At 59.3% G+C, this 57,671-nt stretch carries 46 protein-coding genes, 1 tRNA gene and 1 riboswitch (2 of these 48 running past the window's edge); of the genes, 29 read left to right on the forward strand and 18 right to left on the reverse strand.

The window, feature by feature from the left end:
* From motA to mnmD, 3 genes are all read left to right on the forward strand, one after another.
* A protein-coding gene (gene motA, locus SIC17_RS11755; protein ID WP_291892046.1) for a flagellar motor stator protein MotA crosses the window boundary here: on the forward strand, positions 1-436 show its 3' end. The gene continues 437 nt to the left of window position 1, outside the view; only the last 436 of its 873 coding nucleotides appear in the window; its start codon lies off the left edge, out of view; the stop codon is at positions 434-436.
* An 89-nt stretch (positions 437-525) separates the two neighbouring features.
* Positions 526-1,080, forward strand: a complete 555-nt coding sequence (locus SIC17_RS11760) for an RBBP9/YdeN family alpha/beta hydrolase (protein WP_412545474.1) — start codon at positions 526-528, stop codon at positions 1,078-1,080.
* A gap of 3 nt (positions 1,081-1,083) precedes the next feature.
* Complete coding sequence (gene mnmD / locus SIC17_RS11765) at positions 1,084-2,772, forward strand: tRNA (5-methylaminomethyl-2-thiouridine)(34)-methyltransferase MnmD (protein ID WP_412545475.1); 1,689 nt, start codon at positions 1,084-1,086, stop codon at positions 2,770-2,772.
* Between the two features lie 6 nt (positions 2,773-2,778).
* Here mnmD and SIC17_RS11770 read toward each other — a convergent pair whose 3' ends face one another.
* Complete coding sequence (locus tag SIC17_RS11770; protein WP_291892055.1) at positions 2,779-3,006, reverse strand: hypothetical protein; 228 nt, start codon at positions 3,004-3,006, stop codon at positions 2,779-2,781.
* Between the two features lie 140 nt (positions 3,007-3,146).
* Here SIC17_RS11770 and SIC17_RS11775 point away from each other — a divergent pair, with 140 nt between their 5' ends.
* The 5 genes from SIC17_RS11775 to SIC17_RS11795 all read left to right on the forward strand — a co-directional run bounded on the left by SIC17_RS11775 (position 3,147) and on the right by SIC17_RS11795 (position 8,809).
* Positions 3,147-4,070, forward strand: a complete 924-nt coding sequence (locus SIC17_RS11775) for a WecB/TagA/CpsF family glycosyltransferase (protein WP_291892057.1) — start codon at positions 3,147-3,149, stop codon at positions 4,068-4,070.
* Positions 4,069-4,283: riboswitch (cobalamin riboswitch) on the forward strand. (Overlaps the previous gene by 2 nt.)
* A gap of 99 nt (positions 4,284-4,382) precedes the next feature.
* Positions 4,383-6,263, forward strand: a complete 1,881-nt coding sequence (locus SIC17_RS11780) for a TonB-dependent receptor plug domain-containing protein (RefSeq protein WP_291892060.1) — start codon at positions 4,383-4,385, stop codon at positions 6,261-6,263.
* Positions 6,199-7,068, forward strand: a complete 870-nt coding sequence (locus tag SIC17_RS11785) for an ABC transporter substrate-binding protein (RefSeq protein WP_412545476.1) — start codon at positions 6,199-6,201, stop codon at positions 7,066-7,068. Before SIC17_RS11780 ends, SIC17_RS11785 begins: the two co-directional genes overlap by 65 nt.
* Positions 7,065-8,051, forward strand: a complete 987-nt coding sequence (locus tag SIC17_RS11790) for a FecCD family ABC transporter permease (RefSeq protein ID WP_412545477.1) — start codon at positions 7,065-7,067, stop codon at positions 8,049-8,051. Before SIC17_RS11785 ends, SIC17_RS11790 begins: the two co-directional genes overlap by 4 nt.
* Positions 8,048-8,809: an ABC transporter ATP-binding protein gene (locus SIC17_RS11795; RefSeq protein WP_291892068.1), complete on the forward strand. Its 762-nt coding sequence runs from the start codon at positions 8,048-8,050 to the stop codon at positions 8,807-8,809. Before SIC17_RS11790 ends, SIC17_RS11795 begins: the two co-directional genes overlap by 4 nt.
* Here the strand turns inward: SIC17_RS11795 and SIC17_RS11800 are convergent.
* Positions 8,806-9,885 carry an Mrp/NBP35 family ATP-binding protein gene (locus tag SIC17_RS11800; protein WP_291892071.1) on the reverse strand — a complete coding sequence of 360 codons (1,080 nt, stop codon included), beginning with the start codon at positions 9,883-9,885 and terminating at the stop codon, positions 8,806-8,808. The two genes, SIC17_RS11795 and SIC17_RS11800, sit on opposite strands and share 4 nt — an antisense overlap.
* Before the next feature lie 92 nt (positions 9,886-9,977).
* Positions 9,978-10,052 (reverse strand) — tRNA-Val (locus SIC17_RS11805).
* Positions 10,053-10,355: 303 nt separating this feature from the next.
* Between SIC17_RS11805 and SIC17_RS11810 the strand changes: the two genes are divergently transcribed.
* Entirely contained in the window at positions 10,356-13,562 is a 3,207-nt protein-coding gene (locus SIC17_RS11810; protein ID WP_412545478.1) for a TonB-dependent receptor domain-containing protein, read from the forward strand.
* A gap of 135 nt (positions 13,563-13,697) precedes the next feature.
* Here SIC17_RS11810 and cpdR read toward each other — a convergent pair whose 3' ends face one another.
* Positions 13,698-14,063, reverse strand: coding sequence for a cell cycle two-component system response regulator CpdR (gene cpdR / locus SIC17_RS11815; RefSeq protein WP_291892076.1), 366 nt, complete (start codon positions 14,061-14,063; stop codon positions 13,698-13,700).
* Positions 14,064-14,211: 148 nt separating this feature from the next.
* On the opposite strand from cpdR, the gene SIC17_RS11820 reads away from it, so the two are divergent.
* From SIC17_RS11820 to hisN, 3 genes are all read left to right on the forward strand, one after another.
* On the forward strand, positions 14,212-15,078 hold the full coding sequence (locus SIC17_RS11820; RefSeq protein ID WP_412545479.1) for an N-formylglutamate amidohydrolase: 867 nt from the start codon (positions 14,212-14,214) through the stop codon (positions 15,076-15,078).
* 121 nt (positions 15,079-15,199) lie between these two features.
* Positions 15,200-15,589, forward strand: a complete 390-nt coding sequence (locus SIC17_RS11825) for a helix-turn-helix domain-containing protein (RefSeq protein WP_291892078.1) — start codon at positions 15,200-15,202, stop codon at positions 15,587-15,589.
* 73 nt (positions 15,590-15,662) lie between these two features.
* The gene (gene hisN / locus SIC17_RS11830) at positions 15,663-16,454 is read left to right on the forward strand and encodes a histidinol-phosphatase (RefSeq protein ID WP_291892081.1); all 792 of its coding nucleotides are present in this window, start codon (positions 15,663-15,665) and stop codon (positions 16,452-16,454) included.
* Between the two features lie 5 nt (positions 16,455-16,459).
* Here hisN and SIC17_RS11835 read toward each other — a convergent pair whose 3' ends face one another.
* Positions 16,460-17,371: a class I SAM-dependent methyltransferase gene (locus tag SIC17_RS11835; RefSeq protein WP_412545480.1), complete on the reverse strand. Its 912-nt coding sequence runs from the start codon at positions 17,369-17,371 to the stop codon at positions 16,460-16,462.
* Between the two features lie 240 nt (positions 17,372-17,611).
* Between SIC17_RS11835 and SIC17_RS11840 the strand changes: the two genes are divergently transcribed.
* The gene (locus SIC17_RS11840; RefSeq protein WP_291892087.1) at positions 17,612-18,085 is read left to right on the forward strand and encodes an Hsp20 family protein; all 474 of its coding nucleotides are present in this window, start codon (positions 17,612-17,614) and stop codon (positions 18,083-18,085) included.
* Between the two features lie 70 nt (positions 18,086-18,155).
* Here the strand turns inward: SIC17_RS11840 and SIC17_RS11845 are convergent, their stop codons facing one another.
* From SIC17_RS11845 to gpmA, 3 genes are all read right to left on the reverse strand, one after another.
* Positions 18,156-19,457: a pentapeptide repeat-containing protein gene (locus SIC17_RS11845; protein WP_412545481.1), complete on the reverse strand. Its 1,302-nt coding sequence runs from the start codon at positions 19,455-19,457 to the stop codon at positions 18,156-18,158.
* A 79-nt stretch (positions 19,458-19,536) separates the two neighbouring features.
* On the reverse strand, positions 19,537-20,157 hold the full coding sequence (gene ribD, locus SIC17_RS11850; RefSeq protein WP_291892092.1) for a bifunctional diaminohydroxyphosphoribosylaminopyrimidine deaminase/5-amino-6-(5-phosphoribosylamino)uracil reductase RibD: 621 nt from the start codon (positions 20,155-20,157) through the stop codon (positions 19,537-19,539).
* On the reverse strand, positions 20,154-20,882 hold the full coding sequence (gene gpmA / locus SIC17_RS11855) for a 2,3-diphosphoglycerate-dependent phosphoglycerate mutase (protein ID WP_412545482.1): 729 nt from the start codon (positions 20,880-20,882) through the stop codon (positions 20,154-20,156). The genes ribD and gpmA overlap by 4 nt, the downstream gene beginning before the upstream one ends.
* Positions 20,883-21,218: 336 nt before the next feature.
* On the opposite strand from gpmA, the gene SIC17_RS11860 reads away from it, so the two are divergent.
* The 5 genes from SIC17_RS11860 (at position 21,219) to SIC17_RS11880 (ending at position 31,801) form a co-directional block, all read left to right on the forward strand.
* Positions 21,219-22,187: a KpsF/GutQ family sugar-phosphate isomerase gene (locus SIC17_RS11860; RefSeq protein ID WP_412545483.1), complete on the forward strand. Its 969-nt coding sequence runs from the start codon at positions 21,219-21,221 to the stop codon at positions 22,185-22,187.
* A 94-nt stretch (positions 22,188-22,281) separates the two neighbouring features.
* Entirely contained in the window at positions 22,282-23,988 is a 1,707-nt protein-coding gene (locus SIC17_RS11865; protein ID WP_412545484.1) for a type I secretion system permease/ATPase, read from the forward strand.
* A 14-nt stretch (positions 23,989-24,002) separates the two neighbouring features.
* Positions 24,003-25,283, forward strand: coding sequence for an HlyD family type I secretion periplasmic adaptor subunit (locus SIC17_RS11870; RefSeq protein ID WP_412545485.1), 1,281 nt, complete (start codon positions 24,003-24,005; stop codon positions 25,281-25,283).
* 2 nt (positions 25,284-25,285) lie between these two features.
* Complete coding sequence (locus SIC17_RS11875) at positions 25,286-26,563, forward strand: TolC family protein (protein ID WP_291892107.1); 1,278 nt, start codon at positions 25,286-25,288, stop codon at positions 26,561-26,563.
* Between the two features lie 321 nt (positions 26,564-26,884).
* A complete protein-coding gene (locus SIC17_RS11880; RefSeq protein WP_412545486.1) occupies positions 26,885-31,801 on the forward strand; it encodes a cadherin domain-containing protein in 4,917 nt (1,638 codons plus the stop codon).
* Between the two features lie 19 nt (positions 31,802-31,820).
* On the opposite strand, the gene rfbD is transcribed toward SIC17_RS11880, so the two are convergent.
* The 3 genes from rfbD to rfbC are packed head-to-tail and all read right to left on the reverse strand — an operon-like array spanning position 31,821 to position 34,338.
* Complete coding sequence (gene rfbD, locus SIC17_RS11885; protein WP_412545487.1) at positions 31,821-32,696, reverse strand: dTDP-4-dehydrorhamnose reductase; 876 nt, start codon at positions 32,694-32,696, stop codon at positions 31,821-31,823.
* A complete protein-coding gene (gene rfbB / locus SIC17_RS11890) occupies positions 32,693-33,748 on the reverse strand; it encodes a dTDP-glucose 4,6-dehydratase (protein WP_412545488.1) in 1,056 nt (351 codons plus the stop codon). The genes rfbD and rfbB overlap by 4 nt, the downstream gene beginning before the upstream one ends.
* Entirely contained in the window at positions 33,745-34,338 is a 594-nt protein-coding gene (rfbC, locus tag SIC17_RS11895; protein ID WP_291892120.1) for a dTDP-4-dehydrorhamnose 3,5-epimerase, read from the reverse strand. The genes rfbB and rfbC overlap by 4 nt, the downstream gene beginning before the upstream one ends.
* A gap of 213 nt (positions 34,339-34,551) precedes the next feature.
* Between rfbC and rfbA the strand changes: the two genes are divergently transcribed.
* Together rfbA and SIC17_RS11905 are read left to right on the forward strand one after the other, a co-directional pair.
* Positions 34,552-35,421 carry a glucose-1-phosphate thymidylyltransferase RfbA gene (rfbA, locus tag SIC17_RS11900; protein WP_412545489.1) on the forward strand — a complete coding sequence of 290 codons (870 nt, stop codon included), beginning with the start codon at positions 34,552-34,554 and terminating at the stop codon, positions 35,419-35,421.
* 33 nt (positions 35,422-35,454) lie between these two features.
* The gene (locus SIC17_RS11905; RefSeq protein WP_412545490.1) at positions 35,455-36,426 is read left to right on the forward strand and encodes an NAD-dependent epimerase/dehydratase family protein; all 972 of its coding nucleotides are present in this window, start codon (positions 35,455-35,457) and stop codon (positions 36,424-36,426) included.
* Between the two features lie 5 nt (positions 36,427-36,431).
* On the opposite strand, the gene galU is transcribed toward SIC17_RS11905, so the two are convergent.
* Positions 36,432-37,301 carry a UTP--glucose-1-phosphate uridylyltransferase GalU gene (gene galU, locus SIC17_RS11910; RefSeq protein WP_291892128.1) on the reverse strand — a complete coding sequence of 290 codons (870 nt, stop codon included), beginning with the start codon at positions 37,299-37,301 and terminating at the stop codon, positions 36,432-36,434.
* Positions 37,302-37,423: 122 nt separating this feature from the next.
* Between galU and glmM (SIC17_RS11915) the strand changes: the two genes are divergently transcribed.
* The 3 genes from glmM (SIC17_RS11915) (at position 37,424) to SIC17_RS11925 (ending at position 41,762) form a co-directional block, all read left to right on the forward strand.
* Positions 37,424-38,776: a phosphoglucosamine mutase gene (gene glmM, locus SIC17_RS11915; RefSeq protein WP_291892131.1), complete on the forward strand. Its 1,353-nt coding sequence runs from the start codon at positions 37,424-37,426 to the stop codon at positions 38,774-38,776.
* A gap of 88 nt (positions 38,777-38,864) precedes the next feature.
* The gene (locus SIC17_RS11920; RefSeq protein WP_291892134.1) at positions 38,865-40,175 is read left to right on the forward strand and encodes a UDP-glucose dehydrogenase family protein; all 1,311 of its coding nucleotides are present in this window, start codon (positions 38,865-38,867) and stop codon (positions 40,173-40,175) included.
* Positions 40,176-40,241: 66 nt separating this feature from the next.
* Positions 40,242-41,762 (forward strand): phosphomannomutase/phosphoglucomutase, encoded by a 1,521-nt coding sequence (locus tag SIC17_RS11925; RefSeq protein ID WP_412545491.1) that lies wholly within the window; start codon positions 40,242-40,244, stop codon positions 41,760-41,762.
* Positions 41,763-41,810: 48 nt separating this feature from the next.
* Here the strand turns inward: SIC17_RS11925 and glmM (SIC17_RS11930) are convergent, their stop codons facing one another.
* Positions 41,811-43,172, reverse strand: coding sequence for a phosphoglucosamine mutase (gene glmM, locus SIC17_RS11930; protein ID WP_412545492.1), 1,362 nt, complete (start codon positions 43,170-43,172; stop codon positions 41,811-41,813).
* 171 nt (positions 43,173-43,343) lie between these two features.
* Between glmM (SIC17_RS11930) and glmS the strand changes: the two genes are divergently transcribed.
* Entirely contained in the window at positions 43,344-45,164 is a 1,821-nt protein-coding gene (gene glmS / locus SIC17_RS11935; protein WP_412545493.1) for a glutamine--fructose-6-phosphate transaminase (isomerizing), read from the forward strand.
* Here the strand turns inward: glmS and SIC17_RS11940 are convergent.
* The 4 genes from SIC17_RS11940 to SIC17_RS11955 all read right to left on the reverse strand — a co-directional run bounded on the left by SIC17_RS11940 (position 45,147) and on the right by SIC17_RS11955 (position 49,932).
* Positions 45,147-46,322 carry a glycosyltransferase family 4 protein gene (locus SIC17_RS11940; RefSeq protein WP_412545494.1) on the reverse strand — a complete coding sequence of 392 codons (1,176 nt, stop codon included), beginning with the start codon at positions 46,320-46,322 and terminating at the stop codon, positions 45,147-45,149. The two genes, glmS and SIC17_RS11940, sit on opposite strands and share 18 nt — an antisense overlap.
* 5 nt (positions 46,323-46,327) lie before the next feature.
* The gene (locus SIC17_RS11945) at positions 46,328-47,701 is read right to left on the reverse strand and encodes a nucleotide sugar dehydrogenase (RefSeq protein WP_412545495.1); all 1,374 of its coding nucleotides are present in this window, start codon (positions 47,699-47,701) and stop codon (positions 46,328-46,330) included.
* An 11-nt stretch (positions 47,702-47,712) separates the two neighbouring features.
* Positions 47,713-48,867: a DegT/DnrJ/EryC1/StrS family aminotransferase gene (locus SIC17_RS11950; protein ID WP_412545496.1), complete on the reverse strand. Its 1,155-nt coding sequence runs from the start codon at positions 48,865-48,867 to the stop codon at positions 47,713-47,715.
* Positions 48,868-48,981: 114 nt separating this feature from the next.
* Positions 48,982-49,932 carry a Gfo/Idh/MocA family protein gene (locus SIC17_RS11955; RefSeq protein WP_412545497.1) on the reverse strand — a complete coding sequence of 317 codons (951 nt, stop codon included), beginning with the start codon at positions 49,930-49,932 and terminating at the stop codon, positions 48,982-48,984.
* Positions 49,933-50,221: 289 nt separating this feature from the next.
* Between SIC17_RS11955 and SIC17_RS11960 the strand changes: the two genes are divergently transcribed.
* The 4 genes from SIC17_RS11960 to SIC17_RS11975 all read left to right on the forward strand — a co-directional run bounded on the left by SIC17_RS11960 (position 50,222) and on the right by SIC17_RS11975 (position 55,502).
* Positions 50,222-51,619, forward strand: coding sequence for a glycosyltransferase (locus tag SIC17_RS11960; protein ID WP_412545498.1), 1,398 nt, complete (start codon positions 50,222-50,224; stop codon positions 51,617-51,619).
* Between the two features lie 181 nt (positions 51,620-51,800).
* Complete coding sequence (locus SIC17_RS11965; protein ID WP_412545499.1) at positions 51,801-53,726, forward strand: glycosyltransferase; 1,926 nt, start codon at positions 51,801-51,803, stop codon at positions 53,724-53,726.
* Positions 53,727-53,967: 241 nt separating this feature from the next.
* Entirely contained in the window at positions 53,968-54,246 is a 279-nt protein-coding gene (locus tag SIC17_RS11970; protein WP_412545500.1) for a transposase, read from the forward strand.
* 111 nt (positions 54,247-54,357) lie between these two features.
* Positions 54,358-55,502, forward strand: a protein-coding gene (locus tag SIC17_RS11975; protein ID WP_412545501.1) for an IS3 family transposase whose coding sequence is annotated in 2 segments (ribosomal slippage) — positions 54,358-54,646 and positions 54,646-55,502 — 1,146 coding nt in all. Because the reading frame shifts where the segments join, the coding sequence is not laid out codon by codon here.
* Positions 55,503-55,654: 152 nt separating this feature from the next.
* Here the strand turns inward: SIC17_RS11975 and SIC17_RS11980 are convergent.
* Positions 55,655-57,160, reverse strand: a complete 1,506-nt coding sequence (locus tag SIC17_RS11980) for a D-glucuronyl C5-epimerase family protein (protein WP_412545502.1) — start codon at positions 57,158-57,160, stop codon at positions 55,655-55,657.
* Between the two features lie 137 nt (positions 57,161-57,297).
* On the opposite strand from SIC17_RS11980, the gene SIC17_RS11985 reads away from it, so the two are divergent.
* A protein-coding gene (locus SIC17_RS11985; protein ID WP_412545503.1) for a glycosyltransferase crosses the window boundary here: on the forward strand, positions 57,298-57,671 show its start. 3,031 nt of this gene lie beyond the right edge of the window; only the first 374 of its 3,405 coding nucleotides appear in the window; the start codon lies at positions 57,298-57,300; its stop codon lies beyond the right edge, outside the window.

The raw sequence follows: 57,671 nt of genomic DNA on the forward strand, positions 1-57,671 counted from the left end.
GGACGCGATGGAGAAACAGCTGGAGAAGCATCATCACGAGGCTGCTGATCCGGCCCACGCCATGCAGACGCTGGCCGATGGCCTGCCGGCCCTGGGTATCGTTGCGGCGGTTCTCGGCGTGATCAAGACGATGGGCGCGATCGAAAGCCCGCCCGCTGTTCTGGGTGGCTATATCGGTGGTGCCCTGGTGGGTACCTTCCTCGGCGTTTTCCTGGCCTATGGATTTGTCGGCCCGTTCGCGGCCTACCTCCAGGCGGTGTATGATGAGGAACACCAGTTCTACAAAATCATCCAGGATGTCCTGGTCGCGCATCTGCACGGTAATGCCGCCCAGATCTCTGTCGAGATCGGCCGGGGCGGTGTTCCGACCAAGATGCAGCCCAGCTTTGCCGAACTGGAAACGGCACTCGACGAGATCCCCAACGAGGTCGGCTAGTTCACACCGACATCGTAGCTTTGATCGAACGCGGTGCCTCATGGGCGCCGCGTTCTTGTTTTTGCGGCATGAGGGAGTAGATAGACGCCATGAAAATCAAAGACGCCGATATCCTCATCATTCCCGGGCTCGGGGATTCCTCGCCCTTCCACTGGCAGTCGCGCTGGCAACAGAACATGTCCACCGCGCGCCGGGTTGAACAGGATGACTGGGACAATCCAAACCGGGAGGTCTGGACGGCCAAGGTGATCGAAGCGGTCGCAGAGGCAGAGAAACCGGCAATTCTGGTAGCGCATTCCGTAGGCGTGCTGACGGTCGTGCACGCCGCGCCGGACCTGGATCATTCCAAGGTCGCCGGTGCCTTCCTGGTTGGCGCATCGGACTGGGAGCGTGACTCGCTGGAAGAGCGCTTCCCCGGCCACGGTTTTGCGCCGGTCCCGCGCGAGCCACTGGGTTTTCGCGGCCTGATGCTGGCCAGCTCCAATGACGAGACCTGCAAGGTTGAAAAGGCCGAGCACTGGGCTCGTGACTGGGATGTCCAGTTCGGTAATGCCGGCGAGGCCGGACATTTCACCGAGGAAAGCGGTCATGGGCCCTGGCCGGAAGGCCTGATGGCCTTTGCCAAATTCACCCAGTCGCTCTGATCCATGTCGGCGGGGCAGCTCCTGTGTGAACCGGCAAGGCTGGACTGGTCCCAGCCCGGTGGCCCGCGCGCGAGCGAATATGGCGATGTCTATTTCTCGGTCGAGGATGGTCTGGAAGAAACCCGCGAGGTTTTCCTCAAGGCCTGTAATTTACCGGACGCATGGGCAGACCGACCGGTCTTTGTTGTAGGCGAGCTGGGGTTCGGAACCGGGCTCAATGCGCTGGCCCTCTGGCAGCTCTGGCGCGAGCATGGCAATCGCGATGGCTGGTTGCATTTCCTCAGTGTCGAAAAACATCCGCTGAGCCTTGAACAGGCTGAACGCGCCTTTGCGGACTGGCCACAACTGGCGGACCTCACAGGGCGTCTTCTAAAACAATGGCCCTCCCGCTTGAAAGGCCCGCATCGCCTGGTCTTCCCGGAGGATCGTTTCACTATGACGGTGTTTCATGACGAGGCTGAAACGGCCTTGGCGCAGATGCGGGCGCAGATGGATTGCTGGTTCCTCGACGGTTTCGCGCCGGCAAAAAACGGGGCCATGTGGTCACAGCCGGTTTTCGATCAGCTCGGCCGCCTGTCCCGTCCTGGCGCGATGGTCGGCACGTTCACCGTCGCCGGTGCAGTGCGCAGAGGCCTTGCTGCGGCGGGCTTTGAAGTGTCCAAACAACCCGGTTTCGGACGAAAGCGCGAACGTCTGCAGGCGAGTTATGCAGGCGAGGCGAGGGCCGCCGAGCCGGTGCGCCCGGCGATCTGCATTCGTGGCGCCGGCATTGCCGGTGCATCGCTGGCGCGGGCATTTTCGATGCGGGGCTGTGCTGTTCGCGTGATTGATCCGGGTGGACTTGGTGTGGGTGCCTCTTCGGCGCCGGCGGGTCTGCTAACCCCGCGTCTGGAAAAGGCGGACCGGCCACATGTGCGTGCCACCTTGGCTGCCTTCGATTTTGCCCGCCGGCTTTATGCGCCGATGGAAGGCTTCAACGCTACCGGCGTTACGCGCCTGCCCGGAAATGACAAGGACGCCACGCGTTTCCCCGAACTCGCCGAGCTCATGGGGGAAGGCTACCGCTGGGCTGACGGTGCGCTGGAGATGGCAAGCTCGGGCTGGTTTCAGCCGCGAAGCCTGGTCCATTCCCTCTTGGACAAGATCGAGGTCGCTGGGGCCGGGCAGGCGGAGCCCGGCGAAATCACCATCCATGCGACAGGCCCCGGCTTCACCCTGGATGGCGATATTACGCCCAGTGCTGGCCGGGTCGGTGTGTTTTCAAGCAACGCGCACCATCAACCCCTGAGTTGGGGCGGATACCTGGTGCCGGTATCGGCGGACCAGGTCGTGCTGGGGGCAACACATGTGAAGGGCTGGGACGCCGGCGACGACGAGGCCGAACTGACCGGGTTTCACGCGTCGCTCGAAGCGGTGAGGCCGGAACTGGCGGCGACGGTTTCGTCGCGGGCGAGTTCGTCCTGGTCCGGATGCCGCGCGTCGACGCCGGATCGCCTGCCTGTTGTCGGGGAGGTCGGTGAAAACGAGTTCGTCCTGTCCGGTCTTGGAAGCCGCGGCTTCGCGCATGCGCCCCTTCTGGCCGAACAGCTCGCCTCGCAGATCTGCGGTGAGCCCTGGGCCCTCGAATCCATCGGTGTCGAGGCGTTCAAACCGTCGCGTTTCCAAGAGCGACGCGCCCGTCGCCAGTCCTGAACCGCGCTACAAGACGAGCCTGAACCCGTCACCGAACGCCAGTTCCATGAAGCTGCAATCGCGTGTGATACATTCGCCACGCACACCGAAATCGATCTCGAGATGTCGGTTGAAAGTCGCTTCAAATGGGCCGAGTGCGAGGTTCACGGACGTGCCCGTCAATGCGGGAACCGCAACCGGCACCGCGGAAAGCGTCGCCAGGACGCTCGCTACCACAATAGATTTCACCACCATCTGACCGCTCCTTTCCCCCTTGTGCCCGTAAGATGCCGCCAGGGGGCGGTTTGGATGCAGGCCGACCCGAAAAAAGCGGCAGGAGTTTTGCAGTTAACGCGTCTAGGACGGTGAATTGACACGAAACGGGACGCGCCAGAATGGTGGATATGCTTGCTGATGGTACCGGAATGGAACGCCGCAAAGGTGCGCGGCACATCTGGTTCCTCAATTCAGCCTTTGACAAGATCGGTATGGATATCGCCGTGCGTCGTGTGGCTGAACGCCCGGCGCAGCAGCCGTTTGCCTATGTCGTGACCCCCAATGTCGATCACCTGGTGCGCCTCGAGACCGATACGGTGCTTGCTCGGCTTTATGCCCAAGCCTGGCTGACGGTCTGCGATAGTCGCGTGCTAGAGCTGCTTGGCCGTGCCTCGGGAGAGAAAATCGAGGTCACGCCGGGTTCGGACCTGACCCAGCACCTGTTCGAAAATGAAATTGACCCGGATGACGCGATCAATGTTGTTGGCTGTTCCAGCGATGTAATCGAGGCCGTACGCGAGCGTTACGGGCTGACAAACCTGCGCTGGCACGAGCCCCCGATGGGGCTCCGCAATAAGCCGGAAGCGATCGCTGAATGTGCCAAATTTGTCGCCGAGAACCCGGCCCGTTTCATCTTCCTTTGCGTCGGTTCCCCGCAACAAGAACTGGTCGCGGAAGCCTGTCTCGACCGGGGTGATTGCACTGGTCTGGGTCTGTGTGTTGGTGCCTCGCTGGATTTCCTGGGCGGCAAGGCGGAGCGTGCGCCCAAATGGATGCAGTCGGCGCGCCTGGAATGGCTTCATCGACTGTTGCTTGAGCCCAAGCGGATGTGGCGTCGCTACCTGGTGGATGGTCCAAAAGTCCTTCTTTTGTGGCGGCGTTGGCAGCGGACCCAGAATGATCTCCGGCAACTGGAGACCCTCCTGTCCTCGCCGGAAAAACAGCGCGAACGCGCTCTGCACCAGCGTATCCGCTCGCTGGAGGACCAGCTCGCGGCTCTGGGGCGTGACAACCCGGTTGAACCCCAGCCCGGTTCCGACTAGCTTCCGCCGCCGTGATGGTTCCCGCGAGGGACTAACAGGGAAGCCGGTGCGCGAGGTTCGGATCTGATCCGGAAGCAGCAAGTCCGGCGCTGTACCCGCAGCCGTAATCGGCGAGTGATGGCGCATCATGCCACTGGACCCTCAGGTCCGGGAAGGCGCGTTCATCGCCCTGACCCGTGAGCCGGAAGACCTGCCGTCACCGTCGTCTGTCCGCTCGTGCGGGAGTTCACGAGGTAGACGCGGTAACTCCGTTTTGACGACTCCTTGCAACCGCCGGCCATTGTGCCGGCCTGATCGCTATGGAGACGTAGTATGCGATTGTTTTCCTCGCTGTTGGCTTCAACAGCCCTGTTTTCCCTGTCCGCTCCGGCTTTCGCTCAGGATGATGTCATCTTGGTCACGGCAGCGCGTGTGCCGGTTCTGGCCCAGGACAGCACCACTTCGGTGACCCAGCTGGATTCGGCCGATCTGGAAGCGCGCGGTCCGCTCTTCGTGGCCGATATCCTGCGCGCTGTGCCCAGCCTGGCCGTGTCGCGGTCCGGCCCCGTCGGACAGTTGACCCAGATCCGTGCGCGGGGTTCGGAAGCGAACCATGTTCTTGTCCTGATCGACGGCGTTGAAGCGGCCAGCCCCTTCACCGGCGAGGCTGATTTCGCCAACTTCCTGTTTGACGACCTGGGCAGCATCGAAGTGGCGCGCGGTGAACAGTCAGCCCTGTGGGGGGCTGATGCCATTGGTGGCGTGATCGCGCTGACGACCCGGCGGCCCGATGATGGACGTTCGTGGAATCTGAGCACCGAGCTTGGCAGTTTCGGCACGGCCCGTGCCAATGCGGGTGTGCGTTATGGCGGTGATGGTCTGCGCCTGCGCGCGGGGCTCGGCCACTACCGCACGGACGGTATTGATGTCTCCGGCCTCGACGGTGAGACCGAAGGCTATATCAATACCAATGGCTATTTTGGCGGCGAGTATGATCTGGCAGCCGACTGGACGCTCGACGCCTCTGTGCGCTGGATCAGCTATGAGACAGATTCCGATGCTGACACCGATTATGACGGGCGTCTGGAAAACACTGAGAATGAGCGCCACGGCGAGCAATTGTTCGGGCGTCTTGGCCTTGCTGGCGAACAGGAGCTGGACGGCTACAAGCTGGACCACCGCCTGACCTATCAATTCACTTCCGACGAGGCGGAAAGCCTGCTGGCCGGTGCCCGAACGGGCGTCTCTGAAGGCAGTCGTCGCGAGCTGAGCTATCAGGCGACTGCGCTCTGGTCCGCCGGCTCTTTCAGCAATCGCCTGACCGGACTGCTCGAGCACCAGGTCGACGAGACCGAGAATTTCGCGGGCCCGGGCAATGGCGCCAATCAGTCGCGCGAACTGGAGACAACGGCGTTTGCCTTTGATTACGGTCTGTCCGTGGCTGCTTTCGATCTCAGCCTGTCCGCGCGCCACGAGCAGAATGACCGTTTCGAGGACGCCACGACCTGGCGTGTGGGAACAGCATTCGAACTCCAGCACCTCGATGCGCGCATCCGGGCAAGCATCGGTGAGGCGGTCAAGAATCCCGGCGTGTTTGAATTGTTCGGTTTCTTCCCGGCCTTCTTTGTCGGCAATCCGTCCCTGCAGCCGGAAACCTCGCAGGGCTGGGAGATTGGCTGGGAACAGCAGCTGCTCGATGGTCAGGCCCGCTGGTCTGCCGTCTGGTTCAGCTCGGAACTGGAAAACGAGATCTACACTGATTTTGGCGTTTTCCCGGCTACGGCGCTCAATGCCGACGGCACCTCGACCCGCGAAGGCCTTGAGCTGGAGGGCGAGTACCAGGTCAGTGACGCAGTCTCGGTCTTCGCCTCGGCGAGTTTTCTCAGCAGCGAGGACCCGGCCGGAGCGGAAATCCGCAGGCCGGAGGAGCTGGCCTCTGTGACCTTCAGCTGGGCGCCGGCCGCGAGTGACTGGTCTGCGTCGGCAAGCCTCGATTACACTGGCGAGCAGGGGGATACGGATTTCGGCACATTCACGCCGGTCACGCTGGACGCCTACACACTTGTCTCCGGCCAGATCAGCCGACGGATAGGTGAGAATTTCAGCCTGTATGTGCGCGGGGAGAACCTGCTGGATGAGGAATACCAGGATGTCTTCGGCTATCACACACGTGGTCGCGGCGCTTTCATTGGCGTTCGTTTCAATCACGGCTAGCCCGGCCCAGGATCACGGAGCGACGCCGTCTGCGCACGGCGTCGTTTCCGCTTCCCTGTGTGCGGACGCCTATGTGCTCGCCCTGTTCGGTCCGGGCGAGATCCAGGCGCTGTCCTGGCAGGTCGACCAGCCGGTTTCTGCCGCACCGGACTGGGCGCGCGGCTATCCTCAGGCCTGGGCGGATGCAGAACGTCTCTATCATCTCGATCCGGCGTTGGTCGTATTCGGACCGGGGGAGGGGGCCGGGCTCGCGCCCTTGCTCGCCGCGGCCGGTATCGATGTCGTCCAGCTTCAATGGGGCGAGGATTTCGCCACGGTGCGCGCAAATATCTCCCTGCTAGGCGAGGCCGCGGACCTTGTCGCACAAGCGGATGAGCAGATCGCCACGCTGGACACCCGTCTGGCCGAGCTGGAAGCGCGGTCCGCGCAACGGCGGGATGAGACGCGCGTTTTCTACCTCTCATCATCCGGAGGTTCAGCCGGTGTCGGCACATATGTTGATGCAGCCATTACGGCTGCAGGCGGGATCAATCTGATGACCGAACGCGGCGGGCGGAGCTGGACCCGATCCGACCCGGAACTGGTGCTGGGGCTGGCGGCGGATCTGGTGGTCACCAGCTTTTTTGCGGACGGTTATCACGGTCGTCTCAACCGGGCGCGCTATCATGCCGCCTATGATGACCTGCTCGAGGCCGGCACGCGTATCGAAATTCCCAGTGGCGACTGGCCCTGTGCCGGCCCGCGTCTGATCCATGCGGCAGAGGCGATCGCCGATGCGCTGGACGAGATGGCGGTGCTGCAATGAAATCGCGTCATCTGATTGCTCTTGTCGGTCTCGTCATTCTGGCCGTATTGGCCAATCTTCTCGTCAGCCGGGATGGATTGTTGTTGGGTGCCTTTGGCGATCTGCTTCGAGGTGAGGAAAGCCTGGGCACTAGAATCCTGGCCGAGCTTCGTTTTCCACGCGCCATTCTGGGTGCCCTGGTTGGGGCGGGGCTGGGCGCCAGCGGCGCTGCGCTGCAAGGCTTCTTCCGCAATCCGCTGGCCGATCCGGGCATTGTCGGTGTCTCTGCTTCATCAGGCCTGGGCGCGGTCATCGCGCTCTATTTCGGCCTGGCCGGTATTTCCCTGCTGATGATACCCATGGCGGCGACCCTGGGCGGGTTGGTCGGTGTCGGGTTCCTGCTTTTGCTGGCGGGCCGCAGGGCCAGTTCCACGACACTCATACTATCCGGCGTCGCTGTCAGTGCAGTCGCCTCTTCCATGACGGCATTGTTGATGAATCTCAGCCCCAATCCCTGGGCGCTGGCCGAGATCGCCTACTGGCTGATGGGGTCACTGGCTGATGCCAACTGGAATGAGGTGCGTTTTGCCGCGCCGCTGATCCTGGCCGGCACGACCCTGCTTGTCCTGGTGCGCAATGATCTCGATCCACTGAGTTTGGGCGAAGAGACGGCCCGCAGCCTCGGCGTCAACCTGCCCTGGCTGAGGCTGGCGATTGTTTTGGGCAGTGCGCTGGCTGTCGGAGGCGGTGTCGCTGTTGCCGGTGCGATCGGCTTTATCGGACTTGTCGTGCCCCATCTCCTGCGTCCCTTCGTGGCCTCGCGTCCAGCGGCCCTACTGCTGCCGTCAGCGCTGGGAGGGGCAGCCCTTCTCAGCCTTGCGGATGTCGGCACGCGCCTCCTGTCCGGGCCGGGTATCCCGCTTTATCTGGGAGTTCTGACGGCCCTGCTTGGAGCGCCCTTCTTTGTCTGGCTGGTCCGATCAACACAGGGAAGAGCGCCATGAGCCAGCTCGAACTTTCTGGTCTATGCGCCCAATACGACGGTGCGCCGGTTCTGCACGAGGCCAGTCTTTCGGCTGGTGCCGGCCAGGTCGTGGCGCTGGTCGGTCCCAATGGCGCGGGCAAGTCGACCCTGCTTCGCTGTGCAGGCGGGTTGCTGGCTCCGTCGCAGGGACAGGCACTGCTGGATGGTCAAGCGATCACTGCGCTGGCAGACCGGGGCCGCGCGCGGCGCATCGCCTATCTGGCCGCTGACACGTCAGTGGCCTGGTCGCTGGAAGTCGAGCGTCTTGTGGCGCTGGGGCGTGCCCCCTTCCTGCAACCGCTACGCCGGATGAGCACCGAGGATGAGGCTGCGATCACAAGCGCGATGGAAGCGGCGGATATCACGCATCTGACCGGCCGTCGGGTTGATTCTCTGTCATCGGGTGAGCGTGCCCGTGTCCATCTGGCTCGTGTGCTTGCGACCGGGGCGGATCTGATCCTGCTCGATGAACCCATTGCAGCACTGGACCCGCGGCATCAATTGCGGGTGATGGAGATTGTCCGCGCCTCTGCTCGCCAGGGGGCGATCGTCGTCATGGCGATCCATGCGCTGGATCTGGCCGTACGTTATGCCGACCATGTCGTGGTGATGGATGAGGGGCGGGTACGGGCGCAGGGCAGTGCCCATGAGGCCCTGACCGCAGAACTGCTCGCAGATGTATTCGGTATTGCCGTGGATGGCGGTCTGAAACCCAGCGCTGCCCGCCTTATCGATTAATCGAAAACGATTTCCGGCAGGGGTTTGGAGGCCTCGTCAGCAGCGGCAAGAGCGGCCTGTGCCGTCTTCAGAAATGCCGTGGCGATCGGGCCGTCATCCAGAGCGATCGGCTGGCCGGCGTCGGAGCGCGTCCGCAGGTCCGGATGCAGCGGAATTTCGCCGAGGAATTGCGCACCGATCTTCTCCGCTTCCGCCTTGGCACCGCCTGAGCCGAAGATGTGGCTGCCCTCACCACAATGCGGACAGATGAAGATGGACATGTTCTCCACCACCCCAAGGACTGGAACGTGGGTCTGCTCAAACAGGCCGATTGCCTTTCGGGCATCATCCAGCGCCAGGTCCTGGGGCGTGGAGACAATGACAGCACCATCCACTGGCAGGTCCTGGGCGATGGCCAGCTGCGCGTCGCCAGTGCCCGGCGGCATGTCGAGGATCAACACGTCCAGCCCACCCCAGTCGGTATCGGTCATGAACTGGCGAATGGCGCCCTGGACCATGGGGCCGCGCCAGACAACCGGGGCGCCCGGTTTGACGACAAAACCCATGGAGATGATGGCGACACCATGCGCAGTAATCGGCTGGACGCCTGCGTCGGTCTTGCGCAGGCCCGGAACGTCATTCAGTCCGAACAGGCGCGGTGCTGACGGGCCGTAGATATCGGCATCCAGGAGGCCGACCTTCATGCCGGACTTGGCCAGCGCGGCAGCGAGATTGGCTGCGACGGTGGACTTGCCCACCCCGCCCTTGCCGGACGCAACGGCGATGACATGACGCGCCGGTTTGCTGGCCGGTGCCGCCTGTTTCGGTTGGCGCTGTTTCGGAGCGGGTTTTGCCTCGGACTTGTGGGCCGTCATGACGGTGCGAACGCGATCAACGCCCTCAATCCCGGTTACCGCAGGTTCGATCTCTTCACGCAGGCGATCCAGATCGGGATCGCCGGCTACCGGCGGGGTCAGGATGACGGTCGCCGTGTCACCGGCAATGGCTGCGCTGTCGACACGCTTGGCATCGAGGATATTCCGACCGGACTGGCGTTCGATCACGGTTTCCAGGGCGGCTTTGAGGCGTGCGTCCATGTCATCTCTCCATTGGCGCGAGAGACATAGGCACTTTTGGGCGCAGACAGAAGTCCTGTTGCTGCTTTAGCCGGTGACCTGGAGGAAGTGGATGGTGGGCGATACTGGGATTGAACCAGTGACCCCTTCGATGTCAACGAAGTGCTCTCCCGCTGAGCTAATCGCCCATCCGTTTGGGAGCCGGGTGTTTAGCCTTCCTTTTCGGGCGAGGCAAGGTGTTGATCTGCAGCTTGTCGGATTGTTTGCAGTAGGCTCGGCACGCTGGCGGCCGCGGCTGTAATGTTTGATGACATTATTGCAACACCCGGAGCGCGCAATGCAACGAACGACCCGATTTTGCTGACTAAGGGCTTGCAGGGGAAGGCTTTCGGCTATCTTCTGCCAATGTGCAGGGGAGACTCTGTCACAAGCTGAGTGTTCCGGGGGCAAAACGGACGCTCAGGCTTCTAAAAGTCATAAGGGGTAAGATCGTGACAATTTTTGCAGATAAAGAGCGCCTTCTGCGTTCGACTATCCTTGCAGGTGTCGCTGCGTTGACGATGGGCGCCCAGCCTGTCTTCGCACAAGACGTTCAGCAAACACCTGACGCCGAGGAAGAAGAAGACGAAGATAGCGAAGTAGAAGATCGCATCGTCGTAACAGGCTCGCGCATCGCGCGCTCCGAATTCACCACCATCTCTCCGGTTCAGGTTCTCTCGGGTGAAGTTTCCCGCGACCTCGGCCTGATCGATGCTGATGACGTTCTCAACCAGCTGACGGTTGTTCAGGGTCAGCAGACCGACCTGGCCGTTTCCACGGTTATCCAGCCGGAACAGGCTTTCACGACCTTTGGTTCTGTGACGCCGTCCCTGCGTGGTCTGGGTTCTTCCATCACGGGTCGTTCTCGTAACCTGGTCATGATCAATGGCCGTCGTTATGGCCCGATCGGTGTTGGTGGTGCTCCGGCTAACCCGGACATCTCCCTGATCCCGGGTTCCATGATCAGCCGCGTTGAGGTTCTGCTTGACGGTGCGTCTTCCGTATACGGTTCTGACGCCATCGCCGGTGTTATCAACTACATCCTGCGTGATGATGTTGACGGCTTCGAGCTGAACGTCACGCACTCCACGCCGGAAATCGGCCATGGCCGTCAGAGCGTTGTCTCTGGTGCCTTCGGTGTCGATGCTGACCGTGGTTTCGTCAATGTTGGTTTTGAATACAACATCCAGGACTCTGTAACCCGCTTCGACCGTCGTTCCATCAACGGCGCTGACGAGCTGGGCATTTACTGTGACCCGGAATTGGAGATCGACACGAACACGGGCGAAATCTTCCGTGGTTGTTCCAACTTCCTGGCTGGTTTCGCGATCTTCGGACCGACCGGAGGTACGTTCCCGACCCTTGATGGTACCACGAACATCGGTATCCCGGGCTGGGCTAACTACAACCTGCCGCCGTACGACTCCGCTGGTTTCTTCGGTGCAACCAACGATCCGTATGCGCGTTCCCACCCGCAGGATCAGTTCGCTACGCTGGTTCCGGACCAGACCCGTTTCAGCCTGTACGCTACGGGTGAATACGATCTGGACGGTTACTCCAACCCGAACCTGTACTTCGAGTTCAACTACTCTGAGCGCAACATCGAGACGGTTGGTTATAACCAGGGCGTTCTGGAAGTCACCGCTGACACCCCCGGCAACCCGGGCCTCGGCGACACGCTTCTGGTTCACTTCATCCGCCAGGAAATCGATCAGAACCTGACGGTTGCTCGTGGTGTATTCGGTGTTCGCGGCGATCTGCCGTTCATGGATGATCTGGGTCCGCTGTCCAACTGGACCTACGACACCAGCTTCATGATGCACCGTTCGCGCGGTACGCAGCGCAACTACGGTGACCTGCGTGCGAACAACACGGCGCGTATCCTGAATGGTTCGTTCGACAATAACGGTCTGTTTGTCTGTGCTCTCGACGAGACCATTGCACAGCCGACACGTCCGAATGGCAGCTTCACCACGCCGCCGACGATTTGTCCGGAAGTGAACTTCTTCGATCCGGCATTTATCCTGACGGGCCGCTTCAATGACCAGGCCAGCAACGACTTCATCCTGGGTACTGCTATGCAGAACACCCTGGTTGACCAGCTGACCTATTCTGCCATCGCCACGGGTGATCTCTTCGACATCCCGACCGGCGGTACGGCTGCTGCGGTTATCGGTTTCGAGCACCGCACTGACGTCATCGAGACCCAGAACGCATCCCTGACGGCTGAACCGAATGCGTTCAACAGCCTGAACACGGATGTTGGTTCCACCGGTCAGCGTCGTCTGTGGGAAGGCTTCTTCGAGGCCAGCTTCCCGCTGCTCGAAGGTCACGCTTTCGCCGAGAACCTGCAGCTCGACATTGCTGCTCGTTACACGGACGAGGAGTTCTTCGGTAACGCTTGGACTTACCAGGTCAAGGGTGAGTGGGCTCCGGTTGACTGGCTGAGCTTTGCAGCTGGTTTCGGTACGTCCTATCGCGCTCCGGATACCGGTGAGCAGTTCGGTACGGGTATCGCATTTGCGTCCCTGAGCCGTGCTGACCCGTGTCTGCCGTCCACCCAAACCCTGCAGACGGACCCGAACACAGGCCTGATTATCTATGATCAGTCTCGGGACGAGCGTCAGCAGTCTATCATCGATCTGTGTGACGCAATCGGCGTATCCCTGCCGTCCGGCCCGAATGATGTTGATGGCGCTGCTGCCCTCGGCCTCTTCGGTATCGGTGAAGTCGGTGCTTCCTTCCAGAACTTCTCGGTTCTGACCTCCAACGGTGGTTCCACCGATGTTGGTCCGGAGACCTCCGAGGCCATGTTCGCGAAGATCACCTTCCAGCAGCCGTGGTTCGACAGTTTCAACTTCAATGCATCTGTCAACTACTTCGAGTACCTGGTGGAAGACTCCATTGGTCAGCTGACCACGGGCCTGATCCTCAGCACCTGTTTCAACGACCCGAACGCTCAGGCGGTTGGCGTTGGCCAGATCAACGGTGACCTGTGTCAGTTCCAGTCTCGTGATCCGGTCACGGGCCTCCTGACGGGTGTGAACGAAGCCTCGTTCAACCTGGGTGCGATCACCTCTCGCGGTATCGACCTGAACATGACGTTCAGCATGGATCTGACGGATCTTCCGGAAATCGGCGAGTTCTTCGCGCCGGGCGGTGATCCGATCAACATGTCCATGACGTACCGTGGCACGACCTCGTTCGAGAACGACGAAGATATCTCCGGTGACGGATCCTTCGACGTGAACCTCGGCGAGTTCGGCTTCCCGGAGCACCAGATCAACTTCACGACCCAGCTCGGCTGGCGTGACTTCCGTATCCTCCACCGCTTCCGCTACAGCGAAGCAACCTTCAACGGAAACGATCCGTTCGGTGGTGGTAACGTTTGTGTACCGACGCTTCTTGCTCGCGATCCGAACGCGGACACGAGCGGTTGTACCGAGTACATCGATCTGCCGGCTGTTGAGCTGCATGACCTGACCGGTACTTGGACGACAGGTTCCTGGGTCCTGCGCATGGGTGTTCAGAACGTCTTCGACGAAGTCGTCGTCCGTGACCCCGCCATCGCTGGCGATGGTGGTACGGGTACGCCGTTCGGTCTGGGTTACTCCATGAACGGCCGTACGTTCTTCGCGAACGTCATCAAGCAGTTCTAAGACTGGTTGAAACCAAATTGGAAAGGGGCGAGCTTTGCTCGCCCCTTTTTCTTTGCGCGTAGATTGGGGAATCGGGCGCAACAAAAAGCCCCGCGGTATCACCGCGGGGCTTTTTGTTGGTTATCCCTGAGCTGATCAGGCAGCCATGACACGGGCCACTTCATCAACAAGCTCGCGCAGGTGGAAGGGCTTGGAGAGGACTTTGGCATTGGTTGGCGCACCGGAACCGGGATTGAGGGCCACGGCGGCAAAACCTGTGATAAACATGATCTTGAGGGCTGGATCGACCTCGGTCGCGCGACGCGCCAGTTCGATGCCATCAACGCCAGGCATGACGATATCTGTAAGCAGAAGATCATATTGCGCCGGATTTTTACCGATCGCATCCAGTCCTTCTTCCCCATCCGAACAGACTTTCACCTCATGCCCGGCACGCTTGAGTGCCTTGGCGAGGAAGTCCCGCATGGAGTCATCATCTTCGGCTAGAAGGATCTTGGCCATGGTTTTGTCCCACCCTTGTCAAATCACGGATTGGTGGCACCATACATGCCTAAAGTAAAAACCTGCTGAACGGGCTGCATCTCTTGACCGAAACACTGCAGCCGATCACTCTCCGCGCATGAACGCGACTCCCTCATCATCGCTCGCAATGGCGCCGACGGCAAATGCTGATATCGACCCGGGTCCTGTAAGCGTGGTGCGGCCGGCGGGCGGGCAGGCTTATCCCATAGTGGCCAGTTCCCCGCATTCCGGGCGCAACTATCGGGGGGAATTTGAAAATCTGACCCACCACGAACTTGGCGTGTTGCGACGCTCAGAGGATGCCTATGTTGATCAGCTGATCGAGGGCATTCCGGAACTGGGCATCCCGACGGTCGCCGCGAATTTCCCACGTGTCTTTGTGGATGTGAACCGGGCGGCGGGGGAGCTGGATCCGGGAATGTACAGTGATCGCGTGCGGGCGGAGCTGATTCGGGACAGTCGCCGCACAGCTTCCGGCCTCGGCGTCATTCCACGTATCAGTGCAGATGGCCGGCCGCTTTATGGCCGGCGTTTGAAATTTGCAGAGGCCGAACGACGGCTTAAGCGTTGTTACTGGCCCTATCATGATGCCCTGACCGCCCTGGTTGACGAAACACGGACTAGGTTCGGGGCTGCGGTCCTGCTCGACGTCCACTCCATGCCCCATCAGAGCGCGCGTGGTGCGGATATCGTGCTGGGCGACCGTTTCGGCCAGTCCTGTGATCCGCGGGTCAGCGATCTCATCGAAGCCCGATTCCGGGAGCAGGGATTTGTAACGGTTAGAAACACTCCCTATGCCGGCGGCCACACCACAGCGTCCTATGGGCGTCCCGAATCGGGCGTGCATGCGATCCAGATCGAGGTGAATCGTAGCCTCTATCTGGACGAAAACAGGGTTCAACCCACCGCGGGGCTGGATCGCCTCCGCGGGGAATTATGTCAATTAATCAGCGCGATACGCGAACCGCTGACGGCTTCTCTACAAACGTCATAATCATGCCCATTTCAGGCGAACACTAGGCAGTGTCTTCGCCCGGCACGCGCTTTGCTCCCCTGTGAGGTGTGCGTCCCATTGCGGCGCAATTTGATACGCGAAGACGAGGCCGCGAGTAGTTATGACGAATGATATTGATCTGCATGTAGGTAAAAGACTGCGCCGTCGGCGCCGTTTGCTGGGACTTACGCAGCAGCAACTTGCCGAATCCGTAGGGATCCGGTTCCAGCAAATCCAGAAGTATGAGTGCGGCGCCAACCGCGTCAGCGCGAGCCGTCTCTTTGAGCTTGCCGAAGCGCTCGATGTTCCGGTGCAATACTTCTATGAGGGCCTGTCGCAACGCGATCAGGCGGCCAATGAAGGCGATAGCCTGGCGGCCGATGTGCTCTCGCAGAAGGAAACCGTAGACCTTATCCGTGCCTATTACCGGCTCGGCGAACGTCCGCGCAAACGCCTGCTCGAGCTCGCCAAGTCGCTTGAGCCGGACGAAGCTGCAAACGACGCGGCCTGAGGGTCACGTCATGAAGTTTCGGGGGACAAGATGCGTCTGGCGTGCGGCGTAAGCCCATGCTAGGCGCTTCTTCATGATTACTGATCAAGACCGCGCCACGATTGCGGCTGCTGCTGATGCGGCACGCAAGGCCATCGAACCCTATTTCCGGACGTCCCTGCAAATCGAGAACAAGCTCGACGAGGGCTTTGATCCCGTCACGGCGGCGGACAAGGCGTCCGAACGGGCGATCCGCGAGGTGTTGTCACAGATGGCGCCCGACGACGCGATTCTCGGCGAGGAATACGGTTCCCAGGCCAGCGGCAATGGTCGTGAATGGGTCATTGACCCGATCGATGGCACACGCGCCTTCATCGCCGGTTTCCCGACCTGGACAGTTCTGATTGGGTTGTCGGTTGATGGCGAGCCGCAGCTCGGTGTGATCGACCAACCTTATATCGATGAACGCTTTATTGGCACGGCAGACGGAACAGAGCTGCAGCGAGCCGGCCAGTCCCGGGCGCTTGCCACCAGCCCGGTCGCCAAGCTGAAACACGCCATGCTGGCGACGACCGACCCCTATCTCTTCAACAGTGACGAGAAGGCTGTGTTCGACATGATCCGTCGCCGCTGCAAGCTGCATCGTTTCGGATTTGACGCCTATGGTTATGCGATGCTGGCCGGTGGTGGGTTGGATCTGGTGATCGAGTCCGGTTTGCAGCCCTATGACGTCCAGGCCCTGATCCCGGTCATTCGCGGAGCAGGCGGTGTCATCACCAATTGGTCGGGCGGATCAGCGGCCGGTGGTGGCCAGGTGGTGGCGGCAGGAAGCCCTGAACTGCACGAGGTCGCGCTGGGCTTCCTGAAACATGTCGCCACCCGCTAGCCGGGTTATTCGCTGACCGGCTTGCGGAAGAGCAGTGTCATGCGATCACTTTCACCAATCGCATCATAACCGGCACGGTCAAAGTCGGCCGCGGCTTCCTGGCCGCGAGGAGCTGAACGGCGCGTCGGGGCCAGAGTCCAGACGCCGAACGGGTGATCTGCCGTGTCCGCCGGGTTGGCATTGACCTCGGAGGCGGAGACCAGTTCGAAACCGGCTTCCACGGCGAGGGCGATGACATAGTCCTGCTGAACATAACCGGTGCTGGCCTGCGGGTCCTGTTCACGCGTGGAGGGCAGGCGGTGATCAACGACACCCAGCGTGCCGCCTTCACGTAGCGCGGCATAGAAGTCGTCGAACGCCTTCTCGGCGTAATTGCCCATCATGAAGTTGTGGACGTTGCGGAAAGTCAGGATCGTGTCAACGCTGCCCGGCTCGACGATGGCGCCGGTATTGTTGTCGAAATCGGCCAGCACATACTCGCCATAACGGTCCGCGTTGGAATAGCGTTCGATGAAACGCTCGCGGGAGCGAACGCGGTTCTCGCTGGACCCCTCAACCGGGAAATGCGCGGCGACATAGGTGCCGCCATTGCCATTGATCCACGGCATCAGGATATCGGCATACCAGCCGCCGCCCGGCCAGATTTCCATCACCGTGCCGCTCGGGTCAACGCCCAGGGCTTCCAGCGTTGCCGCTGGATTGCGCCAGATGTCCCGCTCGGAACGCTCGCCGCGCCATTCGGCTGCGACAGCGCTGGCAAGGTCGGTCGGCAGGGCGTCCGCGACGATCTCGACACCGTTTTCCGTGGTCTGGGCCGTGTCCTGGATTGTGGCGGTTTCCGCCTCTTCGGATGGGGATCCGCAAGCTGCGAGAGACAGGGCCAGCAAGCTTGGCACAACAAGGTGGAATCGGGACATCAAGACACTCCTGTAGATCAGATGCGGAATAGGTAGTCGGAGGCTGGCGGCAAGGCAAACAAGTTTTTTCGGGGGCGGGGGTTGCGACCGGATTTTGGGCTACCCATGTGTTTGTCACGGGTCGCCGAAACGGGGCCCGAGACCTGCGCCACAATCCGCCCGAGGGCCGATGGGCAGGTCGACTGAAATCCGGCGAATGGTTCGTCGGATGGTCTTATCGCTCAATTGAGGATGAGGAAAATGCGTACAGTAGATTTCAGCCCGCTCTATCGTTCCATCGTTGGATTTGATCGCCTTGCCGATCTGATGGACTCTGCCACCAAGGTCGAGTCACAAGGCTATCCGCCCTACAACATCCAGCACGTCGCCGAGGATGAGTATCTCATCGAACTCGCCGTTGCCGGTTTCTCCGACGATGATCTGACGGTGGAGGTCCAGGGCAATGTCCTGACCGTGACCGGTCGAATTGCCGAAAAAGACGAAGCCGATACGCGCCGCTTCCTGCATCGCGGGATTGCCGAGCGCGCTTTCGAGCGCCGCTTCCATCTGGCCGATCACGTTATCGTGTCCGGAGCGGAACTGCGCAACGGCATGCTCTCTGTCCAGCTCGTTCGCGAGATCCCGGAATCGGCCAAGCCGCGCAGTATCGCGATCGATACCGGTTCGGCACCCAAGGCCAAGCTGATCAAAGGTGGGAAAACCGAAGCGGCCTGACCCCCAGTCGCGTGAGAGAAGACCCCTTTAGACACGAACACGCGGCAGGCCGAGAGGTCTGCCGTTTTCGTTAGGCGGCATCCAGATCAACCGCACCGTCTACTTCCGCCACGTCCTGCAGGAAGGTTTCGCTGACGGTGGTGCCCGTAAAACAGGAGCCGCTGAAACGCGCATCCGTCACATTGGCACCGTCCAGGTGGGAATAGGAGAAGTCTGCACCGGTTGCCTTGGCCTGGCGCAAATCGGCACCGCGAAGGTCGACATAGCGCGCCTTTGTGCCGGCGAGAGAGGCGGGAAGAACCCGGTTATTCTCGAGCAGAAGCGGTCCGAAACGACAATCCCGCAGGTCCGCATTGTTCAGATTGGCACCCGTCAGATCGGCACCGCGCAGATCTGCGCCGCGCAGGCAAACCATGCGCAGGTCGGCGCGTTCCAGTCGCGCGCCCTGAAGCTGGGCACCTTCCAGGTCCAGGCCGTAGAGCGTCGCGCCGCGCGCGTGGAAAGCGGTCAGTGTCTTTCCGGCCAGCGCATTCAGGCCGCGCAGGTCTGTACCGTCAAAGAGGGAAGGCTTGCCTTCCCGGCCATCGGTTTCGCACCATTTGACGTGATCAGCAATCTGCTGGGCGATCGGCTGATCCATATCGCTCGGATCAATGCCCACCGGTTCGCTTGTCAGTGCACCTTCGGTATTCATGCCGGACGTCTTGGCCATGACGGTTTTCACACCGATCATGACACTGTCCTTGAAATCCGTATCTGTCAGGTCCGCGCCGGACAGGTCCGCGCCTTCCAGGTTGGCGCCCTGGAATGACGAGCCGCGCAGATTGGCGCGGATCATCCGCGCACCCAGCAGCATGGCATCTGTGAAATCAGCAGTCTGGGCCGCGATGCCGGCCATTTTAGACCGCGAGAGATTGGCGCCCGTGAAGTTCGCCTTGCCCGCATCATTTTCCTGAGTCTTGTGCTTCAGGATGGCGAGGCCTTTTTCCTTGTCGATCTCGGCGATTGCGCCCTCACGCATATCGGCCTCGGTCAGGTCGGCGCCCGTCAGGTTCGCGCCTCGCATGATCGCGCCTCGCAGATCGGCCCGGCGCAGGGATGCGCCCTCGAGGCTCGCCTGGCGCAGGTCGGCCGCAAAGAAATTCGCACTGTTCAGCGTGCAGCCGGACAGGTTCGCTTTGCGCAAGACGGCACCGGAAAAATCGGCATCGGAAAGATCGCGTCCGGACAGGTCGAGGCCTTCAACAATCGTGTAGGCAAAACTCGCACGGGCACCGCCGGCACGACCGGACCACAGGCGCTCATGGCGTTCGCACATGGCGTCCACAGTCATCTGGTCGAGGCGCGTATGTTCAATCTTGCGGTCGGCCATTAAGCACGAAGATTCCTGACGAGAAACGTAAGTCGACGGAGGCTAGCGCAGATACGTTAACGACAGGTGTTCCAATTCGTTACAGGAGATTGAGTTGGCCCGATAGGGCGAGCGGATGGTCCGACGCGACTCGAACGCGGCTGGCTCCCGTCTGACCCAGCTTGTCCAGGCAGGCGTCGAGTTCGGTGATTGTAAGCGCGGGAAGGGTCGCATCAAATCCGCCGTCAAAGGCGTCCGCATAGAGCGCCGGCTTGCCGGTGTCCAAACGACAGAAAAATCCCTCATAGAGCGGGTGGGCCTCGGCCGTGCACAGGCCAGTTTCCACTGCGATGCCAGCTGTTCGCAGCATGGCTATACCCTTGCCGGCGACCCGCGGATCCTCGTCGAGGCAGGCGATCACCACCCGGTCGACCTTCGCATCGATCAGGGCTTGCGCGCACGGGGGCGTCTGGCCGTGATGCGCGCAGGGTTCCAGGGTGACATAGGCCGTTGTGCCTTTGCTATTGTCTCCGGCCAGGTCCAGAGCGCGCCGCTCCGCGTGGGGGCGTCCGCCATCATCTGTGGCGGCGGAGGCGACCAGCTTGTCATCGCGCACGAGCACGCAACCGACCGCCGGATTGGGTGCCGTCCGGCCCAGCTGGGACCTGGCGACGGCCATCGCCAGAGACATCCAGCGCAGGTCGTTCAGGCGCGTTGTCACGCCGGCAAGGCAGGCAGGGACTGCGCACGGTCCTGGTCGAGATAGGCGGCGGAGACCGGTTTGGTGCCGCCTTCGTCCAGGTCAATCAGCAGCGGATTACCGGTCGGGATCTCAACGCCCATGATGTCGTCGTCAGAAACTGTGAAGAGCAGTTTCACCAGTGCACGCAGGCTGTTGCCATGCGCTGCAACGATGACGTCCTTGCCCGATGTCAGCGCCGGCAGGATGGCCTCGTTCCAGTAAGGCTCGACCCGTTCAAGTGTGGTCTTGAGGGATTCCGTTGCGGGCAGCAGGTCCGGATCAACATCCGCATAACGCGTGTCGTTGAGGGGGTGAAGCTCATGGTTTTCCGGGAGAGGCGGCGGCGGTGTGTCAAAGGAGCGGCGCCAGATATGGACCTGTTCCTCACCATGCTTGTCGCGTGTCTCATCCTTGTTGAGCCCGGCCAGCCCCCCATAGTGGCGTTCGTTCAGGCGCCAGGACTTCTCCACCGGAACCCAAAGACGGTCCAGACCGTCCAGGGCGAAGTTCAGCGTCTTGATGGCGCGCTTGAGAACAGAGGTGAATGCCAGGTCCGGTTCAAAACCCGCTGCCTTGAGCAGATCGCCGGACTTTTGTGCCTGGGCGACACCTTCTTCCGTCAGGTTCACGTCCACCCAGCCGGTGAAGCGGTTTTGCAGATTCCATTCACTTTGGCCGTGCCGGACCAGGACGAGTTTGGGCATGAGACTCTCCGTCGATTTGCGCGAGCGATACTCCTCTCACAGGCAAACGGCAAGACGGGAGTTGTATGGTTGCGTAACAAAATTTTCTGCTACTCATGGAGGTGGGATTGTGGTACCCTCTCAGGGCTTCTAACATTTTTGAGCCAATCCGTCCTTTGAAGCAGCGTGGTCCCAAAAACTGACGGCATTCAGGCGCGCTACCCCACCTGCGCGAGTGCTGCGGCTACTTCGTCCCCCTTGACTGCAGTCCGATTGCCGAACCAGCCGCGCACGTCTCTTCCCCGGACGTGCGCGGTTCTGCTATTGAGCTTGGGAACATCGATAAAAGGTACTCAGATGCAGGACTTCGACGCTCTGGAGGTCGCGCGCCGCGTGATCGCCATCGAACGGGATGGACTCTCTCAACTTGAGAATATGATTGGCGAGCCGTTTGCGGCTGCAGTCACGCTGGCCGCAGGCCTCAAGGGGCGGTTGATCTGCACCGGTGTGGGCAAGTCCGGGCATGTAGCGCGCAAGATCGCTGCGACACTCGCCTCGACCGGCACGCCTGCCTATTACGTGCATCCGACCGAAGCCAGCCATGGCGATCTGGGCATGATCACCGGCGACGACGCTGTGTTGGCTTTGTCCAAGTCAGGGGAGACCCGCGAGCTGGGCGACCTCATTGCCTATTGCCGCCGGTTTGAAGTTCCGCTGATCGGTATGACTGCACACGCAGACAGTACTTTGGGGCGCGCCAGTAACTACGAACTGTTTGTACCCAACGCCATTGAGGCCTGTGCTGAAACGCGCGCGCCGACGACGTCCACGACGTTGATGATGGCCATGGGTGACGCGTTTGCGGTGGCTTTGCTCGAGGCCCGCGGTTTCACGGCCACGGATTTTCGCACTTTCCATCCGGGCGGAGCTCTGGGCGCCGCGCTCGCGAGTGCAGCCGATGTTATGCATGCCGGGGAGTCGATGCCGCTGGTGGCGGGTCAGGCCAGCATGAGCGAGGTGCTGCTGGAAATGACGGCCAAGTCCTTTGGTTGTGCGGGTATCCTTGATGCCGATGGTCGGCTGATGGGCATCATCACCGACGGTGACTTGCGCCGTCACATGGGCAATGACCTGGTTGACCGGGTCGCTGAAGAAGTGATGACGCGCGATCCCAAAGTAGGAAGCCCGACCATGCTGGCCGCTGATGCACTGCGTGAAATGACCGTCGGCACGCCCAAGATCACACAGCTTTTCCTGGTGGATGAGGAAAATCGCCCGGCAGGATTATTGCATTTGCACGATTTGTTGCGCATCGGCCTGAAGTAATTAGAGGTCGTAAAACGCGTGAAAACGTGCATTTAGCAGGGTGGCTGGGTAGAATACCGTCCCTGACGTAAATTCGTGTCGTGTGGAGTGATCGATGATCAAGGGAGTGTCGCTGGAGTTGCGGAATCGCCTCAAGCCTCACCTGCGCCTGCTGGCCGGGTTCGGTTTCGCGGCGAATATCCTGCTGCTCGTTTCCCCGCTCTACATGCTTCAGATCTATGACCGGGTCCTGAACTCCGGTTCGGTTGACACGCTGATGTGGTTGAGCGCGCTGGCCGTGTTTCTGCTGGCGATCTATGGCGCAGCGGAAATGGGACGCCGTCGTGTCTCAGCGCTGGCTGCCAAGGAAATCGACGCGTATTTTTCGCCTAAAATCTTCCAGCGTTTCGAGAACCAGCTCGAGGGGCGCCCCGATCTGGCGCTGAATTTGTCGCGCCTCTCCAAGGCCCAGACCTATGTCCAGCAAGGCTCGCTCCTGCCATTCCTGGACCTGCCCTTTGCGCCGCTCTTCCTGATCGTCCTGTTTCTGATCCATCCCTTTATCGGCATGCTCGGCCTGATCGGTGCGGCGCTGGTATTCGGTGTGGCGTTTCTGGCGGAGATGTCGAGCCGACAGGGCAGCCAGGCGTCCCAGGCGACGTTGGGCAAGGCTGGCCAGTTTGCTGCCGACCTTGAACGCCAGCGCTCTGCACTGGTTTCCATGGGGCTGCTCGGCCGTGCCTATCAGCGCTGGCAGCAAGTGCGCGATCTGGGGCAGGGACTGGCCCTGGGAGCCTCTCGCGAAGACGGCAAGTTCACCGCCATTTCGCGTGCACTGCGCCAGACATTGCAGATCCTTGTTTTGGGGGGCGGTGCAGCACTCGCGCTCAGCCAGCAGATTTCGCCCGGTTCGATCGTGGCCTCCTCGATCATCCTGGCGCGCGTGCTGGGGCCGATCGACCAGATTGTCGGCGGGTGGCGAAACAGCGTCCAGACCTGGACCGGCTGGCTAGAGATGAGCGAGATCGCAGAGGCCCAGGAAGAACGCGCCGAATACACGCCGCTGCCGCGTCCGGCTGCCGAGCTGGTGCTTGATCGCACGGCTATAGGTGTTCCCGGTGGCGAAACGCCCCTGTTGCAGGCCTTCAATTTCACCGCAGGTTCGGCCGATATTATCGCCCTGACCGGTGGTATCGGAACCGGTAAAACAAGCTTTCTGCAAACGGTGGCGGGCGCCTGGCCGACTTATGAGGGCTCGATCAGCCTGGGCGGTCGCAAGCTGCAGGATTGGCCGAGCGAGGATCGCGGTCGGTACATTGGCTATATCCCGCAGGATGTTCAATTGTTGCCTGCCACGATAGCCGAAAACATCTCCCGACTGGGACCATGCGATGACGAGGCTGTGCTTAACGCGGCCAAGGCCGCTGGAGCGCACGAGATGATCCTGGGGCTGCCCGATGGCTATGACACTCCGGTTGGTCCGGGCGGGGTCAATCTGTCGGCAGGCCAGAAACAGCTGGTGGGCTTGGCACGAGCCTTGTTCGGGGCGCCGGTTCTGCTGGTGCTGGACGAGCCGACGGCTAATCTGGACAGTGCTTCTGCAAGCAATCTGATCAAGTCGGTCAAGGCCATCGCGGAAGCGGGTGCTGTAGTCATCATCTCCACGCATGATCGCCGGGTGATTGAGCAGAGCACCACCGTGCTCCTCCTGCGCAATGGTGCCGTACTGGCAGCGCCGGCTGACCAGTATCTCAAACTCGCGGTCGGCCCAGGCAATGCCGGGCCGGGTGGTGGCCAAGCTGGCGGGCAGGGAGTGGCCTGATCATGGTTCAGCTGATGAAAGATCCGACGGTCCGCTTTTCCGCAATCGCCTGTGCTGTGGGGCTTGGCGGGTTTCTCGTCTGGGCGGGTTTCGTGCCGCTTTCCGAGGGGGTCCCAGCCAATGGTATGGTCGTGGTGGAGAACAGCCGCCAGGTCGTCCAGCACCTGGAAGGCGGGATTATCGAGGAATTGCTCGTCCGTGATGGCGACCAGGTCGAAGCGGGTCAGCCGCTGCTGAGCTTGCAGGCGACCGCCTCACAAGCCGTTCGCGACGAGATCCTCCAGGAAATCGCCAGCTCGCTTGCCTCGCTGGCGCGCCTCGAGGCGCTGCGCGAGGAAGAGGCTTCTCCGGACTTCTCCGCCATAGATATGCTTGAGCTTGGCAGTGCAGAGCGCGCCGCTGTTATCGAGCGCCAGCAGGACCTGTTCGACCAGCAGCGCCAGTCCTTTGAGGCCGATCTTGGGGTGTTGCAGGCCCGCCGTGATGGCGCCAGTGACTCGATCCGCCTCTATCGCCAGCAAATCACGACAACGGAACGCGCGCTCGCCGCTGCCGAGGACCAGGCTGATTTGCTGCAGCAGCGCGTGGATCGGCAGATGGCGCGGGTCGACGAGCTGCGGGCGATGGAGCGTGATGTCGCCAACCTGGAGACCCAGATTGGCGGCCTGCGCCGCGACGCCCAGCAAGCGGAAACCACTGTTGAGGACCTGGAAAGCCAGATCGCCCAGACCGAAGCGAATTTCCTGCGCATTATTTCAACGGAACAGCTGGAGGCACGCACCACGCTGGAAGCGGCCGAGGAGCGCCTGTCTGCAGCCCAGGATGTTCTGAACCGTATCGTGATCTCCGCCCCGCAGGCCGGTGAGGTTCTCAACCTCGCCTTCTCCACCCGCGGCGGTGTGGTGCGTCCCGGCGAGGCGATTTTGGAGATTGTTCCGGAAGTCGAGGAAGTCACCGTTTCTGCCCGCATCGGCCCGGGGGACCGGGCGGCCGTGTTCCAGGGGCAGGCTGTGCGCACGCATTTCACGGCCTACAAGAGCTGGATGACGCCGCGTCTGGATGGTGAGGTCACGAGTGTCAGCGCTGACCTGAAAACCGACCAGGTGACCGGCGATCCCTATTACGAGGTGCGTATTGTCGTGCCGTCCGATCAGATCGATCGGCTTGATGGACTCTCCCTGACGCCGGGGATGCCGGCCCAGGTCTTTATCTTCTCGGGAACTCGCCGTACCACCTTGGACTATCTGTTGGAGCCGATCAGCGAGTCGCTCTTCCGGGGTGCGCGCAGGGGATGAGGATGCCGTTCAAGCGTTGGGGTGTAGTCCTGCCGGCCATGGTTCTCGCGACGCTGGGACCTGTTTCGGCAGAGGCACAGCAGTGTACGCTGCTGCGCGACCTGATGCAGATCGGTATCGGCCAGTCGCCCGAGGTCGCGGTCGCCCAGAGCAGACTCGACCAGGCGGAAGCCGACGTGGATGAAGCGCGTTCCTTGCGTCTGCCCCAGGTGACATCATTCGGGCGCACCGGTGTCGGCGATACTGGCCTTACATCTTCACAGATCGAGAACCAGGTCGGCCTTCGCGTATCGCAACGTGTCTGGGACTTTGGTGATTCCCGCCTGGCCATTGACGCAGCGGAATTCAATAGTGAGAGCCTGGCGTATTCCCTGGCGTCGCAGGAAGCCCAGACGGCTTTCACCATTGCCCACGCCTATCTGATCGGGCTGGAAGCAGGCGAGATGATCGACGTCATCGCCGAGCGACGTGACTATTTTGCGCGCCAGGAAACTGCGGTCATCGAATTGCTTGAAAATGGTGGCGCGACTCGCGCCGAGCGCGCCCAGGTTTCGGCCCAGCGCGCGGAGGCGGAGGCTGATGTGCTGGAGCTGCAATCCCAGCAGCAACAGGCAGAATCCCGACTTCGCGCCTGGACAGGATTGCTGGTTGCGACCTGTCCGGTTGGCCAGGTGGTCGGCGAGCTGGAAGGTGGCCTTTCAGGGCTTGAAACCGTCGATCAGCTCTGGGAAGCGGTGTTCTCGCGCAATCCGGAGATTGCTTCAGCCCAGCGTGCCCTGCGCAGCCTGGATGCCCAGCGCGAGCGTGAGAGGCGTGAGCGATTGCCGGTGGTCGATGTCGTTGGGATCTCGTCCTACACATATGACGATCAACGCGAAGACTGGGAAGCGCGTGATCGTGTCGGCATCGATGTGTCTGTCCCGCTATATACCGGTAATGCGATCGGTGCCCGGCGTGAACGGGCGCAGGCGCGGCTGCGGCAAAGCGAAAATGAGTTGCGACAGCTGCAGCGTGATCTGGGCGAGCGGGCGGAAGTCTCCTATCGCCGTGTCCTGTCCCTGGAGGCCCAGCTTGCTCGGCGTATGGACGTGGCGCGCAGTCAGCGCGAATACTTCGACGCCATCGAGGGGGAGTTCGAATTCGGCCTTGGCACGCTGCCGGACCTGGTCGAGGCCCGCCTTGCTTATGAGACGGCAGCGCTGGATGTTGTGCGCCTGCAGTTCGAGCTGGCCCGCGAGCGGCTGGAACTCCTGCTGCTGGCAGATCGTCTTCCGCTCTGAGCCGCGCTCATCATTCCCTGTCGCACCCTGTTTTCTATCCGATGAAACGCAGTTCCCGAATAGCGCGAGCGAGCGTTTCGGAATTCCCTTTCAGGGCGAGAGAGGTGTAGCATTTCAGTCGCATTTAGTGGATTTATCCCAGGTTGTACGCGGCCTGTCGTATGAAAATATTCACAAAATGGTTGGCTCGTTTAGATCACGGTAGTGAAAAGCAATTTTCTTCTGGACGCTGGCCAGCGACGAGGGGTAGCGTTTCGGGTTAAGTGCGTGTGCTTTTATGAGCGGGCAAACACGCGTTCAGAGTGCTCAAAGGGGTAAGAGATGTCCAACGTAGATCCGGCAAAGCGAAACGGCCGCCGGTCGGCCATGGCTGCAACAATTCTGGCGACAGGAGGTGTTGCCATGTTGGGTGGGCAGGCGGCTGCCCAAGCCAGTGCGCCGGACGGTTACCGCGCCATAGGCGACTATGCAAACGTCAACAGCTACACCATCAATGATGATGGGAGTATCCGCCTGGTCATGAATGATGGTCAGGTCGTGACGGTTGCTGCGACGGACGCGCAGGTTATTGAAGGCGTGCTCTATCTCAACGCCGAAGCCGTAACGAGTGCTGCTCCGGCAGCGGCAGGTGCTGCCGCGGCAGGCGGGGGCGGTGGCGGTGCCATCCTTGGCGTCCTTGGTGGCCTCGGTCTCGCAGGCGCTGCTGCCGGTGGCGGTGGCGGTGGCGGTGGCGGTGGTGGTGGTGGGACGACTCCGCCGGCCCCGAACAATGCACCGAGCTTTACCAGTGGCACCACGGCCAGCCAGGATGAGAACACGACGGCGACGGGATACACCGCCGCGGCGACCGATGCGGACGGCGACACGCTTTCCTATTCCATCAGCGGTGGCGCAGACGGTGCACTCTTCTCGATCAACAGCTCCACAGGCGCTCTGACATTCAACGGTGCTCCGGATTTCGAAAACCCGACAGACGGCAACTCGGACAACGTCTATGAAGTGACCATTCGTGTGACCGATGGACGCGGCGGCTCCGACACCCAGACCGTCCAGGTAACTGTGAATGATGTTGACGAAGCGCCGGAATTCTCTTCCCCTGCCACAGCCCGCGTAGCGGAGAACCAGACTGCGGCGATTGACGTTGATGCGACCGATCCGGAAGGTACGGGAACGATCACGTATACGATCAGCGGTGCAGATGCGGCCTTGTTCAGCATTGATGCGAACACGGGTGAGGTGACTTTCATCTCGGCGCCGGACTTCGAGGCGCCTGCGGACGCCAATGGAGATAATGATTACGAAATCACCGTCACGGCCAGCGATGGCTCTGTGCAGTCGAGCCAGAACATCACCATCACGGTGACCAACCAGAACGACAATAGTCCGAACATCACCTCGGCCGCGGCCTTCAATGTGAATGAGAACCAGACTGTCGCCTTTACCGGCATTGCGACGGATGGCGATGGTGACACGATCAGCTATTCGCTGACGGGCGCGGATGCGGCGCTGTTCAATATTGATAGCGTGACCGGTGAAGTTACCTTCATCAATGCCCCGGACCGCGAGGCACCTGCCGATGCCAATGGCGACAATGTCTATGAAGTGAACCTTGTTGCCAGCGACGGGGTGAATTCCGACGTCCAGGCGGTCACCATCACCGTGGACAACGTCAATGAGGCGCCGACGATCACCAGCTCTGCCACGGCAAGCGTCGCGGAGAACCAGACCACGGCGATCGACGTGGACGCAACTGACCCTGACGGCCAGGCGCTGACCTATACGCTCAGTGGTGCCGATGCCGCGCTGTTCAGCATTGACGCGAATACCGGCGTCGTGACCTTCATCGCGGCACCCGATTTTGAGGCGCCGGCCGATGCCAACGGCGATAATGACTACGAGATCACGGTCACGGCCAGCGATGGCGGGCAGCAGGCGGTTCAGAACATCACCATCACGGTGACCAACCAGAACGATAACAATCCGAACATCACCTCAGCCGCAGCGTTCAATGTGGACGAGAACCAGACCGCTGCCTTTACCGGCACGGCCACGGACGCGGACGGAGACACCATCAGCTATTCGCTGACGGGTGCCGATGCGGCGCTGTTCAACATCGACAGTGCGACCGGTGTTGTCACCTTCATCGCCGCACCCGATTTCGAGGCGCCCGCGGATGCGAATGGCGACAATGATTACGAGATCAACCTCGTCGCCAGCGACGGAGTGAATTCCGATGTCCAGGCCGTGACGATTACGGTCGACGATGTCTCTGACGTTCCGCCGGTGATCACGTCTGCGACTTCGGCCAATGCAGCAGAGAACCAGACGTCGGCCTATACAATCACGGCGACAGACGCGGATAATTCGGGACCGCTCGTCTATTCGATTTCCGGCGCTGATGCTGCATTGTTCAGTGTCGATCCGAACACCGGTGTTGTTACCTTCGTCAATGCTCCGAATTTCGAAGCGCCGACAGACGCGAACGGCGATGGTGTCTATCAGCTCACGGTCTCTGTCACGGACGGGGATCTGAGTGACAGCGAAAATATCTCGATCACTGTTACCAATGTGAACGAGGCGCCGACGATCACGTCCTCGAGCTCATTCAACGCGCCGCAGAACCAGACGAGCGCATTCACGGCTGCCGCGACAGATCCGGAAAGTGACACCATCACGTACTCCCTGTCGGGAACCGATGCCGCCCTCTTCAACATCAATGCGAATACGGGCGAGGTGACCTTCATCAACGCGCCGTCAGTCGCGGCGCCTGCGGATGCCAATGGTGATAATGTCTACGAGGTCGTGCTTACCGCGAGCGATGGATCGCTTACGACTGATCAAAACGTCAGTGTAACGGTCACCGGGTCGAGCAATTCTGCCCCGGTGTTCGTCTCAGGAACCACATCCTCTGTGTCGGAAAACCAGACGTCAGCCTATGCGACGCGCTGGACCAATGCCGAAGAGGGAGACACAATCACATTCAGCCTTTCTGGCACGGACGCTGCGCTTTTCCAGGTCGACAGCGAGACCGGTGAGGTCAGCTTCAGGAACACACCGGACTTTGAAGCCCCGGGCGATGGCAATACTGACAACGTCTACGAGTTCACACTGACCATTAATGACGGCGTTCAGAGTGTGGACCAGAACATATCGGTCACAGTTGGAGATGCTGCCGACAGTGGCGACATTCCGGACAATGACACCACCACGATCTCCATGGTTTCCGGCGGAAGCTTTGTCGGCAATTTGGACGTCCAGGGTGAGCAGGACTGGATCCGTGTCGAACTGGTCGCTGGCCAGCGCTACGAGTTCAACCTGACTGGTACTGGCGCGGATGAGCTGGACGATCCCTATCTTCGCCTCTTCGATCAGTCCGGAACACTGATCGCTGAAAACGACGATATCTCACTTGGCGTGGTCGTGGATTCCCGACTTGGTTTCACGGCACAGACCAGCGGCGTCTACTACGTCTCCGTGGGCGCTTACACGAGTGACACCCAGCCTGGCACGACAGGTGAGTATACCCTGACGATCGAGCACACGGATCCACTTCGTGAGTGGAGCAATGACGAGATTGCTTCGTATCTCGACCAGAATGGTTGGGATGGCGCGCAGTGGAATGTGACCTCTGGCGACACGTTGACGGTCGACATAACCGGACTGACGGCCGCCGGCCAGACACTGGCCCGCGCTGCGCTGAACGCCTGGACGGAAGTGACCGGCATCATCTTCAGCGAGGTCAGCAGCGGTGGCCAGATCGTCTTTGACGATGAAGAGGACGGCGCCTTTGCCGGACCGAGTGGCATTTCCGGAGGTTTCTTCACCGGAGCGACGGTCAATGTCGGCACTGACTGGCTCGACACGTATGGCACCAATCTGGATGGCTATTCTTTCCAGACCTATATCCATGAGGTCGGGCACGCGCTGGGCCTGGGCCATGCCGGCCCTTATGACGGTTCGGCCGATTATGCCGTTGACGCGATCTACCTCAACGACTCCTGGTCCCACACGATCATGTCGTATTTCTCGCAGAACGAGAACACCTACCTGGATGCGACCTTCGCCTTCCTGATGACCCCGATGGTGGCGGATGTGCTTGCCGCGCAGGCCATGTACGGCACGCCAACCACGGTTCGCGATGGCAATACGACCTATGGCTACAACACCAATGCCGGCTCCATCTATGATGCGACGGCCTGGGGCAGTGCCGTTGCCTACAACATCTTCGACACGGGCGGCACGGACACGCTGGACTTCTCCGGTTTCAATGGCGCCCAGGAGCTGGATCTGCGTGACGAGGAATTCTCTGACGTGCTCGGCGGTCGCATGAACCTGTCGATCTCCCGTGGCACTGTGATCGAGAACGCGATCGGTGGTGGCGGCAATGATGTCTTCATCGGCAATGCCGCGAACAATTCCATCACCGGTAACGGCGGAACGGATTCCTACTACGCGTCAGGCGGTACGGATGTGTTCAACGGCGGTGCCGGTACGGACACCATCTATCTGTCGGGCAGCGCGGGTGACTATTCCATCAGCACCAACGGATCCGGCAATACGGTCATCACTGATCTGCGTGCCGGCACTCCGAACGGTGTGGTCGAGCTGATCGATGTCGAGAACATCGTCTATGACACCGAGATTCCGGATAACGTCACCTACCCGCAGGGCCAGCGCCCGCTTGATGAGGGCGAACTGAGCATTTCGGTTCAGGATCCCGGTTGTATCTGCTGCGCGGCGGGGGCGTGCGATACGCACGACCATCACGGCCACAGCCACGGCACGAAAGAGCCGGTCGCCGAGGTCGTCGACCTGCAGGCAAATCCCCCTGCCCAGACCATCGACCCGGTTGAGCTCTACGACATGCTCGATGGCCAGGCTAGCGGTCCGGTGATCCATCTGCACGATTTCGGCTGGAGTGCTGGCGACAGTCCGGCAGATTTCGGTACGGGCGCGGATATCGCGGCACAGTTGGGCGAGCACAATAATCTGGGCGTTGTCGACATGGGACAGCTTCTGAACAATCAGCCCGTGGCAGATACGCTCGACAAGTCGGCACAGGTGCAGGAAACCCTCACCATCGGTGTGGCTGACAAGGGCGTTCAGGTCCAGGACACGCTCGCCAAACAGTCTGCGCCGACCAGCGAGGATGACGAGTGGACCGATCTTTCCAATGCGGTTCCGGCCGCACCGGGCGGGACAATCGATGTGTTTTCCAGCTTGGACGAGTGGGCTTGATGCCCGGGCTGGCGGCGGGCTAGTCCCGCCGCTGCAGGATCTCATCCAGAACGACATCCACAGGGCGATGGGACAATCCCGTCGCCCTTTGTAGTTTCCCGCTGTCGAGCGCGGAAAAGGCCGGTCGCGGTGCCGGTGCGCCATAATCCGCTGCGACGATATCCTGCACAGGTGTATCCAAGCCGGCGCGTTGGAAAATGCGTCGTGCGAGTTCCGCCCAACTCATCGTGTCCGGGCCAGCAAAATGATAGACCCCCCAGGGCGGACAGTCGTATTCGCTCATCTGGGCGAGCGAGACGAGCGTGCGCGCCAGCTCGTGTGTGCTGGTTGGGCTGCCCACCTGGTCATTGACCACTGATAGCGATGTACGCTGTGTGCCAAGACGCAGCATGGTGGTGAGAAAATTCCCCGGAAACTCCGAGAGGAGCCAGGCCGTGCGAATGATCAGATGACGTGGATTGGCGCGGGCCACGGCCGTCTCGCCGGCCAGTTTTGTTGTGCCATAAACGCCCAGAGGAGCCGTGGTGTCTGTCTCTGACCAGGGCGTGTTCCGAGGGCCGGAAAACACAAAATCGGTCGAGATATGCACAATGGGAAGTCCGGCTCGTTCGCAGGCGGAACTGATAGCACCGGCCGCGGTCGTATTCAGCTGATAGGCCTGTGCCTGCTCGCTCTCGGCTCGATCGACCTGGGTATAGGCCGCCGCATTAATGACCATTCTACATGATGATTTTCCGGCCAGCACGGCATCGAGGCGTTCGTCCAGAGTTGTCTCTGCAAGCAGGTCCAGCCGGTCCCGTCCCACACGCTCGCATTCAATGGATACCTCTTCGGCGGCCTGGGCTATAGATCTGGCAAGCTGGCCGTTGGCGCCGAAGACGAGCAGTGAGGTCAAGCGCGCACTCCCAGACGGGCCAGCTTGTCCGCTTGGCCAACACGGCTGACGGCTTTCTGGCACCAGTCGAGGTTATTCAGATACCAGCTTACTGTCGTGCGGAGTCCGGACGCGAAATCATGTTCAGGCGTCCAGCCCAGTTCGCGCTCGATCTTGCCGGCGTCAATCGCATAGCGAAAATCATGGCCGGGGCGGTCGGTGACAAAACGGATCTGCTCGGCATAGGGCGACGGGGAAGGGCGCAGCTCGTCGAGCAAGGTACAGATCATCTGCACCAGTTCGATGTTGGACACTTCCGCGCCACCACCAACGGCGTAGGTCTCGCCGACACGTCCTCTCTCCAGCATGGCAAACATCGCACTGACATGATCGCTGACATGCAGCCAGTCGCGAACATTCTCACCCTTACCATAAACCGGAATGTCATGTCCGCGAATAGCGTTGAGAATGACTACCGGGATGAGTTTTTCCGGAAACTGGAAGGCACCGTAATTATTCGAACAATTTGAGATTAGGACCGGGAAGCCATAGGTCTTGAACCAGGCGCGGACCAGCATGTCCGAGGACGCCTTGCTCGCGGAATAGGGCGAATTGGGCGCGTAGGGAGTTTCTTCCGTGAACATGCCTTCCGGGCCGAGCGCACCGAAGACCTCGTCCGTGGAAATGTGCAGGAAGCGGAAGTTTCTCCGGCATTCTTCGTCCAGCGTACGCCAGTAGGCTTCGAGTTCGGCCAGCATGACAGCCGTTCCGGAAACATTTGTGGTGACGAATTCCAGAGGACCATCGATGGAGCGATCGACATGGGATTCCGCTGCGGCGTGGATGACTGCATCCGGACGGAAGTCGTCCACGGCCTGCCGTACGGCAACCGCATCGCAGATATTGATCTGGGCGAAGCTGTAGAAATCCGATCCCGCGATGCCGGTGAGATTGTCGGGATTGGCTGAATAGGTGAGGGCGTCGATGTTGAGCACGTGATGCCCATTCCCGATCGCGTGCCGTACGATCTCCGAACCGATAAACCCGCAGCCGCCGGTGACCAGTATTCTCATTTCACAGCCTCCGGCGGTGTGTAGGTGAAGGTATTGTGCCGCAGAAATTCCTGCCAGCTACCAGCCGCACGATCCTTGTCCGACAAGACCGGCTGAACAGCTTTAGCCGGCCAGCCGAGCGCCAGATCAGCATCATTCCAGGCGACGGAGAAATCATGTTCCGGTGAATAGGGCGCGTCGACCTTGTAATTCACAACACAATCGGGTTCGAGCGTGATGAAACCATGCAGGAAACCCGCGGGTACGAGCAGTTGCACAGGGGCGTCCTGACTCAGCTCGACTGATGCAGACTGGCCAAAGGTCGGCGAACCATGACGGGCATCGACGATGATATCAAGGATGCGGCCAGCAACACATCGAACCAGCTTTGCCTGGGCGAAGGGGGCGTGTTGGGCGTGAAGACCGCGCAGCGTGTGCACATGGCTGGAGAAGCTCTCATTCTCCTGGATCCACTCATGCTCCAGCCCCAGACTCGCAAGCCCGTCACGATGGGCCGTGACCGAAAACCGCCCGCGCTCGTCCGCGAAGACAGGGTGCCGGATCAGGCACGCATCGGGCAGTGAGAGGGGCTCGACTTCGAACATGTACATGCGTCTCTTTTTGTTTCCCGTACCGCATCCGTGCGGTAGCAGATAACTATCGTTGAGGAAATGAGAAGTGAAAGCTCAGCAAGTTTTGTTTCCAATCGCAGCAGATTGAACCGATTTCACTGAGCATGCCCGCCCGATTTGAGGTAAGAGGCTGGACGAACACATTGAGACTGGAGGGACGCCTCCGTCTGGCAATCAGGGACAGGCTGATCGATGAAGGGAATTATCCTTGCTGGTGGTCGGGGCACACGACTGGCTCCGATGACGTTGAGCACGTCAAAACAGCTCCTGCCGATCTACGACAAGCCCATGATCTATTACCCGCTTTCGGTGCTGATGATCGCGGGCATCCGCGAGATCCTGATCATTACGACACCGGAGGAACTCAACCGTTTCCAGCAATTGCTCGGGGATGGCAGTCATTTCGGTGTTCGACTGGAATTTACGACTCAGGCCAGCCCTGACGGACTGGCGCAGGCTTTCCTCCTTGGCGAGGAGTTCCTTGACGGTGAAGCCGCGACCCTGATCCTTGGGGACAATCTCTATTACGGCCACGGGTTGAGCGATCAGCTCGCCGACGCCGTCAGCAAGCATCGCGAGGGCGGCCGGGTGTTCGCATATCGGGTGTCAGATCCGGCGCGTTACGGTGTGATCGAGCTCGACGAGGCCGGGCAGCCGCTGAGCATCGAGGAAAAACCGGCGGAGCCGAAATCCAATCTCGCCGTAACCGGGCTCTATATCTATGACGAGCAGATCGTGGATATTGCCAAGTCCATCCGTCCGTCCGCGCGAGGTGAGCTCGAGATAACCGACGTCAACAAGGCCTATATGGACAAGGGCCAGCTGGCCGTTGAAGAGCTGGGCCGCGGTGTGGCCTGGCTGGATACCGGTACGGCTGATTCCCTTCTGGAGGCGGCCGAATTCGTGCGCTCTCTGCAAAGTCGCCAGGGCATGAAGATTGCCTGTCTGGAGGAAATCGGCTTGCGCAACGGCTGGATTACCCCGGCAGATATTCCAGCTGCTGTTGATCGGTACAAGGGCTCGGAGTATGGCGCATACTTGCAAAAGCTGACCGCGGACTAAACGCGGCTTCTGTTTCAACTGGAGGGGGTTGGCTTGAAAATCCTGGTTACCGGTGCGGCCGGATTTATTGGGTTTCACACGTCTCAGGCCCTGCTGGCGGCCGGTCATGAAGTGATGGGGATTGATAATCTCAACACCTATTACGACCCGCGGCTCAAGCAGGCACGTCTGGATCAGCTCCTACCGCACGAGAACTTCCAGTTCCACAAGCTCGACCTCGCCGACACCGAAGCGGTCCATGCAGTCACCCTGCCGTGGAAGCCGGACGCAATCTGTCATCTCGCCGCCCAGGCGGGCGTGCGCTACTCGATTGAGGCGCCGTTCGCCTACGCGCGTTCAAACCTGCTCGGTCACCTGACCATTCTCGAACTGGCGCGCGGCCTGGGAGACGGTCTTCGGCATCTGGTCTATGCCTCATCCAGCTCGGTCTATGGGGAACAGGCCGAAGTGCCTTTCAGCGAGGAGAGCGCCAGCGAAGCGCCGGAATCCCTCTACGCTGCGACGAAGCGGGCGGACGAGTTGATGTCCGCGTCCTATACCAATCTCTATGGCATTCCGGCGACGGGCCTTCGCTTTTTCACGGTCTATGGTCCGTGGGGGCGCCCGGACATGGCCTATTGGCTGTTTGCTGAACGCATGATGCGTGGAGACCCGATAAAGGTCTTCAATCACGGTGAGATGGAGCGCGATTTTACCTATATCGACGATATCGTTGAACCGCTTCAGCGCATGGTCGTGGATGCGCCCGCGCGAGGGCGGCACGAGGTCTACAATATCGGCGGATCATCACCGGAAAAGCTGATGGACATGATCTCGACGCTCGAGCGCGCCTTCGGGATCGAGGCCGAGAAAGAAATGCTGCCTATGCAGCCGGGCGATGTCACCCGCACCTACGCCAATGTCGACAAGCTGGTGCGGGATTATGACTATCGCCCGGGAATTTCGCTGGAACACGGGCTGACGCAATTCGCGACCTGGTTCCGTGAGTGGAACCAGCAGAGCTAGGGTGTTCAGCCTAGGCTTTCCTCGATCAACTTTCGGGCCTGTGACCCCAGTTCCTCGTTTGATATGGCAAAGCCGAGCGTGGCCCGCAGATAGCCTAGCTTGCTGCCGCAATCATATGGCGTTCCACTAAACTCGAGCGCGTGGAAATCCTGTTTCTGCATCAGGCGCGCCATGGCATCGGTGAGCTGGATCTCGCCGCCGGCACCGGCGGCCTGGTCGGCGAGGAAGTCGAAAATCTCCCCGGTCAGGATATAGCGACCGGTGATGGCCAGATTGGATGGAGCGCTTTCCACCGGCGGCTTCTCGACCATGCCGCGCATGCGGATCATCGCGCCATCGCGTTCGATCGGATCAATGACGCCGTATTTGTTGACCTCGTTTTCCGGTACCGGATCAACCGCGATGACATTGCCGCCCGTACGGTCAAACACCTCGGTCATCTGGGCCAGGCAGCCCGGCTTGCCGTGGATGAGGACATCCGGCAGGAGAATGGCAAACGGGTCGGATCCGATGATGTCGCGCGCACACCAGATGGCATGGCCCAGGCCGAGCGGCGCTTGCTGGCGGACAAAACTCATCGAACCGGGCTTTGGGCATGATCGAACGACTTCTTCAAGAATGTCGGATTTGCCCTTGGCCTCAAGCGTCGCTTCGAGCTCGTAGGCGCTGTCGAAATAATCCTCGATCGCCGCCTTGTTGCGACCGGTCACAAAGACAATGTGCTCGATGCCTGCTTCCAGCGCCTCGTCCACCACATACTGGATGGCCGGTCGGTCGAAGACTGGCAGCATCTCCTTGGGGATGGACTTCGTTGCCGGAAGAACCCGTGTGCCAAGACCAGCGACGGGAAGGACTGCTTTACGAATCGTAGTCATCAATTTGCCCATGGATTACTGACACTAGGCGTATCCGAGCCCTGCGGGACAGTCCAGCCCGTAACCTGCTTTGGCGACGATGCGACACCCGCTATCCTGTCCGAATCAGTGAGGAATCCGCGATGACCAAGAGATATTTCGGTACTGATGGCGTGCGGGGGCTGACCAACAGCTTCCCGATGACAGCCGAGACCGCGCTGAGATTGGGGCTTGCGGCAGGTCGATGCTTCACCAAGCGGGAAGGCCGGCATCTCGTCGTGATCGGCAAGGATACCCGCCTGTCCGGATACATGATCGAACCGGCGCTGGTGGCGGGTTTTACGTCGGTCGGGATGGATGTGGTTCTATTCGGCCCCCTGCCAACGCCCGGTGTCTCGCAGATGACGCTGTCCCTGCGTGCGGATATGGGCGTGATGATCACGGCGTCGCACAATCCCTATCATGACAACGGCATCAAGCTGTTTGGCCCGGACGGGTTGAAGCTGGATGACGAGGCCGAGATGCGGATCGAACGGCGCATGGAATCGGCCCTGACCGATCCCATGGCGGAGCCACAGGCGCTGGGGCGGGTGAAGCGGATCGAGGATGCGCAGGCGCGTTATGTGGAACTGGCCAAGGCGACATTCCCGCGCACACGCGGGTTGTCGGGCATGCGTATCGTCGTCGATTGCGCGAACGGCGCGGCCTATCAGGTTGCTCCGAAAGTGCTCTATGAACTCGGCGCGGACGTGATCTCGGTCGGCGTTTCGCCCAATGGGTTCAACGTCAACCAGGAGTGCGGCTCCACAGCGCCGGACCAGATGCGAGCCGCCGTTCTGGAACACCGGGCCCATATCGGTATCGCGCTGGACGGGGATGGTGATCGTGTCCTTCTGTGTGACGAGAAGGGTGAGACTGTCGATGGCGACCAGATCCTTGCGCTCTTGGCGCGGCACTGGAAACAGGAAGGCGAGCTGGATCACCCGGAGATCATCGGCACGGTGATGTCGAACATCGGTCTTGAGCGCTTCCTCGAGCGGGAAGGGCTGCGCCTCCACCGGACGCGGGTCGGGGATCGTTATGTCGCCGAGCGCATGAAGGAAAGTGCCGCAGCATTGGGCGGGGAACCGTCTGGACATATCCTCACGCCGCGCTTTTGTCCGACCGGCGATGGCCTGATCGCTGCGCTGCAGGTCTTGCGGGTTCTGATCGAGAGTGATCGCCCGGCCAGCGAGGTGCTCCAGGCTTTCGACCCTGTCCCGCAATTGCTCGAGAATGTCCGCGTCGAGAAAGCTGCCGATGTTATGGCGGACAGCACGGTCGAGGCGGCGATCCGGCTGGCTGAAGACGAGCTCGCCGGAGAGGGGCGGGTGCTTGTGCGACCGTCCGGTACCGAGCCCTTGATCCGGGTCATGGCGGAGGGACCGGCAGGACAGATCCGACCGGTGGTTGACAATATCAAGGCCGCCGTCCTCAAGGCTGCACAGGCAAACTGAGCTTCAAGCTGTCATTTGGGAAATCAATCCTTGCACGGACCCCATCGAACGGCGATACCGGGCGGGAGAGTGAAGAGGAGCGATACCAATGCGCGTCGCAATGATCGGAACCGGTTATGTAGGTCTTGTATCCGGTGCTTGTTTTGCTGATTTCGGACATGATGTGACCTGCGTCGACAAGGACGCGTCCAAGGTCGAAACCCTGCAATCCGGTGGTATCCCGATTTACGAGCCAGGCCTGGACCTGCTGGTCCAGCGCAATGTGCGTGAAGGCCGTCTCCACTTCACCCAGGACCTGACGGATGCGGTGCGAGAAGCAGACGCTGTCTTCATCGCCGTGGGTACGCCCTCGCGTCGCGGTGACGGTTTTGCTGACCTGTCCTTTGTCTACGCCGCCGCCAAGGAAATTGCAGAGGTGATGGAGGGCTATACGGTCGTTGTCACCAAGTCGACGGTTCCGGTTGGAACGGGTGACGAGGTCGAGCGCATCATCCGTGAAACCCGTCCGGATGCTGACTTTGCGGTGGTCTCCAACCCGGAATTCCTGCGCGAAGGCGCGGCGATCGATGACTTCAAGCGCCCGGATCGCGTGGTGGTGGGTACGGATGAAGAGCGCGCGCGCAATGTCATGCACGAACTCTATCGCCCGCTCTTCCTCAACGAGACGCCGATCGTCTTCACCTCGCGCCGCACGTCTGAGCTGATCAAATACGCGGCCAACGCCTTCCTCGCACTCAAGATCACTTTCATCAACGAGATGGCAGATCTGTGTGAGAGCGTCGGCGCAAACGTCCAGGAAGTCGCCCGCGGCGTTGGGCTCGACAATCGTATCGGCGGCAAATTCCTCAATGCCGGCCCGGGTTATGGCGGTTCCTGTTTTCCGAAGGACACGCTCGCTCTGGTGCGCACGGCACAGGAGTTTGAAAGCCCGGTCCGACTCGTCGAGACGGTCGTTGACGTCAATGACAAGCGCAAACGTGCGATGGCCGACAAGGTCATCAAGGCTTGTGACGGAGACGTTTCCGGCAAGACCATTGCTGTGCTGGGCCTGACCTTCAAGCCAAACACGGATGACATGCGCGAGGCGCCCAGCCTGGAAATCATTCCGGCGCTTCAGGAAGCCGGTGCGCGTATCAAGGCTTTTGATCCGGCCGGCACGGTCGAGGCGGAGCATCACTTCAGCGATGTTGAGTTCACCTCCGGCCCTTACTTCTGTGTTGAGGATGCGGATGCCCTGGTGATCATCACCGAGTGGAACGAGTTCCGCGCCCTGGACCTGGACCGTCTGAAAGAGCTGATGAAGGCACCCATCCTGGTCGACCTTCGCAATATCTATCTGCCGGAAGAGATGAGCGCAGCGGGCTTTAAATATTCCAGCATCGGCCGGCCGGCCGACTAGACCGCACTACATCACGGGTAAGACAGCTTCACTACAGAACGTGCCGGAAAGGCACCGGAGGGGATTATGAGCCAGAAACCGTTTGCTGAACTTGCACCCAACTCCTGGGAGTTCGAGAACGAGGCGCTGATCAAGCCCACCGGTTTTCGCGAGTATGATGCCCGCTGGTGGTTTGGCCATCCCGGTTCCGACAAACCCTCCGAGCTGAACCTTTATGGCGTGCAGGCTCTGGGTCTTGGCCTGGGTACGCTGATCCACGAGCTGGGCGTCGAGCCGAAGATCGTCGTCGGTCATGATTTCCGCAGCTATTCCCTCTCCGTGAAACAGGCGCTGGAAGTTGGACTGATGGCTTCGGGGATCGAGGTGCATGATATCGGCCTGGCCCTGTCACCGACGGCCTATTTTGCTCAGTTTGATCTGGATATTCCCTGCGTGGCCATGGTCACCGCGAGCCATAACTCCAATGGCTGGACCGGTGTAAAAATGGGCGCGGCGCGCCCGCTGACCTTCGGTCCGGACGAGATGAGCCGCCTCAAGGAAATCGTCCTGGGCGGTAAAGGACAGCATCGTGAGGGCGGCGGTTATGTCCGCGAGCAAGGTGTTGCCGAGCGTTTCATCGCCGACGTTGCCGAGGGCGTGGATATCAAGCGACCGCTGAAAGTTGTCGCGGCCTGTGGCAATGGCACAGCCGGCGCCTTCGTACCCCAGGCACTGCGTGCGATGGGTGTCGAGGTCATCGAGATGGATTGTGATCTGGACCACACCTTCCCGCGCTACAATCCGAACCCGGAAGACATGCAGATGCTGCACGCCATGCGCGATGCTGTTCTCGAGCACGGCGCCGATGTAGGGCTGGGTTTTGATGGTGACGGTGACCGTTGCGGCGTGATCGACAATGAGGGCGAGGAGATCTTCGCCGACAAGATCGGTTTGATGCTCGCGCGCGATCTCGCGCCGCTTTATCCCGGATCGACCTTTGTCGTGGACGTGAAATCGACCGGCCTCTTTGCGATTGATCCTGTGCTTGAGGAGCACGGTTGCAAGACGGACTACTTCAAGACGGGACATTCCTACATCAAACGCCGCTCCAAGGAGCTGGGCGCGCTGGCAGGATTTGAGAAGTCCGGCCATTTCTTCCTGCAGGACCCGATCGGCCGGGGTTATGATGATGGTCTTGTCGCCGCGCGCGCTGTCCTGCAGATGCTGGACCGCAATCCGGACAAGACGATGGCAGATTTGCGCCGCGCGCTTCCCGTCAGCTTCCAGTCACCGACCATGTCCCCAGCCTGTGCCGATGAAGTCAAATACGGCGTCATCGACCGTATCGTGGCGGAGTACCAGACCAAGGCCGATCAGGGCGCTACGGTGGCCGGTCGCAAGATCGCTGCGGTCAATACTGTCAACGGTGTGCGTTTCTCGCTGGAGGATGGCGCGTGGGGCCTGGTACGGGCCTCATCGAATACTCCCAATCTGGTTGTCGTGGTGGAGAGCCCGAATTCCTCAGACGACGTCAAGGCGATCTTTGATGAGATCGCCCTGACCCTGTCCGGATACGAGGAAGTCGGCGAGTTTGACCAGAAGCTCTGATTTAAACAGATCGACAATACTGGTTTCCAGCGGCGCCAGGCCGGCGGATTACTCCGCCGGTTCAAGCGCGTGGGCGTAATGCTTGAGCGCATCGACGACTTCGGTTGCAGCGTTGATGATCAATGACTCGTTCTCGCCCTCGGTCATGACGCGGACAACCGGTTCAGTGCCAGAGGGTCGCACCACCAGGCGTCCCTTGCCCTCAAGGCGTTTCTGTACGCCTTCAACTACTGCCTGGACGGCAGCATCATTGAGCGGCATGGCTCCCGTGTAGGGGACGTTCTGCTTGAATTGCGGGGCCGGCTCGAACATCGAGCACAGCTCGGACACCGGGTGATCATTGCGTACGCACGCCGCCAGGATCTGCAGGGCCGCGATCAAGCCGTCACCGGTGGTCGAATAATCGGTCAGAACGAGATGGCCGGACTGCTCACCGCCGACCGAGTAACCGCTGCGCCGCATCCGGTCGACAACGTATCGGTCACCGACATTTGTCCGCGCGAGAGACATGCCCTGGTCCTTGAAAAAGCGGTCCATGGCGAAGTTTGACATGATCGTCGCGACCGCGCCGCCGCCCTTCAGAGTGCCAGCGTCGCGATGGTCTTTGGCAATGCGGCAGATCAGCTGATCGCCATCAATAACGCGACCGCGCTCGTCGCACACGATGATGCGGTCGGCATCACCGTCGAGTGCAATACCAATATGGGCCCCAGTCTCCAGAACGCGGTTGATCATCGCTTCCGGTGAAGTGGAGCCACAGTTCAGATTGATATTCTGTCCATTTGGGGAAACACCGATCGCGTCGACTTCAGCGCCCAGTTCCTGAAGGGCTTGCGGGGCGACCCGATACCCCGCGCCGTTGGCGCAATCGAGCACGATCTTTAGGCCGTCGAGGCTGAGCTCGCGCGGAAAGGCCGCTTTGGCGGCTTCGACATAGCGACCGCGTGCATCATTGTAGACAGCGACCTGTCCAATCTCGACCGGCGGCACGGCGAGGATCGAACCGACATTCTCCATGCGCTTCTCGATTTCCAACTCGACGGCATCAGCAAGCTTGAACCCATCTGGCCCAAAAAGCTTGATGCCGTTGTCAGTGTAAGCGTTATGGGATGCTGTGATCATCACGCCCAGATCAGCGCGCATGGCGCGTGTGAGCATACCAATCGCAGGTGTGGGCGCTGGCCCCACCGTTCGAACATCCATACCGGCGGATGTGAAACCGGCGATCAGTGAGTATTCGAGCATGTAGCCGGACAGGCGAGTGTCCTTGCCAACTACGACCACATGCCTGTGGTTTCCACGTCGAAAATATGAACCCGCTGCCTTGCCCAGTAGAAGCGCAACTTCCGGTGTCATCGGGAAAGTATTTGCCCGCCCCCGGATTCCGTCAGTTCCGAAGTAAGTTTTCATTCTGAACCATTTGTCGTCGGGTCAGCTCTCAAGTTCGTTCCCGAACAAGACCAATCCGACGTTCCCCCATTGCAAAAAATAGCACTCAGCCATCAGTTTCTTCTTTACATCCTCCTCAGGAAAACGTCTACAACATCTCTGAGTCAAAGCCCAAAAACAGATAGGTTGAGCATGTGTGGGATTATCGGAATTGCAGGCACGACTGAGACATCGGAACGTTTGATCGACGGTCTTAAGCGCTTGGAATATAGGGGGTATGACTCCGCCGGTATTGCGGTGCTACAAGAAGGTGAGCTGCAGCGCAGGCGTGCGCAGGGAAAAATTCGCAACCTGGAGTCTGTTGTCCGCGATGAGCCCTGTGACGGGCCCCTGGGTATCGCGCACACCCGCTGGGCGACCCATGGAAAGCCCTCAACCTCAAATGCCCACCCGCATGCCTTCGGCGGCGTCGCTATCGTCCATAATGGAATTATCGAGAATTTTCGTGAACTGCGCGAAGAACTCGCCCAGAAGGGGCACAACTTCGAGAGCGAAACAGATTCTGAAGTCATTGCTCATGTGATTGCCTACTACCTGGGCAAGGGGCTCGCAATGAAAGAGGCCTTTCGCGAGGCAGTGAATCGCCTGCGTGGCGCTTACGCTGTCGCCGCAATCAGCAAGGATAATCCGGACCAGTTGTATGGCGCCCGCCGTGGCAGCCCGCTGGTCATTGGCCGCACGGAGACGGAAAGCTTCCTGGGATCAGATGCAATCGCATTGGCTGAATGGACCCGCCGGGTGATCTATCTCGAAGAAGATGACTGGTGCATGGTCACGCCAACCGAGGTCGAGATATACACCATGGATGGCAAGCGTGTGGAGCGTCCGGAACAGGTCTCCAATGCCACACCGGGATTTGCCGACAAGGGCGAGTACCGCCACTTCATGGAGAAGGAAATCTACGAACAGCCCGACGCTGTTGGTCGTACGCTTTCCAATTACATCGACCCGGTGGAGCGTCGTTTCCATTCCGCAAATCTGGATGGCTGGAAGTCGACGAGTCGGCTGCTTGGGTCTGCTTGTGGAACCGCATTTTACGCCGCGGCAACATCGAAATATTGGTTCGAGCGTTATGCGCGCTTGCCGGTTGAGGTCGATATCGCGTCGGAATTCCGCTACCGCTCGCCGGTCTTGCTGGACTCTGACCGTGCCTTCTTTGTCTCCCAGTCCGGTGAGACCGCGGATACCCTGGCCGCGCTGCGCTATTGCAAGGCATCAAACGTGCCGACGGTTGCCGTCGTCAATGTGCCGGAATCCTCGATTGACCGTGATGCCGACACGACCCTGTTTACCTATGCAGGTACGGAAATCGGTGTGGCATCCACCAAGGCGTTCACGGCACAGCTGACGGCCCTGGCCTGTGTTGCTGCGGGTGCTGCGCAAGCACGTGACGAGCTCTCTGCTAACGAGATCGGCGATTTGATCGATGGCCTGCTTGAAGCGCCGCGAATGCTCAATGAGGCACTGGAGAAAGTGAGTGATGTCGAGGAGATTGCCCGTTCGCTCTCCAAGGCGTCTGATGTGTTGTATCTGGGGCGTGGCCAATTCTATCCGCTGGCGATGGAAGGGGCTCTGAAGCTCAAGGAAATCAGCTATATCCACGCTGAGGGATATGCCGCAGGCGAATTGAAGCACGGCCCGATCGCGCTCATCGAAGAGGGCACACCGGTTGTCGTGATCGCACCGTATGACGAGCTGTTCGAAAAGACGATTTCCAATGTCCAGGAAGTCGCTGCTCGTGGTGCCGAAGTGATCCTGATTACCGACCGCAAGGGGGCCAAGCTGGCCGTGGATGATGCCAGTGCAATAATCGAGATTCCGGAATGCCACCCGGTGATCCAGCCGATTGTCGCGGCTGTTCCGATCCAGCAGCTGGCCTATTACACCGCGGTTCTCAAGGGCACTGACGTGGATCAGCCTCGCAACCTCGCCAAATCAGTCACGGTCGAATAGGCCCGCGTCCGGGAAGAGCGTTTGCAGGGCTCGCCCTGCAATCTCTTCTGGCGTGGCTGGAGCGATCTGGTCGTGGACGGCGAGTGTCTCGCCGCGGGTCAGCGCGCGTAGCCGCTCACCTGCTGTTCGGGTGTCGTCATCGATCTTGCCCAGCCACGCACCGCTGCCAAAGGGAATGACCGGCCGGCCGGAGCTGCGATACTCGGCCATTTTGCCTGGCGGCACCGCTGAGTTTGGAGCGGCAATCACGGCCAGTGCATCAGCGCCGCGCTGCATGGCCAGCGATTGTTCGAGCGGTACAGTGCCGTGGATCCTGACCTGGTCGCCCAGTCCGAACCCCTCTACACGGGCTGTCTCATCATCCCGAAGCCGACCGACCAGATTCAGGACCAGCTGTGGGGTCTCGCGTGCAATGTCCGCGAATATGTCCAGTAGCGGATCGATCCGCACATCGGGATCAGACAGGATGAAACTGCCGGTGTGAACGATGTCGATTGTCTCGTCCGGGAAGGCGTGGACCTGTTTTACGGCATGCAGGAAGTGCGGCACGACCGCGTGTAGTGCGTTCGGTTGGAAGCCACGATACTCTTCGGATATCGCTTCATTGACGGCGAATACCGCATCGACCTCGCGCAGGATGCGCGGTGCAATCCGGGTCTCAAGCATCCGGCGAACGGGCTTGCGCCGCTCCGGGCGGAAAGCACGGATCAGCCAGTGATCACGCGCATCGATCGCCCATTTTGCCGATGGCCAGTGAGCCTTGAGTGGAGCGCCGGAAACATGGATGGATTCCGGGGGGCTGGTGGTGAAGATCAGGTCTGGTTGAAATGGACAGGTTTCGATGGCAAGGCGCCACGCGCGCTGGACCCAGCGTACATCCGGGTCGGGCCAAAGCAGCCATTCTCGCGCAATGTCGCGCAGGCCTTTGGTGCGGGGCAGGACGGTGGTCGGGTCCGGATTGGGGTGTTCGACGGCGATTCCGACGACATCGTCAGGCAGTTCCGGCGCGACGACAAAGACGTCGGCGCCGACGGACTGGAACCCTTTGACCCACATGTAGGGACGCCGCGCTCCGCCGGAAATCGCTGGCGGGAAGTGGCGAGCGAGAACCAGGACTTTCAGCGAAGTCCCGGTTCCCGGCTCGGTATTTCTGGTCATGCCAATCAGGCTTTGACGATGCGGTCTTCGTGCTCGTTCTGAAGCATCGCCGTCGCATTGCGGGTATCTACAACGAATGGAACAGAGTTCAGGAGCAGGCCGTAATCGACCTTGTCATGGTCGGTGGCAATCAGGGCCACATCGAACTGGGACAGGGATTCCGGGGTCCAGTTGACGGACTTGCGACCTTCATACTCCGGGTGGTCGTGGTCATACGGGACGACCGGAATGTGCGGGTCGTAGTAATCAACCACTGCGCCGCGGGCCTCGAGCTGTTCCAGCAGGAGCAGCGAGGGGCTTTCGCGCATGTCGTCTACATTCTTCTTGTAGGCGAGGCCGCACAGCAGGACCCGGGCGCCCTTGAGCGACTTCTCGAGGCGGGTGGAAAGCTCCTCCGCGACCGTGTTCACGACCGAACCCGGCATGGCATTGTTGACTTCGCCGGCCAGCTCGATGAAGCGCGTGCTGAGGCCGAACTCACGGGCTTTCCAGGACAGGTAGAACGGGTCGATCGGAATACAGTGACCGCCGAGGCCTGGGCCCGGATAGAAGGCGTGGAAACCGAACGGCTTGGTGGACGCTGCCTGGATGACTTCCCAGACGTCGATACCCATGGCGCCGTAAACGGTCTTGAGCTCGTTCACGAGGCCGATATTGACTGCACGATAGATGTTCTCGGTCAGCTTGACCGCTTCCGCCGTGCGCAGGTCACGAACCGGCACAACCTGCGGTACGATCTGCTGGTAGATGGTAACGGCCATTCGCGTTTCCGCTGACGTGTTCGCACCGACAACCTTCGGGATGGTGGAGGTTTCGAACTGCGGATTGCCCGGGTCCTCGCGTTCCGGCGAGTAGGCAATTGCGAAGTCGAGGCCGGCGACCAGGCCGCTGGCACCTTCAAGGATCGGCTTCATCACCTCTTCGGACGTGCCCGGATAGGTCGTCGATTCGAGGACGACGATCTGGCCGCGGCGCAGCTTCTTGGAAATCGCCTCGGTGGACTTGATCACATAGTCAAGATCCGGGTCGCGGTGTTTGTCGAGCGGCGTCGGAACGCAGATCAGCAGCGCGTCCGGCTCGTCCAGGCGATCGAAGTCCGTCGTGGCTTCGAAGCGGTCGGTGTCAATCATGACTTTGACCGCTTCGTCCTTGATATGCTTGATGTATGAACGCCCCTCGGACAGTTCCTTGATTTTGAACTCGGACACATCGAAACCGATGACCCGAATGTCCTGGCGGCAGAAAGCCTGGGCAAGAGGCAGGCCAACATAACCCAGACCGATGACACCAACGGTCAGGGTCTTGTTTGTCGCACGGCGTTCGAAGTCGAGTGCCAGCGTATCAAGGGTATCAAATTCTGCGACTGTAGGAGCGTTCATGACGTCGTCCTTTAAGCGTTAAACGAGCGGACCGCGTTGATGATCTGGTCCTGGGTTTCTTCATCCATATACGGGTGCATCGGCAGCGAGACGACACTCTCGGCCTTGGCTTCCGAGACCGGCAGACCGTTCGGGCCCAGCGGATAGCGGGAGTACACATCCTGTTTGTGGATCGGGATCGGGTAATAGACGGCAGACGGAACACCATTGGCTTTCAGGTGCGCCTGAAGACCAGCACGGTTCTTGTGCTCGATTGTGTATTGAGCCCACACGGACACGCCCCCATCAATGACGGCAGGTACGCTTTCCACGTAGCCGTCCAAGCCTTCATTGTAGCGTGTTGCCACCCGATTGCGAGCCTCAATCTCGTCTGCAAAGATTGCCAGCTTCTCGATCAGGATGGCGGCCTGGATCGTATCGAGGCGGGAGTTCATTCCTACCCGCATATTCAAGTACTTGGTGTCGTGCTCGAACGTGCGACCCTCGATGTCCGACTTCGTCGCCTTGCCGTGAACGCGCAGGGAATCCATGCGCTCGGCGGTGGCAGCATCATTGGTCAGCACCGCACCGCCGTCACCATAACAACCCAGCGGCTTGGCCGGGAAGAAGCTGGTCGTCGCTGCGTCGGCCCAGTGCACCGGGTGGTTTCCGTTCAGCGTACAGCCGAAACCCTGGGCGCTGTCAGCAATCAGTTTCAGGCCGTGTTTCTTGGCGATCGCGGAGATGGCCGGATAGTCGGCCGGCTGTCCGAACAGGTCGACAGCAATGATGACTTTGGGCGTCAGCTTGCCTTCGGCCTTGACCATTTCGATGGCGGCGTCGAGATGGGCCGGATCCATGTTGTAGGTGGACGGGTCAATGTCGACGAAAACCGGGCTGGCGCCGACCCACGGAACAACCTCGCCTGTCGCGGCGAAGGTGAAGGACGGGCAGAAGACTGCGTCTCCCGGACCAACTTCCCATGCCAGCAACGGCAGCGCGATAGCTTCGGTACCGTTGGCACAGCCCAGGGCGTGTTCTGCCTGGCTGAATTCGGCGAGCTGGCGCTCAAATTCCTTGACTTCCGGCCCCATGATGTACCGGCCTTCTTCGATGACTTTTGCCACCGCTGCGTTGATTTTGTCGGAAATACGTGCGCGCTGGGCCTGAAGATCGATAAACTGCATATCACTTTCCAATATTTGATCGTTCGGAGTTGAATGTGCCAAGCTCAGCGGCCTATCAACTCAATTTCTGTGACAGTTCTTGTATTCAACTGCGAAAGTTCGTGAGTCCGTCGCTCAGGACGATCCCTTGATCATGACGTCAAGCACGCGCAGGGCTTCATCCGCATCGGTCAGCGGTTTCTGTCCAGAGCAGGCGTTGAGGAAGTGCTGGCACTCGGTGCGCAGCGGTTCGTCATCGCCATAAGGCATAGGCGTCCAGTCAGCTTTGCTTGGAACCGGAACGGCGCCGGAAGTGTCAATGCTGTGGGCGTAGAGACGGAGTTTTTCGGCACCTGCCGCCGAGTCCTCGAAGACCGCCATGGCCTTCTCGCCAACAACGATCAGGCGGTGTTCCTTGAACGGGTGCAGCCAGCTGGCCAGCACGTGCGCACGGCGACCACCGGAGAATTCCATGTCCAGGCGGCACTCGTCCTCGATGCCCGGGGTGATGTAGGAACCACCGCTGCCGGAAACTGATGTCGGCGCATCGTCGAAAAGGGCGAGCAGCATGGAGATGTCGTGCGGGGCGAAGCTCCACAGAGCATTTTCCTCGACGCGGAACTTCCCAAGCGAACACCGGTGGGAGTAGGCGTAGCGCAGCTCGCCGAGATCACCGCGCTGGACAGCCTCACGCAGGGCGACAAAGGCCGGATGGAATTGCAGGAGGTGGCCAACCATGAGCGCCTTGCCGGCTTTCTCGCTGGCCGCTTTCATGGTCTCGCCTTCTTCCATCGTCATGGCGATGGGCTTTTCGACGAAGACGTGTTTGCCGGCTTCGAAGGCCTGGACGGCCAGCTTGCAGTGGAGCTCGGCTGGTGCAGCGATGACGACGCCGTCGATGTCGGCAGATGCGATCGCATCTTCAAAGCTCAGGGCCAGGACATTGTATTCGTCCGCGAACTTTTGCGCGGTCGGAGCATGTGGATCGACCACCGCCCCCAGGGCACCCAACTGAGCGAAATTGCGCACATGGTTCTTGCCCCAGTGCCCGCAGCCGATGACGGCGATCTTTTTACGGAATGTCATTAGATGTGCCCTATCGCTGAGCAGCCTTAATCGAAGTTTGGAGGCGTATAGCCGTCGTTTCGCTATCAGTAAAGCGGTCATGTTTAGAGCGAATAATCGGCCGTCAATTGACCGGGTAAGTCAGTTGGTTGCGATATTTCACAAATGCCAATTCGATTGACCGTAGTTGCGCTTTTGCATCTTCGTGGTTCCCTCATAGCTTTGCGTAGATTTTTAGTGGGGGTGGGCGGGTTTTCAGCAGATCTAATTGCTGAGAATTCGGCCGCAGATCCAATAGGAATCGTAGTCGTTGACGGACTGCACCGCCGCATGTGCCAAGAATATCCGGGGTAACGATCAGACTTTTGAAGGAAGCAAGAACCGCCTTTCCAAGAACTGCTGCGAAGCAACTCATATCATTGCCGGTTTCTGCTCGACATCATACCGTGTTGATTGGAAGGCTGGGGCGTATTGGAATATCGATCCCTACGCTCAGCTTGGCTGCTCGGGCGGGGCTACCCACCAGCACAAAAATCATTCGACTGATAGTCGTGGCAAGTGTTCTATTTGGTGGAATGGGGAGCTAGGGATGTCCAGAAAAACTCGACCTTGGGCGTTGTTTGTTGCGTCGGGGACAATTGGCGATGATTACCGGGTCGCAGTGTTTGCGGAAACCTTTCGTTCTGTGGTTGCGACGCTCGGGTATCGATGTTCAGCGACTGAGCTTAAACCAGACTTCGTCCTTACCCGAGGTTTGAATAGTAAGTGGCGCTTTAGGTTTTCTGCGCTGTGGCTAATGTTGCAGATCGTCCTGTTTCGCCCCAAAATCATATTTGCTGTCGAGCCGGAGGCGCTCAGGGTCATTTATCGTGTTCGCTCACTCGCGGGTTCAGCGGTTATCTACGATCTTCATGAAATCTATGAGCACCGGTTCGCGACTCCCCGCGCTGTCAGAGATCGATTGCAGGAAGTTCACTCCGTAGCTTTGCATTCGGTCGACGCAATTGTGTCCGTGAATGAAAGTGTCATCGATTTTTATCAAAGAGAGTATATCGCAGATCGCTGTCCAAGAACGCTTGCACTGCCGACCTATAAAAAAAACCGTATTGATCCCGATGTGGTTGCTGAGAGGCTTCGAAACTATCAACAAGGTCATCATTTTCGTGCTGTTTACGTGGGGGGGTTAACACCAGGTCGAGGATTGGTTCGGGCTATGCGCGCTGCGTCAATGGTGCCGCGATTTTCGCTGGACCTGATTGGTGAGGGGCGCTCATCTGTTAGATTGTCGAAGTTGTCGAAGAGGTACACTGCAGCCAGAATGCTTCCGCGAGCGCATTACGAACACATCCCGGAGCTCTTAGAGCATTACCAATTTGGTCTTGTTCCTTACGTCCCGAACTGTTTGAATCACAAGTATGCATTACCGCAAAAGTTGTTCGATTTCTTGGCTTCAGGGTTGCCAGTGATTGCCGCAGACTTGCCAGAGGTTCGCAGGTTCGTGCAATCGAACAAAGTCGGGTGGATTTACAATCCCTCGGATGAGAGGTCACTAGAACGGTGTTTATCCGAAATAACGTTCGAGGACTATCGTGACACCCTGGAGAGAATAGTGCAATTGGCGGACGAGATATCTTGGGAGAGACGGGGAAGTGCTATCCTCGGTCGCTTGATTGAAGATGTTTGTGTCCAAACCTCCAATCAATCGTAGCTAACAAGATCATTTGCCTCTCAGTGGCAACTTGTAGCATATCGAACCGTATTCGCGCTGTTTGAGACGCTAGAGGCGTGCGCCACCGATCAATCGTAAAGTTCTCAATCGCTTTTCGAGGCACGCTGCTTGCTCACGCCCGAGCGCAAAAAAAAAGAAATTTGTATTGTCGGAGGCCAACTTGAGTATTTCGGTTTTGTATCTGTGTCCGAACTCCGTTCTTCGCGATGTCCGCATAATGAAGCAAATTCTCAGCCTTGTCGCCGCCGGTCATAAGGTACGTGCAATCGGGATCCTCGAATCCGATGACCAGTCTCCAAGAACAGAGTTTGAGGAACAGCTAACCGTTGAACGCGTCGGTTGGAGGGCAGCAGCCTATCGCCGAGCGGCTCAATTGCTAGCGCTCCGGTTGGTGGGGCTGGGGCTGTTTACGCTCGTTATTGCCATCGCTGCGGCTTGGGGCGGATTCGCCTCGTTGACAGTCCTATGGAGGGCGGTGATCGATGCGTTGAATTTGATAGCGCCGGGACTCCGTTTCGAACTCGATTTGTATCTGTTCCCGCTATCGGTGTCAGAGCTTGTAGCTGCGCTGATGCTTTTGACTACCGTAGTCGGGCTGGTTGCAGCGAAGTTTACAGGCCTTTTGAATAAGTTTCTCGCTCCGATTAAAAGGCTCCTACAGCTGTCCGCGAACTATGCCTCGGTTCGAGATGGTCGATTTGGCCTTCGTGCCGTGGTCGAGAAAGCGCTGGGTTCGGATAGACCGGTACGGTTTCTGGTAAGGGAACTAGTTGAACACTTTCGCACCCGGTGCACTTTTGACGGTGTTCAGTTCGCGCGTTGCCAAGCCATTCGAAGACAAGCGGAAAGTGAACCGTTTGACGTTGTAATTGCCGCTGAGGCTAGCTCTTTGGCGGCAGCCGCCTCGTTGGCTTCGAAACACGCTAAGCCGATGATTTACGATGCCCACGAGTTTTATGACGATGTAAACCTAGCTAGCAGCCATGTTGCTGAATACTATCGTAAGGTGCATCGTCAGCATATCTCAAAAGCCAAGTTCGTTTCTGTTGTTAGCGACGCAATGGCTGAAGTGTATGACCAGACTTATGGCACTCAGGGTCGAACTATTGTTTTACCCAACTGTGTCAATAAACTGCGCTACCCACATGAAAAAAGCCAAAGAGTTGGTTCAATACATGAATTGGCCAGGCTTCCAGTGGCGAAAAAAATTCTTCTGTATCATGGCGGGTTAGCTAAGGGACGAGGAATTGAGCGGCTTGTCGACGCGGCACAATTCCTAGCGGACGATCGCTCGCTTGTTGTATTGGGAGATGGGAAACTTCGTGAGCATATACAGAGTGCAGTTAAGCATCAGGCGTTGACTTGGGCTGATGAATGTCATGCTCAAAACTTGAGCCGGTTGTTACAGGAGCATTCCGCGGCCCGACGTGCTGCGAAGACTGAGCTTCTGGCTGAAATTGCTAACTTCGCGGATCCAGACGAATGGCGGTCGATTTCCAATGAGGTCGTCAACAAGGCGCTTGGAATAGGCTCGTTTAGCAAAATTTCTGTGAATCCGCTCGGGTCGCGGGGAAGATCGGCGGTTGTAGACGGAGAGCACCTGGAAGCATTGAGCAGAGAAATTGGAGAATACGTTGACGCTCTGTTTAGGTGTAAGCTTTCGACGTTGGCTGACCGACCAGACATTGATGCTTACGATAAGATCCGATGTGTCTATGCCGTTCCTCAAACTGAACTTCTGGCTACCATTGAAGATGCTTGGGTCGGAATCGTTCCATATCCCAATTCGAGTGTAAATCACTGGATTTGCGCGCCAAATAAGTTTTGGGAATGCGCAGCATCCGGGGTTCCACTTGTCGTAACGCCTCTCAAGCAGCTGACCGATTTTGTTCAAGGTGATGACCTTGGATGGGTAATGCCGCCCGACCTCGAGGGGAAGGCGCTTGCGGGCTTTCTGAACTCTCTAACCGAACGTGATAGGGATCAAAAGGCGCTTAACATCAAGAGCTTCGCTCAAGAGAACACGTGGGAGGATCATGTGGCAGAGTGGGTGCGAGAAGTTGAGACAGTTTCGGCACCAAGATGATTTTGTTTTTCAGAATCAATTTTGGTGCCGTTTTTACCAAGAGTGAATTATTATCCGATATCCGTGGTTGGGCTGCAGGCTATAAGTTTTGCAGCTCATCGGTGAGGAATTCGATTGATTGTGCTTACCGAACCTTAGCAAAGCAGCCGCCCGGCGATCCAGCTCATGTTCATATTGAAGTGGTCCTAGAAATTCGGACAGGTTGCTAAGGTGTATCCCGACCCGCATGGAGGGATACGAGATGACGAGACGTCGGAAGTTCACAGATCAGTTCAAAGCGAAGGTTGCGCTTGAGGCGCTGCGTGGGGACCGGACGATCCAGGAGATAGCGGCTCGGCACCAGGTTCACCCGAACCAGGTGAGCATGTGGAAACGTCAGGCTGTCGAGGGCATGGCGGACGTGTTTGCGCGTGGCGGCAAGACTGACGGGCCAAGCGAGGCGGAGGTCAAGGAGCTGCACGCCAAGATCGGGAGGCTGGCGGTGGAGAACGATTTTTTATCACAAGGGCTCAAGCGATGAGCCCTGCGGAGAAGAAAGCGTTGATCCGCCGCGACCATGAAGCGCTGAGCATCAGCCAGCTGAAGTGGTCCTAGAAATTCGGACAGGTTGCTAAGGTGTATCCCGACCCGCATGGAGGGATACGAGATGACGAGACGTCGGAAGTTCACAGATCAGTTCAAAGCGAAGGTTGCGCTTGAGGCGCTGCGTGGGGACCGGACGATCCAGGAGATAGCGGCTCGGCACCAGGTTCACCCGAACCAGGTGAGCATGTGGAAACGTCAGGCTGTCGAGGGCATGGCGGACGTGTTTGCGCGTGGCGGCAAGACTGACGGGCCAAGCGAGGCGGAGGTCAAGGAGCTGCACGCCAAGATCGGGAGGCTGGCGGTGGAGAACGATTTTTTATCACAAGGGCTCAAGCGATGAGCCCTGCGGAGAAGAAAGCGTTGATCCGCCGCGACCATGAAGCGCTGAGCATCAGCCAGCAGTGTCGGCTGGTGAAGCTGAGCCGGTCATCCTTCTATTATGAACCGGTTGGTATCGACGCGGTGACGCTGGACGTGATGAAGTCGATCGACCGGGTGTTCACGAAGTATCCCTTCTTCGGGTCGCGCCAGATCGCTGCGTATCTGCGCCGGGAAGCGATCATCGTTGGACGCCACCGGGTGCGGCGGTTGATGGCGAAGATGGGGCTGGAAGCGATCTACAAGCGGCCGCGAACCAGCCAGCCGCATCCCCACCATCGGATCTATCCGTATCTGCTCCGGGGCATGGCGGTCGAACGGGCCAACCAGGCCTGGTGTGCCGACATCACCTTCATCCCGGTCCGCCACGGCTTCCTCTATCTGGTGGCGATCATGGACTGGGCGACGCGCAAGGTCCTGAGCTGGCGGCTCTCCAACACGATGCATGCGGACTTCTGCGTCGAGGCACTGCAAGACGCCATCGCCCGCTTCGGCCCACCGCAGATCATGAACACGGATCAGGGCAGCCAGTTCACCGGGGCGGCCTGGATCACCACGCTCAGTGAGGCCGGGGTCCAGATCTCGATGGATGGCCGCGGCCGCTGCATGGACAATATCTTCATCGAGCGACTGTGGCGGTCATTAAAGCAGGAGGCGATCTATCTTGAGGAGCTGAACGATGGCTTCGCTGCGCATCGGACCATCAAAAACTGGATGATCTTCTACAACACAGAGCGGCCTCATTCCGCCCTCTTGCGGCGTACGCCGCAAGAGGCATACTGGGGCTCAAGAGACGAAAAACAGGCGGCATGACAACAATCCCGGATACACCTTAACTCAGCCGCCAAACTGTCCGGAAAACCGGGACCACTTCAGTGGAGTTGCTACACAACTTATCAAGTCGCGAACACCTGTAGACCGCGAACTAGGGTTAGGACCCGCTCGGGTTTTGGCGGAAGCATGGCTTAATCTGTATGGGGATTGGGGGAACGGAGGGCGTCGATTATTCTTGGAATTTTCTCAGGTATGTATGAGTGGTCAAGTGATTTGTAGATAGGATGTTCATCCCATTGCAACGCGTATTGGGCCCATCTCTTTGAAACCGAGCTGAAGGCGGACCTACCGGTGCGCTGCGCAAGTTGCCACAGTCGGTTTATATGTATGAAATGATAGACGTTGCGTTGTTTGCCGCCGATCGATTTGAGGAAATTGGTAGGATACCCGACCAGATCGTAAACATCCGGGGGCACCGCAAGCCGAACCCGTTGTGCGTCTCCTTTGGGCTTTATTGATTGTTTGACCACCCACTTCTTGCGAACTGGAGCGGCCGAGAATGGGTCATAACAACCCAGTTCAATTTCAAGGTCATATTCGGCGCTATCAACAGAGCTTAGTAGGTCGAATTTAAGTGCATTCACATCGTGCGCGCGGGAGCAAATTAAACTGAATGTTGCGGTGCCAGCGGGGATGTTGATCTTTTCCTTTTCAGGGGAACTCTCTATTCTTGGCCCGGAGAGTGTGTTGTGCCAGTGACCTTTTCGGCCAACCGTAAAGTTTCGCTTTTGTGCTTGACTATACACTGCCAAGGGCGAGTGTATCGAAAATGGGGCTTTTGTTCTCTCTTGTATTCGGATGGAAACGGCGGAGCTCAGGCTGTATCTACTGTTTAGCGTCGCTTCATGGTCGTATTCTGGGAGCATGTGCTCAAGTAATTCAACGTTCTCTTTCAAGAACGATTCACGCATCCAACCTCCTTGCCGGTCAGCTGTATCCATTGCGGATTTCAGTGCCGACAGCCACCCATTCAAAACTAGGTCGGGTTGATCTAATGGCACCTCTTCGATTCCGCGAAGCCCATGAAGTTTCCGCGCGACCCCACCTTGTTCAGTAGAGACTGAAAGGGATGCGTAAAACCCCTCCGCGGCATTCGTGACTTTTTCACATTGAGGCATCACCATGCTGAGCCTCGAAAACAAGTCTGCGTAATACGCTTGAGTCAAACCGGATGGATGAGATCCAGTTGCTCGACTAACACCGCTCTGTTGGTCGTACATGAAGAACAGCGCACCCGCTCGGTTTTCGACTCGATTCAGCACGGCTTGAACGATGAGATCTATCGCCCGCTTGAGTTTAACGGGCGATTTGCTGTTTTTGAGCTGGAACAGGTAATCGTTAAGGACATAAACTGGGTAGATTGGATGAGCATAGATTGAGCCATCATCGTTCAATCTTCCTGGGTATCCGTCTTCAAGGAAATGAAATCGGTAAAAATCGAGGGTGTCCTTGCTGAACTTCTTCGACAAACTGGGCATGGAGCGGCCTGTTGGGTATTGAACCGAACAATCCGAACTCATTGGTTTACTCCACTCATAACCGACCTTCGCTACAGGGCTGATGTTTGCAACACAGCCAGATTTTGACGAGAAACCATGCACTAACTTCGTGCGCCGACTGCTGAAGAGCAGGACCACCTGCCTACGCGGGCTTGGCTGAAATTTCAATACATAGCGACGAATACCCTTGGCGCTCCGGGGAGTAGTCGATATAGGGGGGCGCCTGAGAGGGTGACCGCCCGATCAAATAGTCACTTTGTTAGCCGGACCGGGACATGGCGAAATTCAAGGAAAATGGTAAATATACGGTTGTGATGGCCGTCATGAATCTTATCGATGGGGATAGCCGGGTACTAAAAACCGCTGACACTCTTCATTATCACGGAATTGATGTTGTTCTGGTCGGTTACAATGCCAAGGCAAATCGGAGTGCCGGGTGGTCATTGAAGGAGGATCTTCCGTATCCAGCGGTCCTCATAAATGGAATTTCGCGTAAAACTCCTGGATACGAACAATTATCGGCGGGTGAAATTCGAGAAATCCAAACATCTCAGTATGTTAATGAGTTGAGGGAATTGGTTCGATCCGCAAACCCAAGGGTGTTGCACACCCACGATATGCATCTTGTTTCCGCCGGAGTCATCCGAGA

The sequence above is a fragment of the Maricaulis sp. MIT060901 genome, from assembly GCF_047123815.1.
GTDB lineage: Bacteria > Pseudomonadota > Alphaproteobacteria > Caulobacterales > Maricaulaceae > Maricaulis.

Coding starts and splice junctions, on each gene's coding strand:
- SIC17_RS11790 (WP_412545477.1), top strand. CDS start 7,065: ATGAAATCGCGTCATCTGATTGCTCTTGTCGGTCTCGTCATTCTGGCC.
- glmM (WP_412545492.1), bottom strand. CDS start 43,172: ATGAAAACTTACTTCGGAACTGACGGAATCCGGGGGCGGGCAAATACT.
- rfbB (WP_412545488.1), bottom strand. CDS start 33,748: ATGAGAATACTGGTCACCGGCGGCTGCGGGTTTATCGGTTCGGAGATC.
- cpdR (WP_291892076.1), bottom strand. CDS start 14,063: ATGGCCAAGATCCTTCTAGCCGAAGATGATGACTCCATGCGGGACTTC.
- SIC17_RS11870 (WP_412545485.1), top strand. CDS start 24,003: ATGAAAGATCCGACGGTCCGCTTTTCCGCAATCGCCTGTGCTGTGGGG.
- SIC17_RS11865 (WP_412545484.1), top strand. CDS start 22,282: ATGATCAAGGGAGTGTCGCTGGAGTTGCGGAATCGCCTCAAGCCTCAC.
- SIC17_RS11825 (WP_291892078.1), top strand. CDS start 15,200: ATGACGAATGATATTGATCTGCATGTAGGTAAAAGACTGCGCCGTCGG.
- SIC17_RS11800 (WP_291892071.1), bottom strand. CDS start 9,885: ATGGACGCACGCCTCAAAGCCGCCCTGGAAACCGTGATCGAACGCCAG.
- gpmA (WP_412545482.1), bottom strand. CDS start 20,882: ATGCCCAAACTCGTCCTGGTCCGGCACGGCCAAAGTGAATGGAATCTG.
- SIC17_RS11840 (WP_291892087.1), top strand. CDS start 17,612: ATGCGTACAGTAGATTTCAGCCCGCTCTATCGTTCCATCGTTGGATTT.
- SIC17_RS11950 (WP_412545496.1), bottom strand. CDS start 48,867: ATGCAGTTTATCGATCTTCAGGCCCAGCGCGCACGTATTTCCGACAAA.
- SIC17_RS11760 (WP_412545474.1), top strand. CDS start 526: ATGAAAATCAAAGACGCCGATATCCTCATCATTCCCGGGCTCGGGGAT.
- SIC17_RS11860 (WP_412545483.1), top strand. CDS start 21,219: ATGCAGGACTTCGACGCTCTGGAGGTCGCGCGCCGCGTGATCGCCATC.
- SIC17_RS11785 (WP_412545476.1), top strand. CDS start 6,199: ATGTCTTCGGCTATCACACACGTGGTCGCGGCGCTTTCATTGGCGTTC.
- SIC17_RS11955 (WP_412545497.1), bottom strand. CDS start 49,932: ATGACATTCCGTAAAAAGATCGCCGTCATCGGCTGCGGGCACTGGGGC.
- SIC17_RS11925 (WP_412545491.1), top strand. CDS start 40,242: ATGAGCCAGAAACCGTTTGCTGAACTTGCACCCAACTCCTGGGAGTTC.
- SIC17_RS11780 (WP_291892060.1), top strand. CDS start 4,383: ATGCGATTGTTTTCCTCGCTGTTGGCTTCAACAGCCCTGTTTTCCCTG.
- SIC17_RS11820 (WP_412545479.1), top strand. CDS start 14,212: ATGGCGCCGACGGCAAATGCTGATATCGACCCGGGTCCTGTAAGCGTG.
- SIC17_RS11940 (WP_412545494.1), bottom strand. CDS start 46,322: ATGACCAGAAATACCGAGCCGGGAACCGGGACTTCGCTGAAAGTCCTG.
- SIC17_RS11945 (WP_412545495.1), bottom strand. CDS start 47,701: ATGAACGCTCCTACAGTCGCAGAATTTGATACCCTTGATACGCTGGCA.
- mnmD (WP_412545475.1), top strand. CDS start 1,084: ATGTCGGCGGGGCAGCTCCTGTGTGAACCGGCAAGGCTGGACTGGTCC.
- SIC17_RS11970 (WP_412545500.1), top strand. CDS start 53,968: ATGACGAGACGTCGGAAGTTCACAGATCAGTTCAAAGCGAAGGTTGCG.
- SIC17_RS11775 (WP_291892057.1), top strand. CDS start 3,147: ATGGTGGATATGCTTGCTGATGGTACCGGAATGGAACGCCGCAAAGGT.
- hisN (WP_291892081.1), top strand. CDS start 15,663: ATGATTACTGATCAAGACCGCGCCACGATTGCGGCTGCTGCTGATGCG.
- galU (WP_291892128.1), bottom strand. CDS start 37,301: ATGACTACGATTCGTAAAGCAGTCCTTCCCGTCGCTGGTCTTGGCACA.
- glmS (WP_412545493.1), top strand. CDS start 43,344: ATGTGTGGGATTATCGGAATTGCAGGCACGACTGAGACATCGGAACGT.
- rfbA (WP_412545489.1), top strand. CDS start 34,552: ATGAAGGGAATTATCCTTGCTGGTGGTCGGGGCACACGACTGGCTCCG.
- SIC17_RS11880 (WP_412545486.1), top strand. CDS start 26,885: ATGTCCAACGTAGATCCGGCAAAGCGAAACGGCCGCCGGTCGGCCATG.
- SIC17_RS11845 (WP_412545481.1), bottom strand. CDS start 19,457: ATGGCCGACCGCAAGATTGAACATACGCGCCTCGACCAGATGACTGTG.
- SIC17_RS11920 (WP_291892134.1), top strand. CDS start 38,865: ATGCGCGTCGCAATGATCGGAACCGGTTATGTAGGTCTTGTATCCGGT.
- glmM (WP_291892131.1), top strand. CDS start 37,424: ATGACCAAGAGATATTTCGGTACTGATGGCGTGCGGGGGCTGACCAAC.
- SIC17_RS11875 (WP_291892107.1), top strand. CDS start 25,286: ATGCCGTTCAAGCGTTGGGGTGTAGTCCTGCCGGCCATGGTTCTCGCG.
- SIC17_RS11770 (WP_291892055.1), bottom strand. CDS start 3,006: ATGGTGGTGAAATCTATTGTGGTAGCGAGCGTCCTGGCGACGCTTTCC.
- SIC17_RS11795 (WP_291892068.1), top strand. CDS start 8,048: ATGAGCCAGCTCGAACTTTCTGGTCTATGCGCCCAATACGACGGTGCG.
- SIC17_RS11835 (WP_412545480.1), bottom strand. CDS start 17,371: ATGTCCCGATTCCACCTTGTTGTGCCAAGCTTGCTGGCCCTGTCTCTC.
- rfbC (WP_291892120.1), bottom strand. CDS start 34,338: ATGTACATGTTCGAAGTCGAGCCCCTCTCACTGCCCGATGCGTGCCTG.